General features: G+C 46.6%; 53 protein-coding genes and 2 pseudogenes (1 of these 55 cut by a window edge). 17 read left to right on the top strand and 38 right to left on the bottom strand.

The features are described from left to right. On the bottom strand, positions 1–446 hold the start of the coding sequence (locus tag S7335_RS26390) for a sensor histidine kinase KdpD (protein WP_006458240.1). 784 nt of this gene lie to the left of the window's left edge; only the first 446 of its 1,230 coding nucleotides appear in the window; it begins with the start codon at positions 444–446; the stop codon falls past the left edge of the window. 366 nt (positions 447–812) lie between these two features. On the opposite strand from S7335_RS26390, the gene psbA reads away from it, so the two are divergent. Then, a complete protein-coding gene (gene psbA, locus S7335_RS21760) occupies positions 813–1,904 on the top strand; it encodes a photosystem II q(b) protein (RefSeq protein WP_038019432.1) in 1,092 nt (363 codons plus the stop codon). Between the two features lie 131 nt (positions 1,905–2,035). On the opposite strand, the gene S7335_RS21755 is transcribed toward psbA, so the two are convergent. The 7 genes and pseudogenes from S7335_RS21755 to S7335_RS29585 all read right to left on the bottom strand — a co-directional run bounded on the left by S7335_RS21755 (position 2,036) and on the right by S7335_RS29585 (position 4,640). Then, on the bottom strand, positions 2,036–2,272 hold the full coding sequence (locus S7335_RS21755; RefSeq protein ID WP_006458019.1) for a hypothetical protein: 237 nt from the start codon (positions 2,270–2,272) through the stop codon (positions 2,036–2,038). 181 nt (positions 2,273–2,453) lie between these two features. Next, entirely contained in the window at positions 2,454–2,798 is a 345-nt protein-coding gene (locus S7335_RS21750) for a hypothetical protein (protein WP_006457761.1), read from the bottom strand. Then, entirely contained in the window at positions 2,782–2,994 is a 213-nt protein-coding gene (locus tag S7335_RS21745) for a hypothetical protein (protein ID WP_006458250.1), read from the bottom strand. The genes S7335_RS21750 and S7335_RS21745 overlap by 17 nt, the downstream gene beginning before the upstream one ends. 212 nt (positions 2,995–3,206) lie before the next feature. Continuing rightward, the gene (locus tag S7335_RS28080) at positions 3,207–3,380 is read right to left on the bottom strand and encodes a hypothetical protein (protein WP_157620619.1); all 174 of its coding nucleotides are present in this window, start codon (positions 3,378–3,380) and stop codon (positions 3,207–3,209) included. Beyond that, positions 3,364–3,744, bottom strand: coding sequence for a hypothetical protein (locus S7335_RS21740; protein ID WP_006458087.1), 381 nt, complete (start codon positions 3,742–3,744; stop codon positions 3,364–3,366). The genes S7335_RS28080 and S7335_RS21740 overlap by 17 nt, the downstream gene beginning before the upstream one ends. A 178-nt stretch (positions 3,745–3,922) precedes the next feature. After that, a pseudogene (locus tag S7335_RS21735) lies at positions 3,923–4,534 on the bottom strand (ISAs1 family transposase); the annotation flags it as partial. Beyond that, positions 4,527–4,640: a transposase family protein gene (locus tag S7335_RS29585; RefSeq protein WP_227500103.1), complete on the bottom strand. Its 114-nt coding sequence runs from the start codon at positions 4,638–4,640 to the stop codon at positions 4,527–4,529. The gene S7335_RS29585 and the pseudogene S7335_RS21735, both read right to left, overlap by 8 nt. A 401-nt stretch (positions 4,641–5,041) precedes the next feature. On the opposite strand from S7335_RS29585, the gene S7335_RS21730 reads away from it, so the two are divergent. Next, positions 5,042–5,392, top strand: coding sequence for a hypothetical protein (locus S7335_RS21730; protein ID WP_006458306.1), 351 nt, complete (start codon positions 5,042–5,044; stop codon positions 5,390–5,392). Between the two features lie 98 nt (positions 5,393–5,490). Here S7335_RS21730 and S7335_RS21725 read toward each other — a convergent pair whose 3' ends face one another. The 3 genes from S7335_RS21725 to S7335_RS21715 all read right to left on the bottom strand — a co-directional run bounded on the left by S7335_RS21725 (position 5,491) and on the right by S7335_RS21715 (position 7,009). Beyond that, on the bottom strand, positions 5,491–5,757 hold the full coding sequence (locus S7335_RS21725) for a hypothetical protein (RefSeq protein ID WP_038019428.1): 267 nt from the start codon (positions 5,755–5,757) through the stop codon (positions 5,491–5,493). Continuing rightward, positions 5,729–6,400, bottom strand: a complete 672-nt coding sequence (locus tag S7335_RS21720) for a YHYH protein (RefSeq protein ID WP_038019426.1) — start codon at positions 6,398–6,400, stop codon at positions 5,729–5,731. The genes S7335_RS21725 and S7335_RS21720 overlap by 29 nt, the downstream gene beginning before the upstream one ends. A 225-nt stretch (positions 6,401–6,625) precedes the next feature. Further along, on the bottom strand, positions 6,626–7,009 hold the full coding sequence (locus S7335_RS21715; RefSeq protein ID WP_006457816.1) for a hypothetical protein: 384 nt from the start codon (positions 7,007–7,009) through the stop codon (positions 6,626–6,628). 322 nt (positions 7,010–7,331) lie between these two features. On the opposite strand from S7335_RS21715, the gene S7335_RS21710 reads away from it, so the two are divergent. Beyond that, a complete protein-coding gene (locus S7335_RS21710; protein WP_006458362.1) occupies positions 7,332–8,537 on the top strand; it encodes a MerR family transcriptional regulator in 1,206 nt (401 codons plus the stop codon). Positions 8,538–8,582: 45 nt separating this feature from the next. Here the strand turns inward: S7335_RS21710 and S7335_RS21705 are convergent. After that, a pseudogene (locus S7335_RS21705) lies at positions 8,583–8,837 on the bottom strand (transposase); the annotation flags it as partial. 170 nt (positions 8,838–9,007) lie between these two features. Here S7335_RS21705 and S7335_RS21700 point away from each other — a divergent pair. The 6 genes from S7335_RS21700 (at position 9,008) to S7335_RS21675 (ending at position 14,746) form a co-directional block, all read left to right on the top strand. Beyond that, complete coding sequence (locus tag S7335_RS21700) at positions 9,008–10,294, top strand: glycosyltransferase (RefSeq protein WP_227500090.1); 1,287 nt, start codon at positions 9,008–9,010, stop codon at positions 10,292–10,294. Between the two features lie 7 nt (positions 10,295–10,301). Then, positions 10,302–10,562: a sulfotransferase family protein gene (locus S7335_RS21695; protein WP_006457843.1), complete on the top strand. Its 261-nt coding sequence runs from the start codon at positions 10,302–10,304 to the stop codon at positions 10,560–10,562. A gap of 82 nt (positions 10,563–10,644) precedes the next feature. Then, positions 10,645–11,523 carry an IS982 family transposase gene (locus S7335_RS21690; protein ID WP_006453390.1) on the top strand — a complete coding sequence of 293 codons (879 nt, stop codon included), beginning with the start codon at positions 10,645–10,647 and terminating at the stop codon, positions 11,521–11,523. Then, positions 11,499–12,320 (top strand): sulfotransferase, encoded by an 822-nt coding sequence (locus S7335_RS21685; protein ID WP_006458337.1) that lies wholly within the window; start codon positions 11,499–11,501, stop codon positions 12,318–12,320. The genes S7335_RS21690 and S7335_RS21685 overlap by 25 nt, the downstream gene beginning before the upstream one ends. 1,218 nt (positions 12,321–13,538) lie before the next feature. After that, positions 13,539–14,213 carry a hypothetical protein gene (locus tag S7335_RS21680; protein ID WP_006458436.1) on the top strand — a complete coding sequence of 225 codons (675 nt, stop codon included), beginning with the start codon at positions 13,539–13,541 and terminating at the stop codon, positions 14,211–14,213. Positions 14,214–14,413: 200 nt separating this feature from the next. Beyond that, positions 14,414–14,746, top strand: coding sequence for a hypothetical protein (locus S7335_RS21675; RefSeq protein WP_006458389.1), 333 nt, complete (start codon positions 14,414–14,416; stop codon positions 14,744–14,746). A 35-nt stretch (positions 14,747–14,781) separates the two neighbouring features. Here the strand turns inward: S7335_RS21675 and S7335_RS21670 are convergent, their stop codons facing one another. From S7335_RS21670 to S7335_RS21655, 4 genes are all read right to left on the bottom strand, one after another. Further along, entirely contained in the window at positions 14,782–15,657 is an 876-nt protein-coding gene (locus S7335_RS21670) for a hypothetical protein (RefSeq protein ID WP_006458420.1), read from the bottom strand. A gap of 25 nt (positions 15,658–15,682) precedes the next feature. Further along, positions 15,683–19,393 carry an NB-ARC domain-containing protein gene (locus S7335_RS21665; protein WP_006458378.1) on the bottom strand — a complete coding sequence of 1,237 codons (3,711 nt, stop codon included), beginning with the start codon at positions 19,391–19,393 and terminating at the stop codon, positions 15,683–15,685. Positions 19,394–20,022: 629 nt separating this feature from the next. Next, on the bottom strand, positions 20,023–20,586 hold the full coding sequence (locus S7335_RS29580) for a cysteine hydrolase family protein (protein ID WP_006457962.1): 564 nt from the start codon (positions 20,584–20,586) through the stop codon (positions 20,023–20,025). After that, on the bottom strand, positions 20,583–21,437 hold the full coding sequence (locus S7335_RS21655) for a formylglycine-generating enzyme family protein (protein ID WP_038019424.1): 855 nt from the start codon (positions 21,435–21,437) through the stop codon (positions 20,583–20,585). Before S7335_RS21655 ends, S7335_RS29580 begins: the two co-directional genes overlap by 4 nt. A gap of 573 nt (positions 21,438–22,010) precedes the next feature. Between S7335_RS21655 and S7335_RS21650 the strand changes: the two genes are divergently transcribed. Both S7335_RS21650 and S7335_RS21645 read left to right on the top strand, forming a co-directional pair. Continuing rightward, on the top strand, positions 22,011–22,640 hold the full coding sequence (locus tag S7335_RS21650; RefSeq protein WP_006458172.1) for a filamentous hemagglutinin N-terminal domain-containing protein: 630 nt from the start codon (positions 22,011–22,013) through the stop codon (positions 22,638–22,640). Positions 22,641–22,652: 12 nt separating this feature from the next. Further along, positions 22,653–23,354: an IS6 family transposase gene (locus tag S7335_RS21645; RefSeq protein WP_006458158.1), complete on the top strand. Its 702-nt coding sequence runs from the start codon at positions 22,653–22,655 to the stop codon at positions 23,352–23,354. A 203-nt stretch (positions 23,355–23,557) separates the two neighbouring features. Here S7335_RS21645 and S7335_RS21640 read toward each other — a convergent pair whose 3' ends face one another. The 5 genes from S7335_RS21640 to S7335_RS21620 form a co-directional block, all read right to left on the bottom strand. Continuing rightward, entirely contained in the window at positions 23,558–24,694 is a 1,137-nt protein-coding gene (locus S7335_RS21640; RefSeq protein ID WP_006458394.1) for a transglutaminase-like domain-containing protein, read from the bottom strand. A 45-nt stretch (positions 24,695–24,739) separates the two neighbouring features. After that, positions 24,740–25,327, bottom strand: coding sequence for a flavoprotein (locus tag S7335_RS21635; RefSeq protein ID WP_006457870.1), 588 nt, complete (start codon positions 25,325–25,327; stop codon positions 24,740–24,742). Further along, entirely contained in the window at positions 25,317–26,357 is a 1,041-nt protein-coding gene (locus S7335_RS21630; RefSeq protein WP_006458261.1) for a hypothetical protein, read from the bottom strand. The genes S7335_RS21635 and S7335_RS21630 overlap by 11 nt, the downstream gene beginning before the upstream one ends. Beyond that, positions 26,347–27,603 carry a radical SAM protein gene (locus S7335_RS21625; protein WP_198011479.1) on the bottom strand — a complete coding sequence of 419 codons (1,257 nt, stop codon included), beginning with the start codon at positions 27,601–27,603 and terminating at the stop codon, positions 26,347–26,349. The genes S7335_RS21630 and S7335_RS21625 overlap by 11 nt, the downstream gene beginning before the upstream one ends. Before the next feature lie 149 nt (positions 27,604–27,752). Next, entirely contained in the window at positions 27,753–28,001 is a 249-nt protein-coding gene (locus S7335_RS21620; RefSeq protein ID WP_006458347.1) for a hypothetical protein, read from the bottom strand. A gap of 913 nt (positions 28,002–28,914) precedes the next feature. Here S7335_RS21620 and S7335_RS21615 point away from each other — a divergent pair. After that, entirely contained in the window at positions 28,915–29,649 is a 735-nt protein-coding gene (locus S7335_RS21615; RefSeq protein ID WP_198011478.1) for a DUF928 domain-containing protein, read from the top strand. A 7-nt stretch (positions 29,650–29,656) separates the two neighbouring features. On the opposite strand, the gene S7335_RS21610 is transcribed toward S7335_RS21615, so the two are convergent. Further along, positions 29,657–32,386 carry a CHASE2 domain-containing protein gene (locus S7335_RS21610; RefSeq protein ID WP_006457791.1) on the bottom strand — a complete coding sequence of 910 codons (2,730 nt, stop codon included), beginning with the start codon at positions 32,384–32,386 and terminating at the stop codon, positions 29,657–29,659. Positions 32,387–32,424: 38 nt separating this feature from the next. Then, a complete protein-coding gene (locus S7335_RS21605) occupies positions 32,425–33,915 on the bottom strand; it encodes an AAA-like domain-containing protein (protein ID WP_006458457.1) in 1,491 nt (496 codons plus the stop codon). 811 nt (positions 33,916–34,726) lie between these two features. On the opposite strand from S7335_RS21605, the gene S7335_RS21600 reads away from it, so the two are divergent. Then, entirely contained in the window at positions 34,727–35,905 is a 1,179-nt protein-coding gene (locus tag S7335_RS21600; RefSeq protein ID WP_006457939.1) for a sodium-dependent bicarbonate transport family permease, read from the top strand. Here S7335_RS21600 and S7335_RS29285 read toward each other — a convergent pair. Beyond that, complete coding sequence (locus S7335_RS29285) at positions 35,902–36,030, bottom strand: hypothetical protein (protein ID WP_255346493.1); 129 nt, start codon at positions 36,028–36,030, stop codon at positions 35,902–35,904. The two genes, S7335_RS21600 and S7335_RS29285, sit on opposite strands and share 4 nt — an antisense overlap. 15 nt (positions 36,031–36,045) lie before the next feature. On the opposite strand from S7335_RS29285, the gene S7335_RS21595 reads away from it, so the two are divergent. Together S7335_RS21595 and S7335_RS21590 are read left to right on the top strand one after the other, a co-directional pair. After that, positions 36,046–36,378, top strand: coding sequence for a hypothetical protein (locus tag S7335_RS21595; protein ID WP_006458323.1), 333 nt, complete (start codon positions 36,046–36,048; stop codon positions 36,376–36,378). Positions 36,379–36,716: 338 nt separating this feature from the next. Then, positions 36,717–37,187: a hypothetical protein gene (locus S7335_RS21590; protein WP_038019417.1), complete on the top strand. Its 471-nt coding sequence runs from the start codon at positions 36,717–36,719 to the stop codon at positions 37,185–37,187. Between the two features lie 689 nt (positions 37,188–37,876). Here the strand turns inward: S7335_RS21590 and S7335_RS21580 are convergent. After that, positions 37,877–38,974, bottom strand: a complete 1,098-nt coding sequence (locus tag S7335_RS21580) for a hypothetical protein (protein WP_006458234.1) — start codon at positions 38,972–38,974, stop codon at positions 37,877–37,879. Between the two features lie 1,213 nt (positions 38,975–40,187). Here S7335_RS21580 and S7335_RS26385 point away from each other — a divergent pair. Beyond that, positions 40,188–42,137, top strand: a complete 1,950-nt coding sequence (locus S7335_RS26385; protein ID WP_006457845.1) for a hypothetical protein — start codon at positions 40,188–40,190, stop codon at positions 42,135–42,137. A gap of 130 nt (positions 42,138–42,267) precedes the next feature. Then, the gene (locus S7335_RS21570) at positions 42,268–42,615 is read left to right on the top strand and encodes a hypothetical protein (protein ID WP_006458339.1); all 348 of its coding nucleotides are present in this window, start codon (positions 42,268–42,270) and stop codon (positions 42,613–42,615) included. 184 nt (positions 42,616–42,799) lie between these two features. Here the strand turns inward: S7335_RS21570 and katG are convergent, their stop codons facing one another. The 13 genes from katG to S7335_RS21505 form a co-directional block, all read right to left on the bottom strand. Beyond that, on the bottom strand, positions 42,800–44,983 hold the full coding sequence (gene katG, locus S7335_RS21565) for a catalase/peroxidase HPI (RefSeq protein WP_038019799.1): 2,184 nt from the start codon (positions 44,981–44,983) through the stop codon (positions 42,800–42,802). 575 nt (positions 44,984–45,558) lie between these two features. After that, the gene (locus S7335_RS21560; RefSeq protein ID WP_006458387.1) at positions 45,559–46,119 is read right to left on the bottom strand and encodes a peroxiredoxin; all 561 of its coding nucleotides are present in this window, start codon (positions 46,117–46,119) and stop codon (positions 45,559–45,561) included. A gap of 697 nt (positions 46,120–46,816) precedes the next feature. After that, positions 46,817–48,610 (bottom strand): GH3 auxin-responsive promoter family protein, encoded by a 1,794-nt coding sequence (locus tag S7335_RS21555; protein WP_006458022.1) that lies wholly within the window; start codon positions 48,608–48,610, stop codon positions 46,817–46,819. A gap of 258 nt (positions 48,611–48,868) precedes the next feature. Continuing rightward, positions 48,869–49,618 carry an HAD family hydrolase gene (locus S7335_RS21550; protein ID WP_006458331.1) on the bottom strand — a complete coding sequence of 250 codons (750 nt, stop codon included), beginning with the start codon at positions 49,616–49,618 and terminating at the stop codon, positions 48,869–48,871. 128 nt (positions 49,619–49,746) lie between these two features. Then, positions 49,747–50,013: a hypothetical protein gene (locus S7335_RS21545; protein WP_038019415.1), complete on the bottom strand. Its 267-nt coding sequence runs from the start codon at positions 50,011–50,013 to the stop codon at positions 49,747–49,749. A gap of 205 nt (positions 50,014–50,218) precedes the next feature. Continuing rightward, the gene (locus tag S7335_RS21540) at positions 50,219–50,650 is read right to left on the bottom strand and encodes a hypothetical protein (RefSeq protein WP_038019412.1); all 432 of its coding nucleotides are present in this window, start codon (positions 50,648–50,650) and stop codon (positions 50,219–50,221) included. A gap of 282 nt (positions 50,651–50,932) precedes the next feature. Continuing rightward, entirely contained in the window at positions 50,933–52,729 is a 1,797-nt protein-coding gene (locus S7335_RS21535; protein WP_006458170.1) for a mechanosensitive ion channel family protein, read from the bottom strand. A gap of 137 nt (positions 52,730–52,866) precedes the next feature. Then, positions 52,867–53,622, bottom strand: coding sequence for an SDR family oxidoreductase (locus S7335_RS21530; protein ID WP_006457892.1), 756 nt, complete (start codon positions 53,620–53,622; stop codon positions 52,867–52,869). A gap of 78 nt (positions 53,623–53,700) precedes the next feature. Continuing rightward, entirely contained in the window at positions 53,701–53,982 is a 282-nt protein-coding gene (locus S7335_RS21525) for a hypothetical protein (RefSeq protein WP_006458406.1), read from the bottom strand. Between the two features lie 129 nt (positions 53,983–54,111). After that, positions 54,112–54,432 carry a hypothetical protein gene (locus S7335_RS26380; protein WP_006458174.1) on the bottom strand — a complete coding sequence of 107 codons (321 nt, stop codon included), beginning with the start codon at positions 54,430–54,432 and terminating at the stop codon, positions 54,112–54,114. Positions 54,433–54,958: 526 nt separating this feature from the next. Beyond that, positions 54,959–55,588, bottom strand: coding sequence for a response regulator transcription factor (locus tag S7335_RS21515; protein ID WP_006457878.1), 630 nt, complete (start codon positions 55,586–55,588; stop codon positions 54,959–54,961). Between the two features lie 107 nt (positions 55,589–55,695). Beyond that, positions 55,696–56,862 (bottom strand): PAS domain-containing sensor histidine kinase, encoded by a 1,167-nt coding sequence (locus S7335_RS26375; protein ID WP_006458299.1) that lies wholly within the window; start codon positions 56,860–56,862, stop codon positions 55,696–55,698. Between the two features lie 196 nt (positions 56,863–57,058). Further along, on the bottom strand, positions 57,059–57,655 hold the full coding sequence (locus S7335_RS21505; RefSeq protein WP_006457867.1) for a hypothetical protein: 597 nt from the start codon (positions 57,653–57,655) through the stop codon (positions 57,059–57,061). Between the last annotated feature and the right edge of the window lie 16 nt (positions 57,656–57,671).

Below are 57,671 nucleotides of genomic sequence, written 5' to 3'. Positions count from 1 at the left end.
CGCTGCCGCATCATCTTCTCTAAGAAAGGAGCTAGCCGTAGTCGAATTGTCGTCACCCAAGGTTGATACGCCACAATACCGGCAGGTAACGATTCAAACAATGCGCTCAGATAGAAACTGACATCCTGGTCAGAGCACCTCTGAACGAAATTTATGGTCATTGACCATATCTGCGTGAAGTAATCAAGAAAACCTTCGACCGACTCACGTAGCCCATAGAGTTCACTCAACGCTAGCTCCATGACCTGACGCTGCGCCTGAGCAGGCATCGTATCCCCCTCAGTCAGGGTTTCTATGCCGATTTGAATCGTCGATAGAGAAGGCTGAAGCCGATAGCTCAGCAATGAGATCAGGACACTGCGGATATGCTCTAAAAGCTGAATCAGCGCTTCCTCTGGTTCTTCAGAAGGCTCAGGCGCAAGTCCTGCATGTATTCGACAGGTCAAAGAAGTCTCTTGCCCCTGGACCAAAGGAAGCCTCAATCGAACAGCTGAGTCTGCTGACAAAGAAGCACTATTAAATGATTGGATCAAACTACACATCCACGAAAAGTCATATCACAACGATATTGTAAACAAAAGTAAAATTTATTCACAAAAGTAAATAATATTGACTGGTGCTGAGCATGAATTTCTTTATAGATAGCCGTAGAATCCTTTGTTTATAGGCAGTTCACAATCTAAATAATTTGTAAACTCGTTTGCAATATTTCGTTACATATGCTATGATAGGTATATACCAACGAACAAAAGCAGTCATATTCGCGCTTTCGTTTGTTACATGCATGTCCACATTCATTCCGCAATCATTCAATGGTTTCTACTACAACTACTCTTCAACGAAGCGAAAATGCTTCCTTGTGGGAGCAGTTCTGTCAGTGGGTTACCAGCACCGAGAACCGCCTCTATGTAGGTTGGTTCGGCGTGTTGATGATCCCGACTTTGCTTGCTGCTACAGCTTGTTTCGTAATTGCGTTCATCGCAGCACCCCCCGTCGACATCGACGGTATCCGTGAGCCGGTGGCTGGTTCACTGATGTACGGCAACAACATCATCTCTGGTGCGGTTGTGCCTTCATCTAACGCGATCGGTCTGCACTTCTACCCTATCTGGGAAGCAGCTTCTCTAGACGAGTGGCTCTACAACGGCGGCCCTTACCAGTTGGTTATCTTCCACTTCCTCATCGGCGTCTTCTGCTACATGGGTCGTGAGTGGGAACTATCCTACCGGTTGGGTATGCGTCCCTGGATCTGTGTTGCTTATTCTGCGCCCGTCGCAGCGGCAACTGCAGTCTTCTTGATCTACCCGTTGGGTCAGGGTTCGTTCTCTGATGGGATGCCGTTGGGTATCTCCGGTACGTTCAACTTCATGTTGGTGTTCCAGGCAGAGCACAACATCTTGATGCATCCCTTCCACATGTTGGGTGTAGCGGGTGTATTCGGTGGTTCTTTGTTCTCAGCTATGCATGGTTCCTTGGTAACTTCTTCCTTGGTACGTGAGACTACAGAAACTGAGAGTCAGAACTACGGCTACAAGTTCGGACAGGAAGAAGAGACGTACAACATCGTTGCAGCGCACGGCTACTTCGGTCGTCTTATCTTCCAATACGCAAGTTTCAACAACAGCCGTAGCCTCCACTTCCTATTGGGTGCATGGCCAGTCGTTGGCATCTGGTTCACAGCGCTAGGTATTTCTACTATGGCGTTCAACCTGAACGGGTTCAACTTCAACCAGTCGATCATTGACTCACAGGGTCGTGTGATTGGTAGCTGGGCGGATGTATTGAACCGAGCTAACTTGGGTATGGAAGTAATGCACGAGCGCAATGCTCACAACTTCCCGCTCGATTTGGCCGCTGGTGAAGCAGCTCCTGTTGCTTTGACTGCTCCTTCTATCAACGCATAGTCTGACGACGATTGCTTGATTACAAAAATTGAATAAGCTGAGAAGCCCTCCGTACTGTTTCTGATGAGATATGTGTGGGGGGCTTTTCGCTGGTGAGTTCTGATACGATGCTTAGCTACAAATGGTCGTGTTTACGAAGCTTTGCTGTCACTGCGCTTCAGTCGCATAGGCCTAAGGAACAGCCAGCTGGTGAAGAAGAAGGCAGCTGTACATAGCTGAACGATGTCGATTGCCGATAGGTAACCGTCCATCAAGGCGGCTAACGTTCTATCCGAGATACCAAACACCCAGGAAGCGGTGCCTATCGACCATATGCCTGTTTTGAGTGTCCACAAAAAATCTTCTGTTCCCGATGGAATGGGAATCATCTTACGCTTTCCTCGTGCTGCTGTCGGTGGCGGCGATATCGCTTCGCAAACGTCTTGCCGACTCTACTTGACTACTTTGCCTAGTACTTTTGTTTTAACAGAGAGAAAAAGGACTATGTTCTCTCTCTAGGTAGGAATACCCTCTCCTACGATTCGTGCTTTGAAGGCTAAGGAGCTGCGACTACAGTAGGGGTATTCGACCGGTTAAAAACAGTTGATAGCCAATCGCCATCACTATGAAGGCTAGAAAGAACTCCCATAGGCTAGTCGGATTCAGGATAGCTCGGCTGCTTATGAAGACGGCTAAGATGCCAAGGGCAGTCGATACCCAACCAATCTCCCTGAACTCGTTGGGTAGAAAGACTAGCGACAGCACGCCGATTGCTAGAAAAAAGATAGATGCGTCAGCGGTGATTCCTCTCCACCAATAAGGAGAGACATTGGTCGTAAACAAGATGTTGTTGCCTAGCAGATAGATGCTGAACACCAGTAAGCAAAAGCCGATCAGCTTAACGAAAGCGCGCATAGTAGGGGTGGTGGAGATAGCTCTTGTTCTTAGAACTCCCAATTGCGCGGTATAGCAGAACAGTTGGCGTGATCTCAGCTAGCCAAAGCGACCCTTTTGCCGATACGGAACGGGCAACTGTGGCAGGGCGATGGTACCGCTTTGAGTAAGTGACCACGTTGATTGAAGTGCGATCATTCCCTAAGTTAGCAGCCATTAGGTCATCGCGAATTCCTGTTGACTACTCGTTTTAGTCGCGTGACATCCGTTATCTCGGTGGACTGTAGCGACGGCATGGTAGTCAGAATAAAGGCTATGACGTCTTGGTTAGGGATGGATACTGCCTGCTTCTTCTCTCTCATCAATGGGTAAGAAATGGTTAGTCCTTTGAAGAGGCTAAAAATGCTTATAGGCACCTCACAGAGAGGTTTACAGCGTTTTTATGCCAAACCTGGCGTCCTGTGTGGTGCGCGAGCAGAATAGCCCTTTGAGGGCGATCTTCAGCCACACTGTTTCTCTGTCTGCTGGTGCCACCACTAAGTCAGCAGGTCGCGTCGGGATAGCGCTAGTTGCCTGTCTGAGCGCTTTACTGAGACGCTTCACAAGCAGTAGCCAGGATAGCCGATTGATAATCATTCGCCTCAAACCATCGTTCGTTCGGGTAGTCGATAACATCAATCGGCTGGCTATTCTCATCCAAACTACCAATCAAGAGGCGATAGAGCACCTGAGACTGACAGTTCCCGTTATACCGGACATAAAGGCCATCAGCGATGGCATCAAACATAATTTGGTTGCCTTGTCTCACGATCGTGTTCGTGCCAATCTCAGCCGGTACGATGACGTTTGGCACATCTGTCCACTCAATCGTTTGCGCCTGAGCGGCCACAGCTGATAACAAAACACCGACAGCCGCAAGCGCAGCCGCCTGACTCCCAAGAATGAGTGACCTAGTCAAAGAAAGCATAGAAATACAAGAATCAGTAGGAAAACAACGTGTGAGACACACACTGTCAAAACAGCGGATGTTGCCATGATTACGCATCGCTTGTTAGGTTTTCGCGATAGCAGGCTTTCCTATGTGATGCCATGAGCTGACGTTAGCTGAGCCGACAGGCTGACCGCAGCGCAGGGCAAACGCATACTCAAGCGAGTAGGACACGAATGAGGAAGTCATTGTCCCAGCCAGCTTTGAGTCTTTTGTTTTTCTTAGAACCTTTGGACGATTCTTTAACGAGTAAGTTGAGTGCAATCTTTCGCATGATGGTCATATTCTCCGGCGCATGGCCCTTACGAATGCGCGAGTCATCTTCACGAAAAACGACCTCTAAGCTCCAATGTAGCTTGTTTTCTATGCCCCAGTGCCCGCGACTAGCGTAGGCAAAGCGCTCTACACCACCGTCTAGACTGACTAAGTAGTAGCGTCGTTCTTTCGTGGTTGGTTGCCCCTCAATGCGACGCTCTGTTTCAATCATTCCAACCCGTTTGAGTCCTTTCCAGCGCTGTGCATTCTCAAGATGTTCAACCTTATCGAGTAGCCAGTAGCGCCTGACCTCAATCCGGCCATGCCCCTTATCAACCGTTTGGTAGGCTTCGTGTTCAATGTCCTTGAAGTCGGTTTTAACTGCCCAATCAAACAACTGTTTCACATCTTTGAGCAGGTTACCCTGGTTCCCTTTGAGGCTCAGAACGTAGTCAGCACCTTTGTCAATAATCTGTTTAGCAATCTCTGTCTGTGCGCCCATTGCATCAATCGTCTAGCAGCGCAAACACCCTGGCAATCGTGTCATGCGATGGAATGCCGCTCGGCAGGCTGAGGAACGTTTTAAGCCAGGTTGACTTGCTATGGCCATAGGCTTCGATGTCTTCCCAGATTAAAGTGCGTTAACAGTGAACCCGATGGGCTAGCTGACTGACTCATTGGCAAGACAGAATAATGCGCTAATTATTCAGTATCCTACCTTTTTCGAGTATGCGTTTGCCCTGCTAGCAAAGGGAATGTGCTACTGACCGAAAGGCGTAAGGATGCTGATGAGGGTATCCGTCTTGCCGAAAGCTCTTTCCCATAAGCATTATCCCCGGTAGCTTCGTTCTCTACCTTCTTCGCAGAAGTCGATCGATGCATACAAAGGGGACTGCCAGAAAGATAGCAGGCGATCGCTCCCTCTTACGAACTACTTCAAACTCAGCTATCATGGATGTCTAGCACTGCCAGCGGGATATGACAATGCTGACATGACTGCACACATGAAAAACTGTTCTCTGTGACAAATTCTCCCTTCCACGACCCTCAACAAAACCCCTTGCCCGATGCAAACGATATTGAGCAAGAAGCTACTAGTGACGCAGGGCTTGATCCTCTTCGGCAGGGTTCTCCCACTAGTAACCCTTCCCCCCATATCAAACAGGATATACAGCGGTTACGTAATTTTGTCATAGGGTTACTATTGACAGGGCTAACCCTAGGCTGTGTGGTAGCTATCGGGGTCGCCTTCTTCTTGAAGCGTACTGGTTTGGCAGACCCACCAACCCCTAAGCAGGGACAAACACATGAGTACCTCTATGTCGGTGCTGATAGGTTTTGTGCGAGTATTGCTGTCACCAGAGGCAATTAGAATCTGAAAGCACCGCTATAGTTAGCTTTCAGCCCCCAACTTGAACGTCTAGAAACTATGGCAAAGGTGCAAAAACGGCATGGAAACCCAATGAGTTCTCAACGTTCTAGGGGGTTTGGTGTGCGCTGTGCTAGGGCATCGAAGGGCGGTGGTTCTATCTGCAGCTCAGTGTCAAAAGCGCCGTGATAGCAACCCACAACATAAGGTGGGTCTTTGGTGGTGGAATGAACATAGCTACCGTCTGGCATTTGCAATGCGTTGCAGTCGTCTAGTGCTTCATCCGGTAGATAACTAAGATTGTTGTATCTACCGCGTCCATAGTAGTCATCACCCCCTTCACCGTAATAGATAGGTGCACCGTTCAAGACAAAAGGCAATGGGTAAGTCAGGGCTATGCTTATCCATTAGGCAAACCGGAGCGTAGTGATAGTGATAATCTTCACCTTGCCCTGCGTGGCCGCCGCACTGGTCTAATTCGCCCTGGGTAACGGTATCATTGTGCTGCTCATGGTTATCTAGCGAGGTCGAGACATCAGGTCGTCGCTCGTAATGAAAAATTGGCACGCCGTCAACTGCCACCGCTATTGGCCCACGCGCACTGGCTTCAGTAGGTTCAGATAACCAAGTAGGAGAAAGAGGAATACGCCACTGGTAATCGTAGGGAATGAGAACCCTTTGTATCCAAGATCGGATGCCTACCATCGGTACATCTTCACTGACTTCAGATATTAAATCAGGAATACCTGTCGCGGCTACCTCAAGAAAATCAGCGCTGCAATTAACTGCTTCAGAATCGAGGTGTAGTTCGAAAGCCTTTTGATAGGTTGCACAGTCTGTTGCGACTGACAAGTTTTGTTCTACGTTAGAGGGAGCGGTTTCGGCAGGCGCCTCTGGAGTAGGCGGAGTAGTTGAGTGAGTAAGGATCTTACTTTCGCATGCAGATAACAGGCCAGCAAACACCAGGATCGCAATGGCTACGATAAAAGACATTGGCTGTAGAGGTTTCATAGAAGTGTCGTAACATCCGAATATAGCAATGATAAAAGCAGCTTCTACAAAAAGCACCTGCTATAAGTCACGCTCAACCTATGAACAAAGTCATTATGCAGAAGACATTGTACACATGGCGAATGGCATAAGATCTTTCCTTAGATAGCTCTATGACTTCAAGAGTACGGCCCTTTCTTCAATATTGAAGGAAGCACTTGAACGATAAGTCCAACGGTCTTGAGCTTAAGCGCTCTGATATTCGCAATTATGAAGGTAAGCCCGAAAGGGCTCAAACCACTCTGTTACGATTCGACCTGCATTTGCTTCTACATAGTCCCAAATTAAAGAGCAAACGGGTCTCTTTTGGCCAACGTTGCAGTTCTCATGCAAATCTACGTACGGTAAAAAGTTGTATTCGCTGAAAGCGTAGCCGACTTTTGCTAGCGGGCGAGAGATATCTGTTGCAATCACATTGAGCCCTAAGGTTAGTGTCTTGAACCGATAAGAAAATGCAACGCAGTCTGCGGCAATACTTTGGTGCAGTTGCTTGGTGCAGTCTATATAGCTGTTTTGTCCATTCGCCGAACGATGCTTTTCTATCTTCCTAGAGAGAATAGCAAGGAGCAAAATGAAAGTAACTTTTGAGTTTTGTTGAAACTACATGAGGTTCAACGCTCTATATGAAATCTCTTCTGTAGCTTCTGTCAAGTTGCTTATGACATTTTTATCAGTCAGAATTGCTGTATGGTGGCAGGTAACTCGACTAGCAAACGTCCTATTACATCAAAGCGTTTGCTATGCGTAGTTCAGAAGATAGGAAAGGTGCTGAGTACTCAACCGGTGAAGAGTTAAAGAATAGCTCTTGCACCTCACGCAACGTCAGGTTTTAGAATGAATCTATCAACCGCAATTCTTTCACAACTTTTGAAGAGTAGGAGCGTAGATAGAGATGTCTGGCTTACTGAAGATTGGCGAGCTGGCTAAACAAACTGGCCTCTCGGTGCGGACGCTGCATTACTACGATGAGATTCAGCTACTAGTGCCTTCACACCGCAGTGAGTCTGACCATCGGCTGTATAGCGATCGCGATATCATCCGGCTACAGCAGATTTTGTCTTTACGACAGCTAGGTTTCTCGCTCAGCGAAATTCGTAATTGCTTGGAGCGTCCTGGCTATTCGCTGCCGCAAGTAATCGAACTGCATAGGCATCGCCTGCACGAACAGATTTCGCTATCCCATACGCTGCTTAATCGCCTGAACAGCATCGTCAAGGAGCTAGAAACCACTCAATCAGTTGCGGTTGGCAACCTAATTCAAACAATGGAGACCATCACAATGACCACTCAATATTTCACACCAGAACAACAAAAAGTACTTGACTATCGGCTTCGTGAAGGAGAAGAGGAATGGCAGAAAATACTGAACGGTATTCGAACTGAAATGAACCGAAATAGTGCCTTAAATAGTCCTTCCGTGCGAATGCTCGCCAGGCGCTGGCTGTGGAGTATGAAATCTTTTGTACAGGGGGATGGAGAAATCTATGAATCGCTAATAAAGATGTATCAGCGAGAGGGCAACATTGCCACAGATTGGGGAATGGACAGCGCCGCGTTTGACTATATTTTAAGAGCAATATTTTCGATGGCGCTAGGCGACGTGACAAATGCGGCTATCCCACGACACAAGATCTTCACCGCGCAGACGCAGGAAGTCGTTCGTTTGGGTGAAATTCCGATCCGAGAGATAAATTTCGACATATTAGGAACAGAATGTGCTCTACTTGGAATACTAGCGGAAGGAAAAAGCATTGCCGCAAGAGCGCTTACCTCAGTCGGCGTTAGCTACGAGCGCGTACACCCTATTGTCATCAAGTGGCTAGGAACTCGTCCGGCTCCTCCTGAAGGTACTTTCCCCCCAACGCTGCCCTTCGCTCCTAGAATGAAAAGAGTGATTGAGTTAGCGCTAGATGAGGCAAAGCAGCAGGAAAAATCGCAGATTGCACCAGAGCATCTACTCCTAGCCATATTAGAAGAATACAAAGAAGCGCCTGCACCTGGCGGCGTAGCAACCTATATACTCAGAGAAGAACTTAATATGGACTTGCAGGCACTAGAGCAGTGTCTTAGAGTGGAAATTGATAGTCAGTCGCACTAGTTATAGCAACGTGCGGACGCGTTCGTACGTTGCGAGTCACTGAGTCAGCTGCTCAAACTCAGGAATGCGAGGACTCAAGCATTGCCTAGATAGGATAGAGCACTCAAATTCAACCATGTTGAGACCACGAGCGTGCTTCGGTGTGTAGTTAAATCGAAGCCGATTAAGGATATGCAGGGCTTCGTCAGGCTCAAACGTTCTGTAGAGCGCCGCAACTGTATGGGGGTCGCGGTTGTCTAAAATCACTTGGACTTCTTTGGCTTCAGGAAACAGAACATCTACCAGATAGTACCTACAAACTAGCAGTGCCAACCTCCTCATAAATAATCTGTTTCTTATTAGTTAAGGTACCTCCCTGGCGATTACCGATTCATACCTGAATTCAGCAACGCTAATCTGCATAATTTTCGCTCCTCAAGATTGACATATCAGAAGTAGGCTGTCTACAGTGTCTTAAACAAATATTGACCGTGAACCAGAGAAAGTTGGTAGCACCAAGCGGTATGGCAAACATCACTATTTTGACAATTGGCTCTCGCGGCGACATTCAGCCCTACTGTGCCATTGCGCTTGGTCTGATGAGGAAAGGACACAACGTGACTTTGGCAGGCAGTTCTAACTTCGCTAGCTTCGCTGCTTGCTTCAACATCCCCTTCTTATCTGTTTCAGGAAACTTTAAGACGCTACTAAGTTCACCAATCGGACTTGATCTGCTTGAAGGAGATAGCGTGAGACTAATTGACGATGAGCTTCTATGGCAACAAATGTCTGATGCATGGAATGCCTGTAAAGACAGCGAACTGATTGTGTTCTCGCCCATAACCCTTTGGGGATACCACATCGCAGAAGCACTAGGAGTTCCGGGAATACTAGCAACTTTACTTCCTACCGCGCAGACAAGAGCGTTTCCCTTCTTGAAGTTTTCGCAGCGCACCGACGGGTTGATACGAGGGTTAGGCAACCTGCTTAGCTACCGTTTGGTAAAACTTCTTCTCTGGCGTCGCTATGCCGAAATTATCAATCGTTTCAGAAAAGAGGTACTGAACTTACCCCAAATATCATCTCCGTTTGGTCCTAGCTATCGGTACTCTTCTGGTCTACGAATGCCTGTGGTCAACTGCTACAGCCCGGCAGTCATTCCTCCGCCTCCAGACTGGGGCAACTTCGTTCATCAAGCTGGATACTGCTTTCTAGATACCGCAGACTCGTTTAATCCACCCTTAGCATTACAAACCTTTCTCGACAAAGGCCCTAAGCCATTTTATGTCGGTTTTGGCAGTATGATTCCACGTCATCCCCAACGGCTAGCACAGACTATTATCTCTGCGCTAGCTGTAACTGGGCAAAGAGCCATATTGTGTTCTGGCTGGGGAGAAGTTAGCACGGCAGAGCTACCTGATTCTATATACCTGCTCAAAGAAGTGCCGCATGACTGGCTCTTTCCCAAAGTGGTTGCAGCTATTCACCATGGCGGCGGTGGAACGACCGCTGCGACTTTGAGAGCTGGCATTCCTTCTATTGTTGTTTCGTTCTTTGCTGACCAGCCCATCTGGGGAGAGCAACTCGAACAGCTTGGTGTTAGTCCTGCGACTCATCTTCAAATGGAGCTAACCAGCGATCGCCTAGCGAAGAGTATTCGAAGCATCGTTGCAAGTGAACGTTTTTCCAAACGAGCGCAGCAGCTACAAGCCCAGATTGAGCAAGAGAATGGTGTAGACAGTGTCGTCTCGATTGTTGAATCTTATCTTCCCTCCTAGAGACACCATGGCTGTTTCTTGCATATTGACCGCTAAAGACAAAAAGCACTTCATCGGTGGTGATACAATGCAATCTACAAACCCAATAAATAGTCCTGATAGTCCGCATCTAAACATGCTGAAGGACGTTGAGGTCGCGCCTATCATCATTCTGGGAGATCAGCGCTCAGGAACAACACTGCTGTACAAAACGCTTGCTGACACAGGTTGCTTTAATGTGGTAAGAGCCTACCACATTATTAAGTATGACGAGATTCTGTCTAACTAACGTCAGTTCGGGATAAGGAAAGCTCGAAGAAAGGAGGATAGGTAAGCTGAAGTTGTAAAACCCATCAGCCCTATCCTCCACTATGTTCAGCTTAGAAGAACTGTTCTGCCACGTCGATGACTTCTGCCAAGTGTTTGAACCCCTCTGGCAGCGTCAACTGCTAAGCCACCATCTAAAGACGCGACAACGCGCTCGTTCGCTGAGCCTAAGCGAAGTGATGACGATACTCATCGGCTTTCACCAAAGCCACTACCGCACCTTCAAACACTACTACGTTCATCATGTATGCCAGTACTGGAAGCAAGCGTTTCCAACGCTAGTCAGCTATAACCGCTTTGTCGAATGGACGCCCTCTTGTTTGTTTCCCTTGTGTTGTTATCTGAAGCGCTGCTTCGGCCGTTGTACAGGCATTAGTTTTATCGATGCGACCAGTCTATCGGTCTGCCACAACCGTCGCATTTGGCAGCATAAGGTCTGCAAAGATACGGCAGCTAGGGGCAAAACCTCTGTCGGCTGGTTCTATGGCTTCAAGCTACACCTCGTGGTGAACGAGTGCGGTGAACTACTCAACCTCACCCTGACCCCGGGCAATACGGACGACCGTGAGCCCGCCTTTGACTTACTTACTGGACTATGGGGAAAAGTCTGCGCAGACAAAGGCTATGTATCGAAGCAGCTGGCTAAGCAACTACTCGACGCGTTCAACATCGAGTTCTTTGCTAAGCCTCGGCGCAACATGAAGAACCAGCTAGTGCGGCTAACTGACAAGCTACTCTCGCGCAAACGTTCCATCATCGAAACGATTATCGACCAACTGAAGAACATTTCGCAGATAGAGCATTCTCGTCACCGTAGTCCGGTCAACTGCTGGGTCAACATCCTCTGTGGACTGATTGCTTATTGCCACCAACCGAAGAAGCCTTCTCTCCATATGGAATGGGAACTTCCCCCTGCTGCTTAACCCGAACTGACGTTAACTATGTCAATCAAAAGGAAAAGCAGGCTATTCAGGAATTAAAGAATCACTTTAACGCATTAGGAATAAGTGATCGCAAGATTGACCAGGTTGCGGCAACGCCAAACCTGCCTGAAGAATACGGGTTTATCTTGAAGAATGTAGCCAGTGACAAGCTGTTCATAACGCCAAGAAACTTGCCTACCTTTCAGCAGCTATGCCGTAAGATTCAAGCTATTTCTGACCCAGCCAAACCGCTACTGCTAAAAAATCCCTGGGACTTTCCCCAGTTCTTACGGGTCAGGCAGCTTGTTCCTGGTACAAGGTTTATTTTTATTCATCGCCATCCTGTTCATGTTATTAGCTCTAAATTAAAGGCTTCGCGCAGTGTGATCTATGACTGGAACGAATACACCGCTTTAATTGCGCCCATCTACCGGGAGATATTCAGTAATCCTATTAAGCGTAGTTTGGTCAGGGTTCTATCCTCTAAGCACTTGGGTATAGGGCGACGTCGCTCTATACAAGCATCGGTAGAAGCAACCACTTACTTCATGAACAATATTAGCGAACTCCCTTCTGAGGAATACATTTCTATTAGGTATGAGGACTTATGCGCTGCACCAGCGTCTACTATCAAACAGATCATGACTTTCTTGAGCCTAGGAGACGGCTCAAGTTTAGACTACTCAGAGGTTATCAAGGCGCGATCGCTTAACATATTGCCAGAAGTGCAAAAGCGAGCAAAACAAATTCAACAAAGATCGAAAGCATATTTCGATTACCACGGCTATAGCGCTTAGACGCAATAGTCCCTGTGGATAGGACAAACTCTTTGGCAAAGAACATCAAGTCAACAAAAGGGAGATACTGCTTCGCTGATACTGTTGGCGAACTCTAAAATAACATCTCAATCTCAGTGAATTCGATATTAGCTTCTTAGCTAGACCGAAGGTTTTGTGTTGGTCTGGCGTTTAGAATCTAGTGCGTCAACAGTGTCTTCTTTAGCGCTGCCCGTATTAAGTCCCTTCAGCACGTCTTAGTCGATGCTCAATCTGGCCAACCTTTGAACAGCGACTTAGGGTCTATTTGACTGCTGGGTTAGTAAGTCAGCCATAAGTTAGCCCTTCTTAACCCTGATCGTAGTCCTTCGGACAATTGAATAGATATAGAGAACACAACCTAAGGTGTTGTTCATGACTTATACATTCTTGCGTACACATTCCAGGTAATTCCTATGTCGACAATACATCCTGCACAACGTCTTATACTCTCCGCCATCGCTGTCACACTTTCAACAAGCGCTGTAGCCTATGCGGATATGCCGACTACATCAGTCTCACCACTCGATCTTCAGAAACTGCTTTTATATAGAGTCAACACTAGCCATAGCGAAGTAAGAACTAAAGATAGCTCTGCTACTCTTATATCTAAAGACAGTCCAAATTCTCATAGCGAAGTTGATTATGATCCATAGCCATATTGTGATCAATGAAGATAAAGTGTAACAAATAGAGACGAGTGTACATCACATCTTTCTTTTAGAGTAATGATGCCGCTCTGCAAAGCTTTGCAGTAAGTAGTAAGCATTCTAATTGAGCTAATCGGCTCTCTTAGAGTCGCGGGTTGTTTGACAACAACCCGATGGTGTAACACTATCCGACGTGTCTGCTGCCGTTAATTTATAGTAGTCATTCCCAAGTCAATCATAGATTCTTGAATGTCTAAACTCTGATTAGCTATGAAGTAACCCAGCTAAAAGCTAGCTTTTCTATCCTTTACTTAGCTTTTCTATTGCTTAAATAGGACTATAGACCAGCAAAGAGTACTCCAAACTTTCACTGGATGCTTAGTTGTTCCTGGTTGGAAGTCCTTGAATTATCTGATAAAGATTTTCAGCTAGAGAGAATTAGCAGAAAATACACTCGAGAAAGAACCTTCAAATTTGAGAGTGATGTACGAGAAGCTGATTGCACTAGTTGATCTTCGTGTACTGAAAACCTGTCTCGGCAACCAAAACAATGGACTTATCTACCCGTTTTGAACAGCCTCATCTAGACATCTATCTACGGCAACTTGTGGTCTCAGCTCAAAATGCACCCAAAGGAAGTGCAGCTAGACAAAGAGCCTTAAATGAGTTGGTTACTACCTTGTTGCAGGCGCAAAAGCTATGCCGGCCTTGTCAAGGACAGTTGCAACTACTGTATGAAGATATCTACGCAGAAGCACTTCAACGTCTGTTCATGTTTGTGTGTGATCGCATTGACGATTACAGTCTTGAAAAAGGAGAAGTCCTACAGTGGGTTAACTTCCTACTTAGGCGTCGATTTTTCATAGACGCCAGCAGGGACTATCTCCCCGTTGCGCCCAAAGGACTAAAGGTTAGAGATGTCAAACGACTAACCTTACAGCATCTAGATTCAAGCAATCCTAGCGAACTGAATCCGCCGTCCACGCTTCGGCTTTCGCTAGAAGTAAAAGCTTGCCTAATAGAGGATACTGAGGGCCTGTTTAGATCAGTTAGCGTTGTTGACCATCCTAGAGCCAATTTTCAATATATTGCCATTAAGCGATTAGAAGGCTATTCCTGGCAAGACCTCTCTGACGACCTTGGGGTACCCGTCCCTATGCTAAGTAGCTTCTATCGCCGGTGCTTAGCCCGGTTCGCTACCAAACTGAGTGCTTATCTATCGTAGAGGTAAGCACTCAGTTTGGTAGCAGAGCTTCCACAACTAGAGATGGAAGTAGCCCAATGAAAAATAAGTTAGCTACAAGTTTGACTTTCCTAGCCTTCATCGTAGCCTTTTGCCTAGTTATATAGAAAACATAGAGCAATACAACATCGCTCTATATCACACGTCTCACAAACAACTTAACAACATCTTGAGGTAATACCATGACTTCGATGCTTTCTACAAAACGTCTTGTTCTTTCTACTATTGTCGCTCTGATTTCGAGCGGTACAGTTGCAGCTAACGTCCATGCTTTTCCAGAAGTTGATCCTTCTTTCAATCTTCAACAGATTCGCCTTCAGGAACAAGACATCCGCGATGGTCTCATTAGGTCAGGACAATCTGCTAAACCCGCTGCTGAGGGACCCTCCTATGGCGCTGTGACGAACTACCACTCAGCTATCGAATCTAGACAGACCATAGAAACAGACAATCCACAAGCGCAGCTTTCGCTAGCGGAACGTCACCGTCAATCGGCAGCTCGCCGCAACAAGTAGCGAATCCTGGATCGCTTGTAGAGGATCAGCGATCCCTACAAGCGATCCTCTCGACCGTTTTGCGACTGTAGAATGAGTCCAATACCAAAGATACCAGGCAATGCGATTGCACCTAGCCAAACCCAGTTGCTACTCAAACTCCAGTCAATCTTTTTAACTGCGCTATCGACAACCCATACACCGGCTAGCACCCATCCGCTAAACGCCACTTGTATAACACCTAGCGCTCTACATTCGATTGCGTTTGCTCGCACAGAGAGAATAGCTGAGCCAATAGCGCCTGTAAGAAAGATGGAGCTGTACAGACGAGAGTGAAAGACATCTAGCGGCCAGCTCCAGGAACTGCTGGTCACCTCAGGAAATATCAGCAGACCTAACCCATATACGCCTAGCAATCCTGCCTGCACACCTAGCGCAACGGACCAGGCAAGCGGCAAGCGGCACAAGCCCCCGAACGAAATTTGCTTAATATATCCCAAGTAGTAGCTGGCACCGACACAGTCGATAAGATATAGCCAGAACCAAATATCTGTTGTTTTTCTACCAGCGTTAAACTGTTCTATGTGCAGACAGGAGACTAACAATACAACCGTTGTGAATACCCACATCATAGGTACAATCAGCCGAATGAGAGCAGCTCGCTTAGCCAATACTAGGTTTGCAAGGGCCACTAACGCGGTGAGATAGATTGCCCCCAAAAATCGCAGGTTGAAAGGTGTCAGCGACCAAAGCCATATTGGTCTAGAGAAATCAGGAAAGAAGAATAGTCCTCCGCCAACGAGTATCAACAAAATAATCGAGATAACCGACAGTAACCAAAGAACAAAGGGTAGTCGCGTTTGGTTTTGACCGGCGTTCGGGTTGGAGGCTTCATCTAGTTGACTAGGCCGATAACTTATCTTTGTTTTCATTGGGTTTCCCTGCTCAATCCTTGATTTAATTCTGGGTTGCCCCTAGTTGTTCTAACGTTGATAGCTCAGAGGCTGTAAGTCCTTTGACACCGGTAATGTTCATTCCATCGTAAGGTTCTCTATTTTTGACAACATTCAAACAGTCACCAGTCTCTACTGACCACAGGCGGATGGTCTTATCATCACTGCCACTGGCAAGCATTTTTCCATCGGGACTAAAGTCAACTGACCAAACGCTATTAGTATGTCCTTGCAGCGCATGAACAAGCTGGCCGCTGTGGGTGTTCCACAGTCGGACGGTGCGATCGGCGCTAGCGCTGGCAATACATTGACCATCTGGGCTGACCGCTACAGAAATGACCCAATTTTTGTGCCCTTCGAAAATCTGTTTGCAGGTTCCGGTGTGGGTATCCCACAACCGAACGGTACAGTCTAGGCTGCCGCTGACTAAAAAGTCTCCTGTCGGCGAAAAGGCAATGCACCAAAGTCCGCTAGTGTGGCCCCTCCAGGTAGCTACGCAGTTGTGGGTAGCCAAGTCCCAAAGCTTGATAGTGCGATCATAAGAGCCGCTAGCCAACAGATTCTCTTCAGGATGGAAAGCAACTGAACTGACCCAATGCTGATGTCCTGTAAGCGTTTGCTGACATTTTCTAGTGTCTAAGTCCCATAATTTAATGCTCTGGTCAGCACTGCCACTGGCAAGGCGATCGCCCGTCGGGCTAAATGCCACTGACCATACAGATTTCTCATGGCCTGAAAAGCGATAGTGTGATTCTCCTTTGGAGGGGCTTCGCCAAAGCTGCTTATCCAGCTGCCATAGATGTACGCCGCCGTCCTCATTACCGCTGGCGAGCTGCCGTCCGTTTGGACTAAACACCACCGACCAAATGGCCTTTTGCGCGCCGAACAGGGTTTTTGAGCTGCTCTCTAAGGATAAGTCCGCCTGCATATCCCTCAGGACCAAGCTGCGATCGCCCTGTCCGCTAGCAAGTGTTTTGCCATCTGGACTAAACGCTAGCGCCCATACCCAGTTCCCACTGCCCTGCAACGACTTCAGACATTGTCCGCTCATTAAATTCCAAAGTCGCATTGTGCGATCTTCGCTACCACTAGTGAGATAGTGACCATTGGGGCTAAAGGCTATCGACCACACCCAGTTGCTATGGCCAGCTAGAACACGCAAACACTGCCGTGTTGCAACATTCCACAGTCGAACCGTTTGATCCGCGCTGCCGGTAGCTAGCTGGCTGCCATCTGGACTAAACGCGACTGTCCAAATCCAGTTACTATGACCGAGCAAAGTGTCTAAACACTTCCCTGAAGGCACATCCCACAGTCGAACCGTTTGGTCCGCGCTGCCACTAGCTAACTGGCTACCATCTGGATGAAACGCCACAGACCATACGCCGTGCTGGTGGTCTATTAAAGTTTTTAGGCACTCACCCGTACGCACATCCCATAGCCGAACGGTACGGTCGGCGCTGCCGCTGGCTAGATAGTCTGCGGTGGCGGCAAATGCCACTGACCAGACACCATGACCATGACCTTCTAGAACACGCTGACACTTGCCTGAAGCCACATGCCACAGCCGGACGGTGCGGTCGGCGCTGCCACTGGCTAGCTGCGTTCCATCTGGACTAAAGGCTACAGACATCACCCAGTTCTGGTGTCCTTCTAGCACCTTTAAGCACTTACCCGTTTTTGCATCCCATAGCCGAACGGTGCGATCGGCGCTGCCGCTGGCTAGCTGCGTTCCATCTGGACTGAACGCCACTGAGCACACCCAGTTTTGATGTCCCTTAAACGTAGAGATATGAGAGCCAATATCACCAGCGGTCATTGCCGACGTACCAGCAGACAGCTGCGATTGCCAAAGCCAGATCTCACCGTTGGTATCGCCGGTTGCTAAGACATTATCCGCTCTAAAGGCCATCGCGCGAATGCTGCCAAAAGGCTGATTAAAGAGTGAATTAGAAAGATCTGAACCAGAAAAAACAACATCGTGCAGGATTAAGCCCTGAAGCGACGTTTGGCGGATAGTGAGGTTTGAAAAGTTGTAGCCCTGCAGATCGATCCCCAGATGACGTAGGAGAGTCAAGACATTACCGCCAAGGTAACTGCGATCGCGTTTCGGTAATGCCTGCACTTGCTCGAGAAGTTTAGTCAGTGTTGAGTCTAGATCTGCTGCAGACGCCCCTTGCACCTGTAGCTTTGACAAAATAGGCGATATGATGAGCCGGATTTGTGCCCGATATATGTAGTCACTGCTACTCGCTTTCACCAATCCGTGAGAGCGCAACTGCTCAGGCGCTTGAGCGAAAACTTCCTTGCAGATACGATCAATCAGCTCTTGGGTGAAATAGTCCATCACGACGGCTTGCTGAGTGATATAAGAGCCATTCTTTTCAATCAAAGAGCGCCGTTCTAAAGAATCCACAGCCTCTAGTAGCTGATCTAATGGAACGGCTTCAACCATATCTGCCTGAAGCGATCGCCATACAACTGGCTCCCGGTTAATAGCAAGCCAGTACATAATGTCACGCTCTAAAACGGTCAGACGTTTCACTTGTCGCGCCAATAGCTGTCTGATATCGCCAAAGATAAGCGAGTCTTTTTGCACCACTTCCAAAAAAGTAGGCAGGCTACCATCGAAGTAATCTCTCACTGCCGCTGCAATAATCTTCAGCGCTAGGGGGTTACCGCTATAGGCTTCGACTAGCCGGTCCCAATCAGCTGCTGCCCCTGTAAAGGTACCATCGACCGGGCTAGCAGTCTGGATGAGTGCTCGCCCTTCAGCGCTTGCAAGTCCAGACAGCTGAAAGCTACGAATCGGCGAAGTCTTGCCCATTTGAATCGCGATCTCTTTAGGCAGTTCTCGCGAGGTAACTAAAATGCTGCTGCTGTGGTCGGTTTCGCAAAACGTTTCTAGCAGTTGAGCGTAGTTTTCATATCCCGCTAGATAGGTGCCAGCGCGATCGCCCTCTTCGAAGAGTGATTCGATATTGTCAAGGATAATCAAGCAACGATAGTTCCGTAGGCAGTTCGTGAGCTGCCGCAATTGGCCGTCCAAACTACTAGCCGCTCGATCCTCTGCTAGATGATCCCCTGATTGCTCCACCAAAAAACTAAGCAGGCTCGCAAGCGTCTCTTGAATAGGCGGCACGTTCTTCAGGCTGCGCCATACAAGATAGTCAAAATGATCTTCTACTTGACGCGCTAGCTTTGCACTCAGTGTCGTTTTACCGATGCCACCCATGCCGCAGAGCGCCACCAGACGAGCGCGATCGCGAACCAGCCAGTCCTCTAGCGTGTCTAACGCCTGCTCCCGGCCAAAGAAGATAGCAGTGTCGATAGCTTTCCCCCAGTCTTGAGCGCATTTAGGCGTAGAGTTTTGTCCTGAAAGGTGCTGAGCCTGTCGCGCTTTGATCGTGCCGGACGGATCTTGTGCCAGTGAATAGCAATCTTCTTCTACCTGCGAACTAACCTTTTTGGATAGCTTGTCTTCGGGTAGATCTAGGCCCAAGTCAGCGATCTCTTCCCACTCCAAGTTGAGCGTTTCACAAAGCTCAGTAAAGGTAGCAAAATCTACTGGTTTACCGCTTAAAAACTTTTTAACCGTTGCCAAGGAGTAGCCTGCCCTTTCTGATAGCGCACGTTGGGTTAAAAACCCATTGCGTTTGATAGCAATTCGCAGCGTATTCAGACAACCTGGCTGAGCTTTAATCGAACGAGACATTGCTTTTTGCCTGAACAAAGGGTAGAGCGAGCGGAAGATAGCCATAAGTTAGCTTCTATCAGCTTCCATGAAAGTCCTTTGGAAAGTCTAATAGTGACAGAAGCAGACAAAGATCAACGTACTCATGACTCCTTCTAAGTTTACAGGCACACCAGAAGACAGTTCCCTTCTCAAGGTTTTGTAAAAGATTGCATAATTCAACCGTTGAACCCTGAAGTACGCGCTCAACTTCGATCGCCCTACTCAAACTTAATAGGTACACCCTAAGAAGAGAGAAGATAGGGTCAATGATACAAACCCGACAATCAATAGATAACAGCAAACAGAATTAGAAGCACTATATAGAAGGGAAAGTACGAGACGGCTTCCTTACCATCACATCCTTAATTTAGAGCGAAACAGATACACACCACCAAATGCAGCCACTAATGCAGCCGCTAAGAAGTAGCATGTGGACGCGATGTTCATAGATTTACATTTCAGTACAGAACAAGATCGTTCTTCCCAGCAAGGTCTTAAGCGTTCTGCCTAAGAGTAATTGGATTTTCGTTCCTTGACTCAGACAGACAGTAGGTAGCCTATGCGCGGCTTTATAGCAGATAAAGATTACTACTACATTTTGCCTGCTTTTAATATCTAAGAATACTATTTCTGTCTAGTTCGTGGTCGATAATATGATGTGATCCAATTAACCTATCTAATACTGTAAGCGCAGCCATTGCACTATTGTATCCACCGTTTGAGGCAGAGTAGTGGGATAGCACATAAGGACGAATCCCAAGATCAAACAATTCTATTGTGGTTGCCAACACGCAACAGTCTGTATCAATGCCACAAACAAAGACCGTAGCGATATTACGAACTTTAAGAAAGTGACTCAGTTCTTCGGTAAGCGCAGTATATGTGCTTTTGTTGTAGATATTTTTTGCGAATGGTTGAAGCAAACTACTGATCTCTGTCTCCTCACTTGTAAACATTCTATTCCAGCCTAGCAGCCTAGTGTAGGAGCTGTTTGGCGTATTGATAAATCTTGTAAAGACAACGGGGTCGAAAAGTCTTTTCTCTAAGAGAGACTTAATTCTACGCGCGACGTAATGAGTTCTTTGGCTAATAAAACCGTTTTGAACATCTATGACAAGTAAACAACGGTTTTCGTCTGTATGACTCTCAAATTCTATGTTTGCGCTCTTCATTTTATCTCGCTAGCACTTTGAGGTTTAGAAATTGAACGACTTACTCGAAAACCATCGCGGAAATCAACATTCTCTGGGAGACTGTTGAAGCGGTACGCAGATCGACACATCTTTGGACAATCTGCCCAAGAACCGCCTCTTAGCACCCTTTTCGCAGTTTCTTTGCCTGTAATCCGAGCACTACCATTCGTAGGCGCTTGAGCATAGTCTCCATAGTGATCTTGACACCATTCCCATACATTGCCATGCATATCAGATAAGCCGAAAGCATTCGCTACTTTAAAACAATCGACCGGGGTGGTTGTCTGACGATAGTCTCCTTCGTATGGATTATCGTAGGTGCGATCGCCATTGTATGCTCCTTTGTAGTTGGCTACTTCTGTAGAGATTGTCTTTCCAAAGTAGAAGGGCGTGGTTGTTCCCGCTCGGCAGGCATACTCCCATTCAGCTTCGCTAGGAAGGCGGTAGGAGCAGATTGAATCAGCGGAAAGGCGATTATCTACAAAACGGCTTAACCGATCGCAGAACTCTACAGCCTCATACCAAGCTATTCGCTCTACCGGTAAGTTGTCGCCTTTGAAGTAAGAAGGCTCTGGTTTCAGATTTATATTTACCTGAGGAAAAGCTGCTACTACCCGCCATTGTGCCTGTGTCACAGGATAGCGACCTAAGAAGAAATCAGGCACGGTTACCTCATGCGGTGTTTCATCACGTACAGGATCAAAATCACTTACTGGGGAACCCATCCTGTAGGTGCCTCCAGGAATCAGTAGGATTTGCAGTGGTATATTCCTACCCAAACCTTCTAGAGGCTCGGTGTAGTATGCTCTAGAGATTTGGTCTGCAAACATTTAATCTGCGAATAATTGGATGTACAAGCATCAGCTTCAGCATCGGCCTATTCTGTTGTCATCGTGCTTCCGCCACCTCTACAAGTAGGTTCTGATGTAGCTGTAATCTGGCTTTCTGGTCGAACCAAACTATAGCTTTGGTCACTTAGCTTGCGGCGTAGTCATTGGCTATAACCCTTGTGTTTCAAAAGGCTAAGTGACTCGCGATGCGCGAATGCATCCGCACATCGCTATACCGATAGCCGCTCCAAATCTCTTCTGTTGTCTTTAGTCTGTTTCTTTTCATGTTTGTTCTTTCCAAAGTGATACATAGCTTCTGAGTTTGTATAGTTTTATACTTAAATTATTGATTTTTCCGATCGAAGAAAAGTAAAGCACGAGCGTGAAACTGGAAACTGCTAACTACTCGGCTGTATGCAATAGAAATTATGCATAGCTTCCCAAAAAAGTATAAATTGAATAATCGAGTTCCGTACCGTTGACTATTTATTCTTACTTTGATTAACTAATCGATACCAGGGATCTCTACTAGCCTCACGATTGTGAAACAAGTCGCAAACAGGAGTGATTTCTATGCGGTATATTCGATGGGAAGTTACGCTAGCGACGGCTATAGTTGGAATAATACTTCCTTGGACGGGTTCAGTGTCAGCGCAGCTAGTGCCTATTCCTGATGACACACTAGGAGAGGAATCTTCTACACTTAGGCCTATTAGTCCAGACTATCCTGGAGACGTAATCGAAGGTGGATTGAGGCGTGGGGAGGCTTTATTTCATAGTTTCGAAGAGTTCCATGTTGAGGCAGGTCGCGTTATCTACTTTGATGATCCAGGGGTTGATAGCATTTTGAGCCGAGTAACCGGCGAGACAGAATCGCAAATCTTAGGTCTGTTGGGCGTCTTTGGAGATGCCGATCTCTTTTTGATTAATCCAAACGGCATCATCTTTGGCGAGAATGCTCGATTAGATTTAAAGGGCGGTTCTCTTCTAGCAACTACGGCTGATAGCGTTGAGTTTGACGGTAATGTTGAGTTTGATAGTAGCGGCGAGGGTTTGCCTACGGCGCCCTTGTTGACGGTGCAGCCGTCTGCTTTTCTGTTCAACAGTGCAAACCCTGCGGCTATCGTTAATAATTCTCGAACACTACCCCCCACCGGGGCATTGTCAAGTTGGCTAGAGTTGACTCCGGTCTACTGCCTCTGAGAAGCTTCAGCCATGAATAATCCTTACCGTGGCCACCGCTTCCCAGCCGACATTATCAGCTATTGCGTCTGGCTGTATTACACCTTCCCACTAAGCTTCCGTGACATTGAGAAAATGATGCTCTATCGGGGCATCACGGTCACCTACGAAGCGATCAGAGGATGGTGTCTAAAGTTTGCTCAGAGCTATGCCAATCAGATTCGCAAACAGCGGCCAAAGCCCGGTGATAAGTGGCATCTCGACGAAGTCGTCATCAAGATTAAAGGTGAACAGTTTTACTTGTGGCGGGCTGTTGACCAGCATGGTGTAGTGCTCGATATCCTGATGCAGCGATGCCGCAACAAAGCGGCAGCCAAGAAGTTCTTCCGAAAACTACTCAAACCAGCCGGCTTTGCCCCTAGAGTCATCATCACCGACAGACTCAAGAGTTATGGCGCTGCTAAGAAGGACATCTTGAGGAATGTAGAACATAGGCAGCATAAAGGATTGAACAATCGAGCTGAGAACTCACATAGACAGACCCGAGTTAGGGAGAGGCGAATGGGCCGATTCAAATCGGTGGGTCAGGCACAGCGCTTTCTGTCAGCCTTTGAACCGATACGTGGTCATTTCCATCCCCATCAGCACAAACAGACGGCTTCAGAATATAGAAAAACGATGCGCCAGCAGATCGACAGTTGGAGATTGATCGCAGGGGTCGGCGTGATCGCATAGGCCGAGCTGATAGCACTAGCTCAATAAATCTGTTCTAAATTTGCCTAGTTAAGATTAACTTGACGATGCCATGGCGACGGCTAGCTGTGCGTGGGTGAGTTTGATTGACTATAAAAGTCTGGATGTACAAGCTGTCAGCAGAACGGCTCACAATTTTGTATGAAGGATTCAACAGTAAAAACTATGAATATATTGAGATAGTTTCAATCAGGCGGTGAGTAAAAGAATTCCAGCGAGCTAGTGGGCTTCCATATAAATGGGAGTTTATTTTTTTGAAACTTTAATGGTGCATCCTTGCCTTCAGGCAGAAGTAGCAGCATTTCTCGTCCTCTTACACTTTTCTTATATCTTTGATCTAACAGAGCACCATGCATATATAAGTACGGTAGAATCCATAGCTGATAAAACTGCTTTCGCTCTTCATCCTCGAAATCTTCTTCTGAGGTAGGAGATTTTACGTTATATAGCATAGCCCCCTCATGGTGTAGTAGGTGACGACGAAAGGCAGCTGTTGAAAGTGGTAAATTATCCGTTCCAATAGGAATATATCCCCATTGAACGTCAACGAAAATCCACCGATGCCACTCTGGTACAAACACCTCCGCAACAACATGGCTTGCTCCCGAGTCCTGCATCGCTACGTTAGCCGTAAACAGCCATAAGACTCTAGTGCGGTATCCAGAGGCTTCCATTATTCCTCCAAAGACCGTAGCATACTCCACACAGCGAAATCTCACACCCTGTCTAGCCTCTTGGATAATAGATAGTGGATCGCAAGACAGCGGCTCGTTATAGCCATCATGTTCCCAAAGATTATTTGACCATGCTGCGATTACTCCTAAAAAATCTATTGTAGTTCTCTCTAATAACCTTGGAGCTTTTGACTCCGCTAGCAATCGCTTGTAATAGTTACAATCAAATTCAGTCCATAAAAAAGGTGGAGATGCCTCTGCCGAAAAGTCAACTCCAGACAAATCTTGATACCGAAGCGGCTCTGTAACGGCTCTTGCTCGCTCAAGCTTTCTATTGAGGTTTTGACGCATATGGAGTAAGGCCTGCTGAAAGCTGGATGTATCCTTTACTGCTGTCAGCATTGGATCTGTCCGAGCCCAAAAACTAGCGCAGTATCCCAACGCAGCGCAACGCAACAAATTTTTTTCTGCCGCCTCCTTCTCGCCTGAGAGACAAGATGCGCAGGCCCTGTCGTAGAGGATGGAAGCCTTGCTTTCATCAGAGTGTGCCATTGCTAGAGCACGAGTGAGCAACTCTTCTGCTCTAGCGTAATTCGCGCGTGCGATTGCCTTTGTTGCAGCTGCTTGCAGTTCTTCGAAGGGAAGCATTGTTGTCGTTTGTCCAAGATTCAGTGCTGCTAAGCCCAAAAATATTCAATTATCTTGAGAAGACGCATTCCACGTAATAGGTGCATCGTTTGGTGTTGGTAGCTCAAGTCGTTCATGAATTATCCGTCTAGCTGCCACCCAAGCGCTCTCAGTCTTCCAGCAGAGATCGTTATCTGATGGCATCACTACTTCACAGCCCTGTCGTCTTAATTGACCAAGATGTTCTCGATACACCATCTGATGATGGGCAGTATGTAAATACGGAACCATAATAACTTTTTCCTTCGGGGAAAAGGCAATTACCCGCGTTACTGGACAGCTTACAATGCCAAGAGCTGCCTCCGCAATTACCCGACAGGTTGCCGGATACACCAACAGTAGATCGGTATCTGCAAACGCCAGATGCATTGGTTTTCCGCTCAATGGATGAAACTTTATTTGTTCAGTATATACAGGATGCTCCGTGAGTCCTTGAAGTGCAGTAGGCGTCACAAAGTCCAGCGCGTGCGGGCTAAGCACCACACGTACAGACAGAGAAGTCGTCGTTAACAAACGCACAACATAGTACGGCAACAGCGCTGTCTCAAGCGCCCCGCCTGCCGCAATCACTAGCGTTCTCGTTCTAAACGGCATCGACCAATAGCCTGTTACTAATTACAGGTGCAAAAGTATCGCTTGCCAAAGGTTCTATAAAACGATGGCCATCATAAACAAGTTGGTCGTCAAACCAAACGGAGGCATCTGGAAGAATAATATCTAGATGAACCAGTGATGACCAGTCAGTCGTTCCAGCAGGTTGTGTGGGTGTACCAAGACCAATATGCGGTCCTGGCCTGCGCTCGTTAATATGAGATACATACGGAACGAACTGCGTAACTCCTAAATTTGTTCCAATTCCAAACTCCCCTACTCTACAAGCATTTTCGATTGAAAACAACAGATCCAAAGTTTGTTGTAGTAGTACGCTATCAGCCTGCCATCTGTAGCAGTAACTATCTTCGAATTCAAGCGTTAATGCACAGGAATCGACAATTGGCGAACAGGGCAAGCTAATACTAGAATTTAGTGCGCCGGAAGCTACAATTACTCCATCAACGCTTAAGGGAAATGTATTTATCTCACCGGGAGGAAGAATTCCAGGAAACGCATTGCTACCAGCACCATAGCTATCTGTCCAGAAGAATTGCTCGCCGAAACTAATCTGAAGGTCTGTGCCATCGAAGCTGCGGATAGAAGCTTGACGGGAGCATTGCCCTCGACTAATTAGTCTATCATTGAGATTGACTAGTATATCTCTAGGCGTTTGCAATGCCAACTCTAGAAGGTCTATACCAAAATCGAAGCTCCGAAAAACGCGTCCACCTTGCTGGGCAATAGCCATGCCTTCCTTTTTCTTATGGCTTTTATTACGACCTGCAAATAAGTATACATCCGCCTCTAAGCGCTTAAAGAGATAATCTGGACTATCATACACAATAGAGAGATTCACACCCATATGTTGGGCGGCTTCTTCAATATATGCAATACTCTCAGCGTAAATAGCCTTAAACTGTCCGTCTAAGATTAGGCATAAGCTTTCTTCTGACCTAAGCTTTAAGTAATCTGACAAAAGAAGGTTTGCGCCTTGAGAAGCCCGCTGACTATATGTTTGATTATTTAACATAGCTATTGACCTCGCTGGCCACCGCTAAATCAAACAGCCTTTTTTCCGTAGGGCAAGGGGGTTTCTCCACTTGCATGCGTAGCAATGGACAAAAAATTCCTTGGCATGATCGAGCAAAGGCACATTTACCACAAGTCGGATCGTTAGTGGCATTCTTCTGTGTCCACAAAGCTGCTTTTTCTATGTCTAGCTCCATGTTTCCGCTCTCGGTCAATCGCCCTATCTTATTTTCTGGCAAATCGAAAGCAACCGTACATTTGTATACAGTCCCGTCTGACCCCACAACCCAAGTATTCGGCTTACCCGCATAACAAGACAACGTGCCTAGTGCTGACGACAGTTGAAGAAACTTTTCTACTGTCGTCGTTCCTTTTATTTCACAGGCTGCCTCTTTTACCATATTCAACACCTGAAAACGGTGAGCACTCGAAAGGCAAATGCCATCAATAGTCGTTGTGTCTGCACTCCATACCGGAACAACGGCAATATCAACCCGCTCGCCACCCATGGTTACCAAATCAGCTAACTCGTTGCGCACCCAGCAGGCCGTACGCTTAGCCGCTTCATCTTTATGTGTATCAACATTTATCCGAACAACAACTCTAGCTAAAGTGTTAGTCAAGACACCTTTGATATTTTCCATTATTTGGTGATGCGTCTTGTGTCCACTAGCTGTAATACGCTGAGAATCATGCACAGCAGGATCTCCATCAAGCGTAATTTGATAAACATCAATTCCGGCAGTATCAAGACGCTCTAACCTAGAGCCACTTAAGAGATAACCATTCGTTGTAATACTAGCTGTTCCTCTTACCCGGTGAGCATTTCTTGCTTGGTGAAAAATAGCAGTTGCCTGCGCAATAACTTCGGTTTCTACTAACGGTTCGCCGCCAAACCACGCAAGTTGAAATGACTCGTACATAGGAACCTGTTGTCGTAAAAACTTATGCAAACCAAGCTGCAACGCCGAACTCATTCGTCCCTTTTCGAAAGTCTCGTAGCAGTAGGTGCATCGAAAGTTACATTGCTCCGTTGGCAAAACGGTTAGCACGGCATTCCGCGACCAGTTTAATTCTAGTTCTTCATTTATCTCTTTCTGTCGCTCTGCTGGATCTAAGACAACAACTCCTAGTGCGGCTAAAGTAATATCTTCGTCTACTACAGTGCTGGGTGATTGCCTTAAGCTTCTAACCCTTTCTGCCATCTCTGTAGAAAGAACATGCAGACTCCCAGAATCTGCATTCATCGCAATTTTACTGTCAGCAGAAAAATGCCACCGTGAATTCAAAGACACTAGCATTGGGTTTTTTACCTCAGAAAAACAACTGTGCTTTTGCCCAAAAAACCGGATGTACTTAGGGGTATCGAGAACTCAACCGATACCCCTAAGTACTATTAGCAAGCGACGTTTACACAAGTCCAGTCATCATTCGAAAGTCTGTCTATTCCACGAATTTTCGCAACCTTTTGATTGAGTTCGACTAGAGAGTTTAGCTCCTGCTCTGACAAGCGTTTGAGCGCTAGGGCTTCACCCGCAGAGATTAAATCTCCATTCTCTTCAACAGCAGAATCTACGCCTTTGGTTGAAGCTGTTGTAAGAAACTGCATTTGCTCTTGCAACTTAACTCTGTTTAAGTCAGCCATTCTATATACCTCTACTATTTTGTAACGGCTTTGTTGCTTAAATAATCGCTAATATACACGGACTTCAGGCTTTGCAAAGGCAAAAACCGGGAACTTTTCAAGCTTTGCAAATCTGAGACCTTCGGTATGACCGACTTAATTTATGCAGCAGAGCCTTTTGTAACTAATAATACATTTTTAGCTCTGTTTTGCAGTAACGGAACAACTCTGTTATGTGTGTTCGTAAATCGTTACACAAATAGTTGATTTGAGAGTCTGCTTCTAGAATGTTCAGCTAGGTGTGATTTAAGAGAATGCGCATAGGGTCTAGCTTTAGAATGTTCTTCTGTTTCGTTTTTGCTACGTACAGGACAAAACCTGAATAACTGACTGAAAGTTTTCCTGCTGCTGAGGTTGAGCTAGATTTAGGAGGATATGGCTTCGACTATCTATGCCATATCCTCCTTGTCATACTCGACTTATCTGCATCACACCGTCAACAGTATCCTATACCTTTTTAGGACGTTCAATAATGCTACAGAAAAATAAGAAAAAGTCTCTTTAGAAAGAATTAGGGCTGCTTAACCTGAAATCTTGCACCAGTCTCATTAGGCTGAGCTAGGTCGAGATTTTAGTCAACCTAACTGTCAACGACTTGAGAAGGTCGTAGTTCGGAAAGTCCCTCTGCTTCTGGGAGAAGGAGCTAAGATAACGGCAGTAGCTGTTTGTAAAAGGACGATGCATCCGATACCTTAGCTCAAGAGTAGGAACATAAAGACGCTTTGAACATTGAAGTAACTCTATGAAGAAGATTCTAGATTTACTATTGCCTTTTCCCTCATCTAGGACACTCCTGAAAAATACTGAGTACCCATGTAAAAATAAGGTAAAGGTGCTATCTCAATTCGTCTTTGGTTCTTTATTCTACCGAGCTATGCCCCAGCTATTCTCTCGGCATCTGATACCGCTAAAGATATCTTTATTTGCAATCTTCCTCCTATCTAGCCAGCTTCAAAGACCACAAAAAAGCGCTGCCCAAGCAGCCCGATTCCCAGACCAAATCGTCTTCTGGGAAGGATTCGAGCCGCCTGGCGATGATGCACCCAGAGAGACCTCCGGCGCAGGCTCACGCGATGGCCCATCTTGTGACGTAAGCGAACCCGCAGTCAAAGCCCTTATGCCTAAAAGCAACTTCGGACTCACCCTGTCCGAACGGCCCACCGTATTTGCTCAGCTAGCTGATACCTCTGCCGAGCAAGTCGCACTAGTGGTCACCAATGAAGCGGGTACCTACTACGAGCAGACTTTTCTTCCGATTCCTGAAGACGACACCGCTGCTTTTACTTTTCCTAATTCTTTTTCGCCACTGACGGTCGGCGAGAACTATCAGTGGAGCTTAGTTGTTATCTGCGAAGAAACCGTCCAGCCGGACGATCCGGTAATCAGCGGCTGGGTTCAACGGGTCGAATCAACGCCCGAACTGCAGCAGGCTAGCTTGCACCTTCCGCTAGAGCAAGCCCGGTGGTATGCCGAGAACGGCTACTGGTACGACTTTGTTGCATTTATTAGAGAAGAGATACAAACCTTGGAAAGCGAGAGAATATCGCCACCGTCTGAAGCTGTTCAGTTTGAGGCTATCTGGGAGTCTGTAGTTGAAGCTAGCTTGTAGTTATCTACTATCTTTTCGCTAGAAAAGTAGTAATTAGCGCCTGATTCTCTTCACTTTCAGATTGCCTTAGATACTCTATGGCGACTTGACCGACCGCAGGCTGATCTTGAGCGATCGCAGCTAGCTCCTGCACCGTTTGCCGTAGCTCTATTTGTTTAAGCTGACGAGCTGCTATGAGTGGAAAGGTTGTAGAGGCGATCGCCCACCCTAATATTCCTGGCAGCAGCGGCAGCCACCAGCCCGCTAAGAAAGCTAGGTAGCAAGTACCAACAATAATTGCAACGCCCAGAGTACCGACCGCAACAATTCGTCCACAGCCTTTGAGCCACCACGCTATGCTTGCTCCGGCGATCGCACAGCCCCACGTCCACAGCCATTCTGCGCTCTCCGGCCAGGCCCGCAGCATAGGCCGTCCGTCCAGGCTACTAGAAAGTAGCTGACTAACAATATTGGCATGAATTGTCACGCCTGCCATCTGAGGAGAAGAACCAAACCAACTGCTACTGTAAGGCGTTTGGAATAGATCATTCACGCTTTCGGCTATCGATCCGATTAGAATAATGCGATCGCGCACTGCTTCGGCTGGGACCTCATTAGCTAGCACCTGGCGAACAGAGTACGTTTGAAACCGATCGATCGGACCACGATAGTTTGACAGTATCTGGTAACCACCCGCATCTGCGCGGATATAGCTGCCATCATACTGACGAAAAGGAAATATCCTAGTCTTACCCAAGCGGATAGCACTAGAGTAACCAGGCAGCACTTCAGGGGAAATCTCTTCTGACTCTAGATAGGCCAGCGCTAGCTTTAGCGCCAGGCTTTCGTGCAGGCCTGTCTGATTGCGTACAGTCAATAGGGCTCGCCGGACCTTGCCATCATCGTCTAGCACCTGATCGGCAAAACCAACCTGGTCTCGTTGGTTCAGCACCTCTGGTGGTGCAATTTGACTACCTACTGCTTTCTCGATTCCAATCAGGTTAGGAAGAGATCCTAGCAGCTCGGTTAGCTGCTGGTTTCCTGGCTCTACTGGCAGATCCCGGTAGAGATCTAGACCGATTAATCTGGGCGCTTGTGCATTGATCTTCTCTAACGCCTCGGCTAAGACCTGATCAGGAATCGGAAATCTTCTAATCTGCTGTAGATCAGGCTCGTCTATAGTCACGATTGTGATTCTAGAGTCAGGCAGCGCCGCTATCTGACGCAGTTGAAAGAATCGGTCATAAAGCGTGAGTTCAGCGCCCTGGAACCATCCCATCAAACGCACCAACAACAACAGACCCGCTACCCCAGTTCCCCACAGCGCGACCCATTTCGTAGGCGGTCGCCGCTTTTTGGCATGTTGACGACTAAGGCGCTGTATTCGGGCTAGCAAGTGGTTGGCCTGCTTCGTGATTTCAAGCGCAAACTGAGCCTGCTCTCGGCGCTGCTGTTCTGCAACTAGCTGATGCTCAACCTGCTGCCGTTCGTGAGACTGACTAGCTTTTAGGAAGCGATAGTCCAGATCGCTTAGCTGCTTTTGATCTGCCCAAGCCAGGGCTTCTTTGAGCGCTAATCCCTGTAGTAGACAGGTCGAATCAGTTTGTTTAGAGACCATCCAGGCTTTGAACGGCTCAGCATAGGGGCGCAACTTTGTTAGTTGCTCAGTGACCCACAGCTCGTCAAAAACTGCTTGATAGATTGGGTTTTTGACAACTAGCTGCCCGCCCTGCTGGATGACCAGCCCCGATAGCAACAGTTCTGTTTGCTCTGGGCTATTGTCGAAAAAAACAGGATGATCGCGAATGATTTGTTGATAGGTGCCCAAAATACGATTGGTGATAGCAGGCTGGTGAAGAATGCGATCGCGGATAGTTCTTAGATGCTCTGGCTCATCATTACTCTCCCAATGGTGAATCACCTGCTTCTGGACTGTTCTATCAACCCATTCGGCTGGTGAATATGTGCTGTTGTCACATGCTAGCAGCCCTGACTTTTGTTGAATTAGTAGCTGACACACCTTTTGAGTGAGCAAAGGCTGACCTTGAGTCCACTTTAGAACGCCCGCTAGTAGCTGATGTGGCTGGGCGTTTGGCCAGTCGAAACCAGCCGCTAGCGGCTGAGCCTCTAGAACAGAAAACCCATGTAGTGAAATCGCTCTGCCTATATTAAAAGGCGTTCTTTGCTTGTCTCGAATTAGGTTAGAAGGCGCTGCCACTCCAAAAACAGCAAACGTAATCCGTTGATAGCGCGGGTCAATTGCTCGGCGATTGTAGCAATAGCGAATCAGTGAAAAAAAGTCATCAATTGGAAACGGTAGCCCCAAAACACTATCCACCTCATCTAAGAAGATATAGAAAGTGTCTTTTGGATGGTGATCTAGCAAAATGTCTGTGATCAACCAACTGAGCGTTTGCGGCAGCGAAATCTCACTTTGCTGTTTCCACCAAGCCTGAAAGTCAATCTCTTCAAATAGGCCAAACCCCGCCCATAGCTCCGCGGCGAATCCCTTGTACCACTGCGTTGGCGTGATTGTCTCGCTACCGATATTGGTCAGGTCGATGGTGGCTACACGTTCGCCCATCTGCTCGAGCCGATACTTCGTACGTACCATCAGTGACGACTTGCCCATCTGGCGAGAGTTCAGCACGTAGCAAAACTCTCCTAATATCAGAGCTTCGTATAGCTCACTATCTGCTTGTCGTTCTACATAGGTTGGATCGTTGGCAATCAGTGTCCCCCCAACTTGATATCGCAACGCCTTTCCTCAACTACAATTACTTAGCTGCAGACCGATTAGCTACAGACCGAGCGTAGCTGCTCGCTGAAGTAGCGTTGGTAGAGCGCGCAGCTAGGCTTTGCCAACGCGTTTTCAAACCGAATAAGACCTAAACTTTCTAGCTTGTAAGCAGAGATGGCATCTAATGAGATCTGCTCATCTGCAATCACCACTCGATAATACAGACAGGCCAGCCTCGAATCACTTTGCAAAGTCACCAAACACCGCTGTAAATGTTGACGATAGATGCTATCAGGCATAGTCGCTGTAGCTAAAATATCATTGAGGGTAGTTTGCTTTTGTCTCAGTGCATAGAAGGCTAGTCCACTTAGATAGGGATGCCCCGCTATCAGATGGTGCAAAGACTTCAACTGCCAAGCACCTGCGCCGTGTGTCAGCGTCTCTAATCCATAGCGCCTTGCGAGATCTTGTAGTTGTTCTAGGGTAAACGGAGGCAAATTTACAGCCAGCCCTACGTTGAAAGGAGACTGATTGAGTTTTAAGGATACGTAGAAGTCAGTAGAGTGAACCAGTACCAACCGTAGCTTCTGCCAGACTGGATCGTCCTTTGACTGTTCGTGCCAAACTCGCAACATTGGTAGAAAGTCGTGCGCAGTCGGTACGTATTCAAAAACGCGGTTCAGTTCGTCAATGCCAAGAACAATTGGCTCAGTCACCTTTGAAAAGATATATCGCTCTACATAGAGTTTGCAGTTGACCTTGCTGCCGATGTCTTCGTCCCACATCATATCCACCCGAGAAGGTAGCTTCAGCTGCAAACTTAGGTTGGCGCAAAACCAGCGCAAAAAACGATCAAAGCTACTGAAGGTGGCGTCATCTACTTCATTCAAGTTGAGCTTAATTGAGCGATAGCCCTGGGTTTCTCCATAAGCTAGTAAACGATTTAGTAAGGAACTTTTACCCGTTCGACGAGGTGCTTTGATCCGCAGTAAGCAGCCTGGATGAGTAATCTCACTAAGCGCGGTTTCTTCAAGAGGCGATCGCGGAATATAAAGCGGTGAGCCTAGTGGTAACGGCCCAGAGGGAACTGTTACTGCTTGAACAGTGTCTGAGGTGGCTATCCCGATGTCAGGTTTGCTAGTGAAAGTAGGTGGTAGTTCAGATAATAGTGACTGTAGCTGCAAGATATGTTGAGAAGCTAGTCTTGAAGTTTGTTCATCGGAACAGTTTGCTTTATCAACTACTTGGAAGCATTTGTCTGTGAAGATCAGATGCAAGTTCTTTTTACCCACTGGCTCATTCAAAGCCGCTGACAGCTCTGACCAGAGCCTAAAGCCAACGTGCTTAATATAGTCCGCTCCATAGCTAGAGGCTCTAGCCATGTCAGTATAGGTTTGCTTCAGCCAAGACTGATGCAACACAAACCGTTCTAGAGGTTCGAGCCGCCTCTTTAAAAGCTGCTCCACAACATCAGATAGAGCTTCTACATCTTTCAATTTCCGATCGGTCAATGCACTGGCCGCCTCGTTACTTGTGATCGATTGCATTCATCATAAGGGTATCTATGGACACCCTTTTTTCAGCGTTACACTACTGATGCGTTTAGATCACTTTTGTAACTTTTAACACTTAGAAAGAGTACGCTTGATCTAAGTAAACAAAGCGCTGTATCGAACGTCCAAGCATGGAGGTCATCTGTGAGCCTTGGTCGATGTTGCTGGCTTATAGGCTGATGCAAAGACCTTACTAGAAGAAGATCTAAAACTACTCTGCCAACATCTAAAACAGAGTTCTCGACTTCAGTTGTCACGACATTGCTGAGGCTACTGAGAAAAGTAACAAAGAATAGCTTTGCAAATAGCTCGGTGCGGCGACAAAAATCTATGAGGTTAATTTATCGAAAGACATACAGCAAATAGGTCATTGGTGCTACATATATAGTTGCGCCTCAATGATAAGTATAAATTATTCTTCGTATATAAAATGTATAGAGAACTTATGCGTTGGAGGTATTCACTTCTTAGCCGTTTAACCATAAGATTAACTTAATGGAAAGAAGTGATCTCATTTACTGAAGTCAATGGAGCTTTTACGGCTACTGCCTATAGAGTTCCTATCTGACCATGGCAAGGCAGTAATCTCCTAGACCCATAGGAGTCGATTGTGTATCAGTTGCGATCGCAGAAAGAATTATGTCTCCATATCTTCCTGCATATGACGCACCTGGATTCAGATGCATAGAGTAGCGGGTTGACTCGCTGATCTATCTGGATGCGTGGAGCTAGCTGTCCAGGATTCGAAGCCACGCTTGCCTGCCGTCCTAAACCCCAAAATTCTGATCTAAGGAGAAATTACAACATGGATTTTTTGTCCGATTTCTTGACGCTCTTCTTATCGAAGTTGCAGTCTCCGACACTCGGCTTTCTAATCGGTGGTGCGATCGTTGCTGCCCTCAATAGCCGACTGACCATTCCAGACCCGGTCTATAAGTTCATTGTCTTCATGCTACTCATTAAAGTTGGCTTAAGCGGCGGTATTGCCATCCGCAATGCCAACCTTTTTGAGATGCTATTACCCGCAGCGTTCGCTGTGGTAATAGGAATTCTCATCGTATTTCTTGGTAAGTACACGTTGGCTAAGCTACCGAACGTCAGAACGGTCGATGCCCTGGCGACCGCGGGCTTATTCGGTGCCGTGAGCGGCTCTACCCTTGCTGCCGCCTTGACGCTACTAGAAACAGAAGGAATAGAATACGAAGCTTGGGCCGCGGCGCTTTATCCCTTCATGGACATCCCCGCACTCGTGACTGCGATCGTCTTGGCTAGCGTCTATACTAGCAAGCGGCGCAGCATAGCCAACGAGGAGCTTAGCAAGCAAGAGTATCTCGGCAAGCAAGAGTATCTTGGCAAACAGCGCGTTGCCACAGTTGAGCATTCCGCTGTAGAGGGTACTACTGTCCCAGGCGAGTATTCCGGTGGACAAGGGACTGCTGTAAGTGAGTATCGTAGCGGTCAGGGCAGTACTCCAAGCAAGCGAGTCGAAATCTGGCCCATTGTGAAAGAAAGTCTGCAAGGCTCCGCTCTATCGGCATTGCTGCTTGGCCTCGCGCTAGGTATCATAACCCAGCCAGAAAGTGTGTACGAGAGCTTTTTCAATCCTCTTTTCCGTGGCCTGCTATCAATCTTGATGTTGGTGATGGGTATGGAGGCTACAGCAAGGCTGGGCGAGCTGCGTAAGGTAGGCCAGTGGTATGCTCTATATGCTTTTGTTGCACCGTTAGTGCATGGACTCATTGCCTTCGGTTTCGGTATGATTGCTCACGTAACTACGGGGTTCAGTCCTGGCGGCGTTGTGATCCTCGCTGTTATCGCTGCTTCCAGTTCAGACATTTCTGGGCCACCCACTCTACGAGCTGGTATCCCATCGGCTAATCCCTCCGCTTACATCGGTTCGTCCACAGCGGTGGGCACACCGGTTGCGCTAGCCATCGGCATACCGCTATTTATTGGGCTTGCTCAGGCAGTAATGGGCAGCTAATTCCAAGCCGGTTGTGATCCGCTGGTCTCCAGCCCGGCGATCAACGCGGCAGCTAGGATCAGCGCCACAGTGCGTAGTGCTGCTGTTTTACTGGAGTTTTTATGTCGTTCAGTGAATACACACATTAAGAGGTAACCTACATGGCCAAGCCAGCAAGTATGCTCGTCATTGTTACGGAAAAGTTGCTACTGAAGAAGATCGCCAAGATCATCGATAAAGCCGGAGCAACCGGTTATACGGTGTCGGATGCTGGCGGTAAGGGTAGTCGCAACGTACGCTCGTCAGGAGAGCCCACCGTTTCTAGCACATACTCAAATATAAAGATTGAGGTGCTTACCGACAGTCGGGATATGGCTGAGAAGATTTCGTATGAGGTCGCAGGACAATTTTTCGAAGATTATTCGGGCATCGCCTACATCTGTGATGCGGAGGTGCTGAGCGCGCATTCGTTCTGCGGACCAGAAGGCTGTTGATATCGGGCTATTCATCCTTAGAAGACACGGATCTAGAAAGCCGGGGGCAATGTCCTCGGCTTTCTAGATCTGTATCTAAGATTGTTGATTAGATAAATCTTCTAGCGATAGCCTTATTCTAGGCCGTCATGGCGTTTGCCACCTAGCTTTTGAACTGCCTTCGTACTTCATACTCTCTGGGTGTGCCTCTAGCCGTATTGAACTGGTTGAGAATATCTTTCTGATGACGGTTTGTCGTCAAGGAATTAGTCACTATTTCAGCAGTCTCTATTGATTGTCTTTGGGGGGTAGCGAAATAATAAAATTTACGGTCACGCTTAAAACTTACTAAATCATCTATGACACAACTTGATTGGACCGTCGTAACAGGAATAGTCAAACCAGGATATCAGGTGGCTTCAGGGCTGACAGAGAACAGTCCCTACGAACAAGGTACCTTAAAGATGCAGCAGCCCTACTTTCAGGCATTGGGACTAGATCTAAGCAACTTTTATTTAGGAACAATCAACTTATCGATCGCTCCCCACACTTTTGAGCTAGTCCAGCCAAAATATACCTTCCGTAATATCAAGTGGCATCCAAACTATCCACCGGAGACTTTTTCTTTTTCTCCTTGTATAGTCGAACATCAAGATAGAAGCGTACAGGGATATGTCTATTATCCTCACCCCGAGACCAAGATTGGACATTTTCAAGATTCTTCTATTATTGAAATCATTGCTCCTCTTCTATCTAATATTGAGTATGGCGATCGCTTGAGTGTGAGGCTCAACCCCCAAGAAATTAAGCTCAGCAGCGACAATACCTGATCCTGTATCGTCGTTATCAATCAGGCAGCTATTTTGTTGCAGCGAGCAGGCGATTGATCTTCTGCGATTCTCTACATAGTTCGTGCTTGCTTTGCCTAAAGACTATGTTTGTTTGAAGAGGGGAACTTTCTGCTGCTTGTCATCCTTTTAGGAAACTATCTATCAAGCGTGAGTAGCCAAATTTCGGTGAATGGCCTCGTCAAGTCCAAGCTCGACGAGCCGCTCTTAGGGCAGTTTTATTCAGGAAGTGCCATCTCATCAAGCTAGACAAGCATACTTACACCCATGCTTAATCCCCATAATCGCACTTGGCTCCCCTTCTTCCCGAGTTTTTCTCTTTGCTGAGTCATCCTGAAACCAGAATTGAGTTTAGACATTCAGCGATCGCCTTAGGTGTTCACTTAAACAGCAAAACCTCAATCGGAAAGGCTCATATCGGGAGAGGAAAACTATGCCACCTACTGTCAAAACGCTACTCTCAAAGCTCTTGTTTTGGTGTGTACTTGAGATCGTTCTAAACTATGTTGGGCTTGATAATCTGGCTGACTATAGCGAGTTTATCGCTAATCAAACGATCAATAGCTGGCAAAATAAGCTTTCGAATAGCAGTATTGTTCTTGATACGCTCTACTCAAAATAGAGTTGCACTCAGCTTTTGGCAATTGTCAGCCTTTAGCAATTGTCAGCCTTTAGCAATTGGTAGAAGAGCGAATTCTATCAGCATCGATCTGAAACTCAACCATGACGTTACTCTTTCTCTTGCCCGGCAATTCTCTAGCATTAACCAAAAAATGACTCTCTTTAAGCTCATCGACAGTTCGCCAGAAGATCTGACCATTTCGAGATGAATTGCTGCCCAGAAGGTCGAGATTCTTGTATAAATGTCTCTTTGAAATGTTTAGATACTGTCCGTCTTTTGGCGAATCCCATTTCAGACGACTAGCCAAATATATCAAGAGCTTCGTACCATAGTCGTGTTTGCTGCTCTTACCTACCTGTTGCTGGATATCAATGTTGCCAAAGAGAACATAGTCACTGTCAGCACGATCCGGATTCTGAAAAAACTCTAAATTGACTCTATATCTATCGGCAGCGCCATAGCTGTAGTCAGCAGCTTTTTCTGTATCAAAGTCGCGTTGTACATCATCGGCCCAGAACTTCTGGATTCTTAGTACATTCTTGATAGTGACTTCTGCCTCTACTTTTTCTCCTTTTCTAGTCTCTACCGCATAAATAAGTTCTGTTCTATGGAGAGCCATTAGGTCACAGTGGAGCTGAGATCTCACCTCAGCTCGAAAACCACCGTCCTTGGTGCGCTGGTAACCCATAACTTCTAAAAGATCATTCGAGCGAAACTCGACTATGGAGCCATTTCTATCAGCTGATGCTGCCTTGTAAAGGTAGAGAACGAGCTGCACCTGACGCGGGTTCAAGAATGTCAGCAAAGCAATCGTAAGCCGCCGCAGCCTGAGATCTTCTATTTGCTCTAAGCCCTTAATGCCTCGGCTTAAGCATGCCTCTAGGTCTAATACATCATATTCTTGCTTTAATTCTTGCCACTCTTCTCCAGAAAGGTTATCCAAAGGAATGCGGCGAGTCAGGGCAACTTCACTAGGATCGGTTGAGTCAGCCTCGACCCGCATCTCAAAGTAGTACCCACCTGCATCTGAACGCAAGACGGGTAGATTAACGTCCGGGTTACGCAGCGAGGCGCTAGCACGAGGAAGAATCTTAACGAACTCACCATCAACCTCGAACATGTCAAGCTGAGAAGGTGCGTTATTCATAGCAAGATAGCTGATTTGGTTAGGTGTTCAGGTTGCTCAATGCCTAAATATAGATGAGTTCTCGCGTAAATAGAACCCCTGTCTATTTCGCGTATGTTTTTCATCCATTTGCCTATCTATTTGCCGTATGAAATTGCCTGTCTATTTCGCGTATTAGTTCAAAAATGCCTATCTATTTACCGTATGAAATTGCCTGTCTATTTCGCGTATTAGTTCAAAAATGCCTATCTATTTGCCGTATGAAATTGCCTGTCTATTTCGCGTATTAGTTCAAAAATGCCTATCTATTTACCGTATGAAATTGCCTGTCTATTTCGCGTATGCAGACCAGAAGAACATATTTCGAATGGTAAGAGATACGAAGTCATTAGCTAGATTTACCTATCTATTTGCCGTATGAAATTGCCTGTCTATTTCGCGTATTAGTTCAAAATTGCCTATCTATTTGCCGTATGAAATTGCCTGTCTATTTCGCGTATTGGTTCAAAATTGCCTACCTATTTGCCGTATGAAACTGCCTGTCTATTTCGCGTATTAGTTCAAAATTGCCTACCTATTTGCCGTATGAAACTGCCTGTCTATTTCGCGTATTTATGACCTGTCTGTTTGTCGTATGAAGATTTTTAGCGGGTTGAGAGACGGACTTTGCGGTGCTAGTGTCTCTATAAGGAAGCAGATGTATTTGTTCATCGTAGAGCTGTTATAGGCCCTGTAGTAAGGAACTGCAGTATCCCCAAACTCGGCCAACTATAGTTCTATGAGACGCTTAGTCAACCATTGACTTTTGTGTTGTGCAACTGCGGCCTGGAGCGACTTTCAGAAAGCACCTTAGGTGAAAGATGAAAGCTGCTCTGAAGTGGACGTATGGTGACATAAAGACTGCCAGCCTCAGCGACAGCTCTTCTAACCAGCCATATACATTTCTTCTGTGAGCGCTATTTTCGGGAGAAAGCAATGTTTTAATCTAGTTAGATCAAAGCCATTTTGACGGCTACTGAAGCGTCGAAATGGTTGCTAAGTTTTTTATTCAATAGAAAGGAACTCCAAACAAGCCTGCAAGCAATGAACTGGAGTTCCTAGTAGCCTTAATGCTTATTCGCATTGAGCCGTAAACCGATCTTAGCAGTATGACAAGATTTGTGGCAATCTAGGTGCTGCAAATTACTGCTGGCAAATTTTACGGCTCTATCAATCACTACATGTATAGAGACAGATGCCCTTATCACCTACGTTTGGGCAGAGCGTAACTGCGCAATCTGGAGTTAGAAGAGACAAAGTTTGCCAGTCTACAGACTCTTTGCCAGCAGACCCGTTGCCAGCAAGCGCCAACGGTCAACGACTTTGCGAGATATTTGGAAGTTATCTGTATTGCACAATTTATGCAGATACTCCTAAAGACACAACCGAAAAGCCTAAATGGCACACGCAACGACGTTACAGACTCAAAAACAGAGTTCTGTACAGAGATTGGCAAGATTCACAGAAACTTGTTGGAGTCAGACCAGGGCAGTACATCAACTACGCTCTTCTCGATATCGACATCAACAGTCCCTACCATCCAAAGCAAGATACCAACGCGATCGCTCGCATAGAAGCCGCTCTCGAAACCATTGGCATCACTAGAACTCTTAAAATCCGCAGCAGTTGGAGTGAAGGTATACATCTGTACCTGCCGTTACCAGAGCGGGTTAAGACATTCGATCTGGCCGTAGCACTCAAAAATTGTTTAGAGCCCCAGGGCTTCAAATTTAAGCAAGGCCATCTAGAGTGTTTCCCAAACGTCAAAGCTTACGGCAATCTTATCAAGACAGAGTACTTAGCCCACCGGCTCCCATTACAGCCAGCTAGCGGATCTTGTCTTTTAGACGAGGCCTTCAATCCAACAAGCCATCATCTTGAAAATTTCTTAGACCAGTGGGACATTGCTGCTGCCGGCCAGGACATCGCTACCTTACAACAGGCTCTACCACTCGCTCGTAAAAATCGGTTGAGAAGAGTACGGAATCGTCTTAATAAGATAGAGAGCTGGAAACAAGATTTAGAAACACTGCTAGCTGAAGGGTGGAGCGGACACAGCCAGACAAATCAACTCTTGAAAGAGTTTGGTTGCTACGGACATGTGTTTTTAAGCCTTTCTGGCGAGTCGCTCGCCGACTATATCTATCAGCAAGCGATCGCTAGCCCTGGCTATAAGAAGTGGTGCCGCCATCAGCGTGAAATCAAGATGCGATCGCGCGTTTGGGCAACAGCAATAGAGAAGTATTACTGGCCCATAGGTTCCTACGGGAAAGCACAACGAGCAGTAAAAGATACGCCATCGTTTAACGACCTGCGTGCAAAGAGTGCAAAGACAAGTATAGAGGCCGCTGTCCAACAGCTTAGATCCGCAAAGGAATTGCCTTATACCGCAACAGCTAGAGCACAAGCCATAAGAAAGGCTCAAGCGTCCTCAGGAGAAAGTTCTAGCAGCTTAGAAACGCTCTACAAAGATGAAAACAAAAAGCTTTGGCATCCAGAGTTTGATATTGAAAATCAAGCTCATCAGTCCGTAATCGCCCCTACTTCAAAGACTTCTGTCGATCAACAAGCAGATTCTCTCTTATCTCCACAAAGGCCAAAACCCTCGAAAAATAAGGAATTACGGACCAAATCAGGAGTAATGAAGTGTAAGCACTCAGGTGAGGCTCTTGCTTCTTCTAAAACGAAGTTTAATTCTTATAGGGGGGTGCGGGGGGAATTTTCTCATTTTCCACAGCTTCCAGTCATGAGTTCGGATTCATTCGCGTCAGAAGATAGGATTCGTGATCAGAAGGTTCACAACCAGTCCTACGTTTTAGATAGCTCAGCTTCTAAGCAAAAGCTGATTCCAAAAGTAACTTCCAGGACAATACATAGCACCGAGGTTACTTCTAGCTCACTAGCAACAGCCATAATTTCGTCTAAGAAGAACGCTTTATCTCAGTCTGTTATCGATATAATTACAACCACCCAATCCGTTGTTAAAAGACTAAACTGGTCTGCCGAACAGGTTCACGCCCTAATTGCTCAGAAGTTTCAAGGGCGGCGGCGCTCTCAGCTTTCTGATGAGGAAGCACTAGAACTTCTATACCATCTACAAGTTAAGAGCTTAGAGACAGGAGCTTTAGAGACAGGAGCTACTTAGGCGTAGGAACTCATAACCATGTATCTCAGATTGCACATAATTATCATTTCCCGTCTTTCTATGACTAAATAAACTATCGGATTTTATTCGTGTTACTATTTTAAGCAGCGCATAAGTAACACGAATAAAAATGAATGTCTGTGAGCGTATTGCAAAAGAGATAGAAGACTTACAGCAGCAGCTTGATGAGCTAAAAGCAAGAGATTATCTCACCGGTGTTCGAGTTGAACGTACTCCTGCTGGTGGAACTGCATCGTCCAATGCTAAAAATGAATGTAAGTACGCTCGGCTAAGGGCAGGTAAAGGAAAATTATTAGACAATGGGAAGAAATCAAAGTATATTCCTCTGCAAGAAATCGAGAAATATACGGCAATGTGTAGTAGAGGAAAAACGATTACTCAACTCGATAGAGCAATTCAAAGGCGGCAAAAGAAGTTGAAGTGGTTGACCTCTATTATATCTGACTTCACTCTTTGATATACAAAACAGAGAGTATAAAGAAAAATAAAAAGGGTAATTCTTAACATCGCATAGCGTCGCCTCATTCGAGTTCTCATTATCAATCATCTGATGAGATAAATGAAATCGGTCGAGGCAACGCTAAACAGCGCTCACAAGTTTTAAGAACAGGTCTTCGGGATGGAACTAAAGTGAATTGAGGCTATGTGAGATCAAAGCGATCAAGATTCATTACCTTATTCCATGCTGTCACAAAATCATTCACGAACTTCTGCTGCGCATTCTTACCTCCGTAGACTTCTGCAATCGCTCTTAGCTGAGAGTTAGAACCAAAGATTAAATCAACCCGTGTGCCAGTCCACTTAAGCTCGTTCGTCTTACGGTCATGCCCCTCAAAGACATCTTCGTCGTCCGACATCGCTTGCCACTTAATACCTAGATCAAGCAGATTCACAAAGAAATCATTGGTCAAAGTCTCAGGTCTTTCGGTAAAGACACCGTGTTTAGAATCTCCCACGTTAGCACCTAGAACGCGCAATCCCCCAATAAGAACCGTCATCTCTGGAGCAGATAAAGTTAGCAGTTGTGCTCGATCTACCATCAGCTCTTCTGCAGTAAGCATATGTTCGCCCTTGAGGTAGTTGCGGAACGCGTCTGCAGTAGGTTCGAGAGGAGCAAAGGATTCGACATCAGTTTTCTCTTGCGAAGCATCCGCCCGGCCTGGTGTAAAGGGAACACTCACCTCATGGTCAGCCTTCTTGGCTGCTTGTTCAACCCCAGCACAGCCGCCGAGTACAATTAAATCGGCTAGTGAAACCTTCTTACCACTAGATTGCGAGCTGTTAAACTCATTCTGGATACCTTCAAGTGTTTGTAGCACCTCCGCTAGTTGCTCAGGCTGGTTGACATCCCAGTCTTTCTGCGGCGCAAGCCGAACGCGGGCACCATTAGCACCTCCTCGTTTATCTGAATCGCGGTAGGTCACTGCGGACGCCCAGGCGGTCGAAACGAGCTGCGACACCGACAGCCCTGAGGAGAGAATTTGATCTTTAAGAGCGGCAATGTCCTGCTCGTTAATCAGTTCATGATCGATTGCAGGGATAGGGTCTTGCCACAAGAACTCTTCTTCAGGAACTTCCGGGCCAAGGTAGCGAGCACGAGGTCCCATATCACGATGGGTTAGCTTGAACCAAGCCTTGGCAAACGCCTCCTCAAACTCGTCTGGGTTATCGCGGTAGCGGCGCGCAATCGGCTCATAGATAGGGTCCTTCTTCATGGCCATATCTGCCGTGGTCATCATAGGCGCATGCCGTTTCGAGGGGTCATGAGCGTCAGGCACCGTGTTCGCACCCGCGTCACCCTTTGGCTTCCATTGCCACGCGCCCGCAGGACTCTTCGTTAGCTCCCAGTCATATTTGAATAGAGTTTCGAGATAGCTATTATCCCATTTTGTGGGAGTGGGGGTCCAGGCACCTTCAATGCCACTCGTAATCGCGTCCACACCCATCCCTGAGTTAAAGCTGCTCTTCCAACCCAGGCCCTGATCGACAATACTAGCGCCTTCAGGTTCAGCGCCTACGTGCCCAGCATCGCCAGCGCCATGACATTTGCCGAATGTATGTCCGCCAGCAGTAAGGGCAACCGTCTCTTCATCATTCATTGCCATCCGCCCAAAGGTCTCTCGAATGTCACGTCCCTCACCTACCGGGTCAGGTTCACCATTCGGCCCTTCTGGATCTACGTAGATTAGGCCCATCCGAACGGCCGCGAGCGGATCTTCTAGTAGGCGATCGCCACTGTAGCGCTTGTCCTTATAGTCGTCACTACCATGCCATGTAGTCTCCGCACCCCAGTAAATATCTAGCTCAGGCTCCCAAATATCCTCGCGTCCACCCGCAAATCCAATTGTCTTAAAACCCATTGACTCTAGCGCACAGTTACCTGCGAAGACCATCAGATCGGCCCAAGAGATATTGTCACCGTATTTTTGCTTAACTGGCCACAGCAGCATACGTGCTTTGTCTAAGTTGGCGTTGTCAGGCCAACTGTTGAGTGGCGCAAACCGCTGACTGCCAGACCCTGCACCACCGCGGCCATCACCAATTCGATAGGTACCTGCACTATGCCATGCCATGCGAATGAAGAGAGGACCATAATGCCCATAGTCAGCTGGCCACCAGTCTTGAGAGGTAGTCATCAGCTCGAAGATGTCTGTTCGTAGGGCAGCAAGATCGAGAGACTTAAACGCTTCAGTATAGTCGAACGTCTCTCCCATTGGATTGGCTATAGGTGCATGCTGATGAAGAATATTTAGGTTCAGCTGATTTGGCCACCAGTCTTGATTCGACGTGCCCCTGCCTGCAGCGAATGATTGAGGAGTACCCATAAAAGGACAGCCGTTAGCGCCGTCAGTAGCATTCTGCGCAGTGGAATTAGATGCCAAGGGCTGTGACGTAGCGGGTTGGGTCTTTTCAGCACTGCTAGATTCTAGGACAGATAACAGTGTTTGCCAGATTCGCATCAGCTTTCCACTCATTGGAAACGGACATTTTATTTGGCTACTCGTCATGATTTCTTTCCTGTTGTAGTTTTCGCGTGGTTTTCTCTCTACAGTGCTTTCTTCTATTTCTAAGAACAACATTTGAGCCATAAGAACTTTACGTATGGCCCCTTTAACTTCGCTCAAATTATTCAAGCTTATCCAAGCTGTTTTAGCGGGTCTCCCTCCTGCTAGAAACGACAAGACTAAGAATATAAAGAGTCACTCAAGGTAGGAGCCGCCTATGCTGACTCTTCTCTAGAACTCTAATGACACACTAATACGTACCCGTTATGACTTCTTATAGCGTTAGCCTATCTGATTAAGCTGACTTTAGGGGTATTAAAATGAGTTGTTTTTATAATTTGTAACGACTAGGGCAGGTCTACAGGCCTATGCCCTTCACTGACCTACTGTATTCCCTAGGCTGAAAGTATGGTACGCCACATATGCATCAGCACAGCTGTCTGTTCGGGTTTCTTAGTTTCTGATCGTAAATAATTCAGCATTGTCTCAGCGTCGGAGACAACAGGCGGAGTCTCAAAGCCATCTGGTTCGACAAACATTTTCTCAATGACTTGATCTCTTATCAACATGGAATAGCGCCAGGAACGCTGTCCCATACCCCTATCAGAGAGATTGACCATCATTCCTAGCTCTTTAGTAAACTCACCGTTCACATCAGGAACAAAGCGAACCCGATCAGCTTTCTCTTTCCGTGCCCAAGCTGCTAACGAAAACGAATCGTTCACTGAGATACAGATAATTTCATCGACTCCATACGCTCTAAAGTCTTCCGCATGCACGTTATAGCCTGACAAGTGAGTAGAAGAATGGGGACTAGTAAAGGCGCCTGGAACCGCAAACATCACGACAGTTTTACGAGCAAAAAGGTGTGTCGTTGTCAAAGCATGCCAACCTTGCTTTGTAAATACGCCTAAAGTGACTTGAGGAACGCGCTGACCCTCATAGTTAAAAAACATCTGATTTGCTCCTGCACTCACATTCAGCATTGGACCAGTTAACAGTACTTAGGGTCCTGACAACTGCGAAGGTAACAAGTAGAAAACAACCACTAAGAAAAAGCGTTAGTTAGATATAGAGTCCTTTTCTAGGTAATAGACACAAGCCAATAGAGTTGGAAATTCTTAACTAAACAATCACTCATCAAGTGAAGATAACGAACTCGTCATCAAGGCTGTTCAAGGCATAAGTATGACTCGGAGTATACCTTTCGAAACATTCTTGTTTGACAGCCCACCTAATACTCAGCTTAATTAGGCAAAAGGGCTTTTGTGTGCCAAAAATGGAATTCTTTTGCAACACTTAAAATCTCTGAGGAACGAAAACTCGAACGAAACTGAGTCAAGAACGGTATCTCTTGTTCAAGGTGTACCCCACGCTCCAAGCAAGCGATTGATACCGATCCGCTATCCGTACTTAACTTCTAACGTAACCTAAGCTTGACCTATTAACTATTCGTGTCACTTTGCCATTTACTTAAAAAGTGACACGAATAACTGATTTTGTCTAGTTGATTGTTGAACAGCAAGATAAAAATGTTCGCGTCCAAAACCCAATCAGTTATCCCAACCAGCTCGCTTCTGATGCTGTGGATTGGCAGCATCAACGTTGGCAAAGGACTGTACCTGCCCTGCTAACTCATAGACATAATTTTTTCTATAGGCTGCTTTCCATGAAACTGATGAGAGCTGTTTCAGTTAACAACCTTGGCATCTTAAACTGAGAATCTGAATGCTCCTGAGAGAGAAGTCTGGTTTTTAAACCTGAGAATGTACCTTCACGGACTAACTTCAGTTTGAGAGAGCCAATACTACCTACTTCCCTGAGTTGGCGATAGCGATCGCTCAGGTTACAGAGGACTTCATCCAACCGCTGCTGAACCATTTCATGTTGAGAAGAGCACCCTTCGTAGTCCGCAGGTTCGAGATAAACTACATATCGCCAGGGAGTACCTTCAAATTCATGCCGACAGGTGTAGTCGATGTCCTGAATAGCCATTCCAAACTCACGAAGAGTGGTTGACAAAGCTGAATAGATGACATCCTCAGAGACCTTCTCACCAAATAAGTTTAATAGGGTCTGACGACGGTACATGAACTCAATCATTGGGCTTTTGTGGTGGTAGCCAACGCACCTAACCACATCGCCCACGCGATATCTATACAGTCCTGACATGTTGGTCACAACAACCTCGTAACTTTCACCCGGCTTCAGATCAGTTAGACAAACGGTAGCTGACTGTTCTTGGTCAATGGCATCTTGAGGAATAAACTCAAAAAAAGCAGTATGAGGAGTTACGACGAAGGCAGGTGGCTCTCGCTCTGGATCTAAATTGACGCCTATCCAAGCTTCTGAAGCTCCATAGCTACCCGAAAAAAACGGTACGGTCCCACTGTAGTATCGCAAAGCATCAGTATAAAGCTGCATGGAGCCGGTTGTAATGCACTGGATGCAGGACAAACTCGGCCATATGCGCGGCAAGATGCCTTCAAAGCCTTCTTCAAAATAGGCTTGTAACTCTCTGGCTCGCTCAGGATTTGCTCTCAGGCGTATTTCCAGTTCTCGTCGGGTAGCTTCATCAATATCTAGTCCGGCATAGAGCTTTCCTTGCCGAATATCCTCAACCAGTTGAGTCCACGCCTTTTCTAGAATCTTCATAGCGTTTAATACAGTCGCTGCAAAGTTGGCGCTGATGTCATTGATATCAGAATCTAGCAAACCAAATAGCAGATGACAGTAATAAGCTGCTTCCGTGTTTGAGATCAGGAAGACTGGAGATGGACTGCTATATTTGATATCGATTAAATAGTTAGCAAGTTTGAACTTTTGAAGTGCGTCGTTGAGGCCACCGCTGGTACCCGTTCCCCTTGGAATCCCAGTAGGCGTTAGCTTGGTGGGGCTTGTATTGACCAGAGCTAACACTCGTTGTGAAGAGGAGCTAGGGTTTTGAAAATGAGATTGAACTACGGCTTCAATTGCCTGAAACGCTCTCATTGCGCTTAGTGTGAACTTGTTCGTTCTAGGAATCAGTTTTACCTTGCCGGTTGTGCCAGAGGATTCCTGGAATAGCGTAATTGGCTCAGATACTAGCTGTGAGTAGTTCCCTGTCTGAACGACGTTATCAATTGACTCGCGATAGTTTTCATATGAGGTAAGCGGAAGGCTCGAACGGAAACTATCAACATTTAGACTATCGAAATTATATTTTTTGCCGTATAGCGTCTTATTTTCAGAGCGTAGTATGTCATTGAGCAACTGCTCTTGGACTTTATCAGCATTATAGGTATCTTGTTCAATCCCGGTGAGATTGACCTTTGCTGCTAGACATAGTAGATATTGAAGTACCGTCTCTCCGATGTCTCCAGTGCTTCTCAAGAGGTGATAGGCAAAAACATCCCCAGTCGATGCCACAGAATCAAGAATCTCTTTAGGTATGGTATGGATTACCATCTTTACTTCTCTGAATTACATTTTGCTTATTATAAGGTCAAAACCCCTTCTCTTTATCGTTAAAGCAATCTTCAACAAGCGACTGTCTGCAGTGCCCATCGTATAAACTCTGCGCCCAAAACATTCTTCGCTCTCTCTCGTTCTTGTCCAAAGCGCAATGCGACGCACTAGACACACTTGTAGTGTCATCTCATAAGTTCAACAGGAAGGTCTACGAAGCCACCTCCCCTAACCACGTACTCTCGTACTAACCGTTCTCTATCCCGCGCAATCTAGAATAAAGTCATATAGTTCATCAAACTCTCTAATCAAGAAGTCTGGAGCTGCCTCGTCCTGACCAACGTCTATATCCCGATGTACCTTCTGGAAAGTGACAGCATTGATTGTTTGGCCACCTACCATATCACTACTAGGATCATCACCAACCATCCAGATTTGTCCGCTTTCTTTGCCTAAGCCTAGCTTACTTAGTGCAAGGTCAAAATTTCTCTTATCGGGCTTATCTACTCCGGTTTCCTCTGAAGTAACAATCGCATCAAAGTAGCTTTCCAATCCAAAGTAGACTAGTTTTCTAAGTTGCAGACGAGCTGTCAGATCAGAAACAATTCCAACTAAAATGTTGCTTTCTTTTAGCCACTCGAGCGTATCTATAACGCCTGAAAATAGAACAGCATTCTGAAAATAAGCACGCCAATACATCTCTTCTAGATATAGCGAGAGTAAGGGCTTTGATTTAAATCCCATCATCTCTATCATGCGTTGTATGTACAGCAGACGGTTATGACCACTGGCTGTTTCTTCCAGTCTATCCTTAACATCTTGACGAGCTTGCGAAAACATCGACCGGCATAGACTCGCAGGTACGCCTAGAAAACTCTCTACCTGCTCTTCAAGCACCTTATCTGCAGCGCTTTTCGCTGATGCATAGTCATATAAAGTATCGTCTACATCAAATAGAACAGCTACCGGCTTCGTGGGAATTGCCGAAGTACTTATTCGTTCAACCATAGAGTCAGTGCCGTCGAAAGGTGCTAGTTCCTACTTCTATAAGATAGCCTGCTGTGGTAGAGCAATAAAGTAAATGTATAGTGGTCATACCCAAAGAAAAAGGGAAGCTGACGGTGCAAAAGGATGAGCTATGGTCGTTCGTTTGTGGATTCGTTGATAACTCTGATCTGAATAGGTGCGCTAGGGTCAACAGAGGCTACAGGCGGTCCGGTTTCTAAAGGCTCTTGCGCGATCGCAAAAGGTTCTCTTATTACAATCGTGGACTCTGCGCCTGAGGGTAGCTCATACAAAGCTATTCCCGATATAAGCAAAGCGGGCAGATAGAAAAGACTATGGTATATCATGAAGACTTTTAGGCTTACGAACAACAGCAGGCTAGTCCAAGGGTTAGTCACCTCTTGCGCAATCTGAAGATCTCGATTCCTTCACTATTTATTGGGTGCCAAAGATAGGGTTACAACCAGACAGATTGCAGCTACGGGTGACAGATTTTATCGGTTTCGTTGTTTGTTGTAAGACAACAAGCCTCCAATTGATACCTGCCACCTGCATCTGTCTGTTAACTTGTTCGTGCAGCAAAACCGATCTCAGCTCGATTGCTTACCCAATTTTGACGCAATCCATTTCGTTCTCAAATTGTGGCTGACCATCTGGATCTTCGAGACTGAAGATGAACTCAGCATGTCCAGCCGGATACTGTATGAAATCATAGGTTAGATTGCTATTCCCACTGTAAGCTGTGTACTTCGTGCCGCCTCTCACACTCGAGGAGCCAGCAATCTCGTAAGTTTCTACATTAGAATATTGGTCAACAGTCATCCTGGTGGGCTCGCCAGTAAACTCAGATAGTGATAATCTCAATCGAACGACACCGCTATTATCGCCATCCGAACAACGGTAGGAGTCTGTTTCTTCTTTTAGCTGCTGTTTAGGCCGTAACTCCGCAGCACGAGCGGAATTCGACGCCAGTGCAACTTCTGCACAGAGTAGACTTGTGATTGTGAGCGAACTGATTAAGCTGAAGATTTTCATCTTTCTTTCTGTGGTTATGGGACTATGTTTGATTAATGAGCGCATATGTATAGTGAATGAGCGCATAGGCATCACTATGTCTTGAAATGAACAACAAACTTCTTGCAATGAAATTTGTTCAAGTGTTTGTTGAACTAGATGTATTCTTCTACCAAACTGCAGTTATGGTTGCTTTCTGCTACAAAGAATACTGAAAACTCTCTAAGTGTCGCTGATGGCTCTACGGTAAATAATCTCCTACAACGGTTTGTGACCTATCTGGTCGCAGTCTATGGTGAAACGTCATACTGGCTGCTCTAACTGCTCTGCCAAAGCTCCATTGGTATTTTCTACAGCCGGCTTTACAAAAGCAGTCCGAGGAGTACCAATATCAATGTTATTTTCGGACATCGCCCGGCGAACGCGAAGGCGCAGTTCGCGGCCAACACCCCATTGCTGTGCTGGTTTGGTCTGGATCATGATAGTGATAGCCATACCGCTATGAGAAACGCTATCAATGCCTAGCACCTTCGGTTCAGCTAGCATCTTGTCGTGCCATTCAGGGTCGTTGTAGAGCGTTTGGGCAACCTCATCAAGTACGGCAAGGGCCTCGTCAGGACTAGTTTCATAGGCGACCTCAATATTAAACGACACCCGCGACCAGTTACGGGTCAAATTCTTGACTTGGCTAATGCTGCTGTTAGGAATGGTCACCAGCTCACCACCACCGCTGCGCAGCTGAGTAACCCGCAGGTTAAGGTTCTCGACTAGTCCAGCCGCACTACCGATATCAATCACATCGCCAATGGCATACTGGTCTTCTGCCAAGATGAAGAAGCCATTCACCAAGTCCTTGACCAAGTTTTGTGAACCAAACGTGATTGCCAGACCTGCCACACTGGTGATGGCAACTAACGACACGGTAGAGATCTCTAGCGACTGCAAGGCGTTTAGCAGCCCAATCACCACAATCACAATGGTGACCAACCCTTTGAGAGATCCCGCAATGGTTGCCGTTCGTAGTTGACGACGCTGCTCATCGCCAAACGCCACTAGGTGTCCTAGATTAAACCCTTCCCTCTCAATGGCGAAATGGTCTATTAGGCGACGACAGATACGAACGGCAAGGCTAGTAAGAAACCAAATAGTGAGTAAGTGGAAGATAATATCTAGCGGCTCACCGATAGGAGAATTAAGTAGTATATAAGGTGATACTTGATAAACCCAAAACTCTCCTATAAACCAAGCTAAGATAACCAGCCAAAACAACATCCACTGCACAAAGTCTAATACTGAGAGCTGGCGGTCTAGAGTGAAAACCTGCTGTAGCTTGCGTAGATGATTTGTCCGCTTTTGCTCAACCTGTCTTTGCATAGAGATTGGCCTTGCTTCAGTCTGAAGCCCATCATCAGCCACAGGCATAGCTTCGGCGTTGATAGCTTTTTTTCGGTGTCGAAGCTGCTTCTGGCGGCGCGAGAGTGCGAATTTGAACCCAAAGACGACAATTGAGAAAACAATTAGGTAAGAGACAATTGTGCGGACTCGCTCTCTACCTTCAGGCAGATTTCTAAGCCCATCGAGAAGGTCGTCTTCTAAGGCATCGCGCCATACAGTGGCTAGCTCATTCGCCGGAGTGCCAACGTAGTTAGCATCGTATTCAGTGACCGTCGCAATGATCAGAGGCTGAGTAAATTCGGCGTCTCTAACGTCGATGATCGGAGCGTTGTTGAGAGTAGAAACCTCAAACAACAAAGTCTCTGGGTCCATAGGCCGATTGATGAGCAGCAAGAGATTGTCCCGAATGGCTTCGGCTCTGTGTTCTACAGGCACTTGCTCACCAATGGCACTAGCGTCGCGGTCGAAAACAGTGGGTGAGGCGATAGTAAATAGCTCTTGGTCGCTTAAAGGAGATTTCACCGAGACTGCTTCAATATTGCCGTACCGGGTAACCTCATACGGTGGGGCAGTGGTCCCTTCTAGGCCGATACCCCCCGGTAGTGAGAACTGGGCTGAGCTAGGTTCACTGATTGCAAAGCTAATTCCTAGAGCAATTAAAAACGCCAGCATGAAGCGTGAGAGCCGGGAGATGCGAATAACCATAATATTTAAACCGCTCTTAACGACATTCAAAACAGTTATTGAAATGTAAACTTTGAAGAAACTATTGTTAACCAGACTAAAAATCAAGTAGGTAGGAGAGCCATGTCTACCATAGAACTGTGAGTATTTGGCAATGATTATCGAGTCGTGTATCCACCATTGGCAAAGATCGTTTGGCCGGTAATCCACCAACCATCAGTAACTAGAAAGCGAATCAGGGGCACGATATCTTCAATGTTCGTGAGGCCGCCAAGCGCGGCTGCAGATTTGTGGTAGGCGATCGCATCTTCAGATTCTTGACCGTAGAAGAAGGGGGTATCCATTGGCCCTGGTCCCACAGCAGTAACGGAGATACCGCGACCACCAAATTCTTTTGATGCAGCCCGGGTAAAGTGTTCGACCGGTGCTTTCATTCCACCATAGGTAGAATAGAGTCCAGTGTATGCGGCCAAAAGGGAGGTGACAATTGTACAGATCTTGCCACCGTCATTGAGCTGTTTGCCAGCCTCTTGAATGAAGAAGTAGGCTGCTTTAGAATTAATTGCAGCCATTGAATCATATTCAGCCTCGGTCGTTTCGGTAAAAGGCTTTTTAAGCACGCGTCCGGCTGTGTTAATTGCAATATCAACGCCGCCGAAGTGTTCTTTTGTTGTTGCAAAAGCAGAAACGATGTTTGTAGGATCTGTGAAGTCTCCTTGTATTGAGAATGCCTTACCACCGGCATCTTTGATGGCGGTAACCGTGGCATCGGCATCGGGTTTGGATGAGTCGCTATGAAAGTGAATGGCGACTTTTGCACCGTCCGCCGCAAAGGTGCGGCTAATCAGACCGCCAAGGTTTTTAGCACCGCCCGCGACGAGAACGGTTTTGCCATCGAGAGTGTGTTTTTTCATGTACAAAGTCTTTGTTGTATTTTGCTAAAAAAGCAAAAGGTCATCAACGATTGTTTAGTGAAAAGATGAGCTGCAACCCTAGCTAGGGCAAGTTAGCGCTAGCTCGTTAGACAAATATCCTAACGATGGCTCACCACCATATGCGCTAACGCACCTTACGTACACGATTTGTTCAAGGTCGACATCGAGTCTGTAGGTTGTTGATGAGTCTGTGCTGCCTACGACTCGCAGGGTGACTGCGCTAGCTGGAGTCTGTAAAAAGGTAATAACTGCCATTACAATCAGCAAGGCATTCAAGATTAGCGATAGGCGAAATGCTCGCTTGTAAGCAAATCTGAACTGTCTTAGGTACTTTGTCATAACTATTGCTCCAAAGAAGAAATGAATAGTAGAAAGTGGATGACACAGGATAGCCGCCCGAGCTTTCTATCGTCTCTATTTACCAATCACACAAACATCTACTCTGCCTAATACCCTAGGGTGCCTTGACTATTCCACAACGGTTTCATTTAGTAGGGTAAAGACTTCCTGACAGTCATCGATTCTAAATTCTGCTGAGGGTTCGCTAGAACCATACCTGCTTTGAAGTTGAGCGGCTGCCTGATCTATTAGCTGCTCGGACTGCTCCATAGTCAGTAGATTTTGGTCTCTAGCTGTCTCGGCAGACTGACAGATCCCAGCTTCAGCGCCTAGTGTACCGCCCGCAAAACCTGCAATTCCACTCGCAATTCCTCCACCTAATAAGGCACCAACTACTCCCCCTGCGATAGCAGAGGCGGCTGCAATTAAAACAACAGAAAATGGTTTCATAGGACTCTTTACATCTAAACGTCTACTGTTGATTAGATCGCTAGTTCAATTGCCTACCTTTCAACGAATTCGATAGCTTTCCTATATCACTAATAAGGTTTGAGGAATTTGGCTAGCAACATACCAAATATCGCTCAGTCCTATCGTAGTGTGGAAGAATATGCGCGTTTCAAGCCTTCTAAAAGTATGCTCAGTAAGAACTTCAATTCTGAAACCCGCGCAGCATCTTAGATCACAAGGTAGCCCTTAAGAGAATTAATGTGCTAAGCAATAAACAACAGACTATTCTGACTTTAGAACGATTTGGCCTGGCCGTCACTAGATCTCAATCTAGTTCTAGACCTATCAAAGTGTTGGGTTGTTTGTTAGATAAGAAGATATCGTACACAAAGCCTGTCTTTCGCTTACTAAGACAAGATCTATCTCTATAGAGAGTATAGACCTAATCTAGGAATACGGATCAAATCTAGGAATACGGATCTAATGTAGAAAGACTACTCTAGAAAGAGTGAGATATCAGAAGAATTCAGAGGCGAACAATTCCTTGATTGACGGCCTGAACAATTGCTTGAGTGCGATCGCTCACCCCGAGTTTGTCTAAAATATGGCCAACGTGGAATCTAACTGTGCTCGCAGCAATGGTTAGCTCAGCACTGATTTGTAGGTTGGTTTTACCTTCTGCGATTAGCTGAAGCACCTCTTGCTCGCGAGTGCTCAACGTGGGGGCTCCCATACGCCTAACTAGCTTTTCACTCACTGATGGAGGGATATAGCTCTGATTTTGATAGACCGTTCGAACAGCTTTGAGCAATTCGTCAGAGGTAGAACCTTTAATGACATACCCCTTCGCTCCGGCCTGTACAGCCTGGTAGATTTCTTCCTCAGTGTCGTAGGTACTGAGCACAACAACGCGGACCTGGGGGTAGTCAGCACGTATAGAGGCAATTACCTCAATACCACTAATCGTTGGCAACCGCAGGTCAATTAGCAGGACATCAGGTAGATGTTGTTGAAATAGCGCGATCGCCTCTTCACCATCCGAAGCTTGGCCTATTACCGCTATGTCTGGCTCGCATTCGAGCAGCATGACTAAACCATCTAGTAAGATAGGATGATCGTCTACTAAGAGCACTCGAATCTGTTCAGTGGAGGTCATATACTTCAGACTGTAACCTTACCCATATTGTACAGAGTCAAGATTGTAGAAAGTGCAAACGCAGTAATTATTGCCCTTGGTGAAATCTGTGAACTTGGCATAGACGGCTAAGCTAGACTTTTTTGTACCGAAACAGTGATAGCTGTTCCTTGATTCAAGATACTCTCTACGGTTAGTTCAGCATCGATGTGCTGGCTACGCTCTGCCATTCCGGTGAGACCATAATGCTGGACTGAAGAATGCTGGTCTGAAGTACCGTTAGCCCTTTCAGCTGCGTCTGTTGCAAAGCCGATACCGTTATCTTGAATACGCAGAACACACTGGTTCGGTTGATAGCTTAAGTTGAGATAGATAACGGTAGCCTGGGCGTGCTTAAAGGCGTTTGTCAAAGCCTCTTGACCAATGCGTAGCAATGCGTTTTCGACTTCTGGCAGCAGGACATAGCTCGCCCCACTTTGGTTACTTCTCACCTGGGTAGAACTGTAGGCAAAGATCTGATGCGCTATCTGACACAGGGCGTCGTAGAGATTGGTTTGGTCGAGATGATAGGGACGTAGGGCCTTGATAGTGCGCCTGGCATCAACAAGTCCTGCCTGGGCTACCTCCGCGCTAGTTTGCAAACAAGCCTGAGCGGTTGTAGGGTCACTGAGCAACTTTCGCTCTGCTACTTCTATATGCACCAGTATGCTGGTAAACGCCTGAGCTAGGCTATCGTGGACATCTCTTGCTAGGCGGCTACGCTCTTCTAAAACTGACAGTGCCTCGAGTCGTTTACGGTCAGACAGATCGAGTACAAAACCAATGGTGTATTCTTGGTCTTGATCATAGACAGCATGACCCATAAGGATCGGTACCAAGCTGCCGTCTTTGCGAAAGTATTCCTTTTCAAAAGGCGAGCATTGACCGAGTGAGCGCTGATCACAAACTGCCTGTCGGTCGATTTCAGCATATTTTAGCGGCGTCATATCGATCCAGTTGATAGCCCCCGCCTTTAGATCCTCACGGGTATAGCCCAAAATATCTAGAAAGCGTTGATTAGCTTCGAGAATACGGCCATCTAAACATCCAACACTCACGCCAATTAGGTTTGCCTCTACTAGCCGCCTGAATTTTTCTTCACTTTGGCGTATGATGACTCTGGCTCGTTCACGTTCTCTTTGCAAGATAGCCTGATAGCGATGGGCAGCAATTCCATAGACAATCAGACCTGATAGCAGTCCGCCCGCTACTACAGCACCCCATAGCCAAACCCACAAACCAGGACTTGGTGACATCGTCTTATCTTCCCCAGTGTTTGGCGTACCCTATCTCGCTTCAAAGTGTTGGATTAGAGTGTTAAAGCGCTGAATTTCACCTATTTCACTTATAGCTAATCTCCCCTGAGTTATGAGTGTAGGTATGAGTGGCGAACAAAGTCGCCACGGATTCAGCTCGATACCCCATTGTTAAACGAAGACTTTCACAGATCAACTAGAGCCACGCTTTTGGAATCTCGAAGTACTCGTTACTCTCGTCAGTGACTACGAAGAAGCGAGCATCTTGAGTCACAGTGAGCTCTGAGCGTGCATCACTACTATCAAAGAAGGTACCGCGGTCATAGACAAGCCTACGAGTGAAGCCGTCTGGGAAGGTGATATCAACAGACGTGCCAGCTTGGGCGAAAGATATCTGGGCTGTGCAAGTTTGTGGACTACCGTTGAAGTAGCAAGTCAAGGTACGATTGTTACCGTAGTCGCCACTGTAGTAACCGTTTCGAGAGCTGTTTCGAGAATTGCTTTCTGCCAGACCCTGATCAAAGCCCTGCTCGTATTGCGAGGTGTTGTTGCGGTTGTTGTACGTGCCGCGATATAAACCATCCTGATAGCCGCGATCGCGCTCTGCACGGGGATCGAAGTTGCTGGGCTTCTTTTTATTGTCGTCGCTAGCTGAGATGATTGCCGCACCGATGCCGACGCCAAGAAGAGCACCGAAGGCTTCTCCTGCCGTTAATGCTTGTGCTGGCCTTGCGCTACCGAGAGTGGCTACAGCTAGCGTTGCCGACATTCCTATTGCTAAAACTTTCTTCATGGTTTACTTGCCTTAT

Source organism: Synechococcus sp. PCC 7335 (assembly GCF_000155595.1).
Taxonomy (GTDB): Bacteria; Cyanobacteriota; Cyanobacteriia; order Phormidesmidales; family Phormidesmidaceae; genus Phormidesmis.
This window is presented reverse-complemented; position numbering and strand designations above follow the sequence as displayed.

What these genes read in the sequence shown, in the direction of transcription:
- S7335_RS21750 (WP_006457761.1), bottom strand. Translation starts at nt 2,798, where the DNA reads ATGCGCGCTTTCGTTAAGCTGATCGGCTTTTGCTTACTGGTGTTCAGC.
- S7335_RS21595 (WP_006458323.1), top strand. Translation starts at nt 36,046, where the DNA reads ATGGCCAAGCCAGCAAGTATGCTCGTCATTGTTACGGAAAAGTTGCTA.
- S7335_RS21625 (WP_198011479.1), bottom strand. Translation starts at nt 27,603, where the DNA reads ATGAATGCAGATTCTGGGAGTCTGCATGTTCTTTCTACAGAGATGGCA.
- S7335_RS21640 (WP_006458394.1), bottom strand. Translation starts at nt 24,694, where the DNA reads ATGCTTCCCTTCGAAGAACTGCAAGCAGCTGCAACAAAGGCAATCGCA.
- S7335_RS21690 (WP_006453390.1), top strand. Translation starts at nt 10,645, where the DNA reads ATGTTCAGCTTAGAAGAACTGTTCTGCCACGTCGATGACTTCTGCCAA.
- S7335_RS21670 (WP_006458420.1), bottom strand. Translation starts at nt 15,657, where the DNA reads ATGAAAACAAAGATAAGTTATCGGCCTAGTCAACTAGATGAAGCCTCC.
- S7335_RS21525 (WP_006458406.1), bottom strand. Translation starts at nt 53,982, where the DNA reads ATGACAAAGTACCTAAGACAGTTCAGATTTGCTTACAAGCGAGCATTT.
- S7335_RS21570 (WP_006458339.1), top strand. Translation starts at nt 42,268, where the DNA reads ATGAATGTCTGTGAGCGTATTGCAAAAGAGATAGAAGACTTACAGCAG.
- S7335_RS26380 (WP_006458174.1), bottom strand. Translation starts at nt 54,432, where the DNA reads ATGAAACCATTTTCTGTTGTTTTAATTGCAGCCGCCTCTGCTATCGCA.
- S7335_RS21535 (WP_006458170.1), bottom strand. Translation starts at nt 52,729, where the DNA reads ATGGTTATTCGCATCTCCCGGCTCTCACGCTTCATGCTGGCGTTTTTA.
- S7335_RS21675 (WP_006458389.1), top strand. Translation starts at nt 14,414, where the DNA reads ATGACTTCGATGCTTTCTACAAAACGTCTTGTTCTTTCTACTATTGTC.
- psbA (WP_038019432.1), top strand. Translation starts at nt 813, where the DNA reads ATGGTTTCTACTACAACTACTCTTCAACGAAGCGAAAATGCTTCCTTG.
- S7335_RS29580 (WP_006457962.1), bottom strand. Translation starts at nt 20,586, where the DNA reads ATGAAGAGCGCAAACATAGAATTTGAGAGTCATACAGACGAAAACCGT.
- S7335_RS21720 (WP_038019426.1), bottom strand. Translation starts at nt 6,400, where the DNA reads ATGAAACCTCTACAGCCAATGTCTTTTATCGTAGCCATTGCGATCCTG.
- S7335_RS26385 (WP_006457845.1), top strand. Translation starts at nt 40,188, where the DNA reads ATGCCCTTATCACCTACGTTTGGGCAGAGCGTAACTGCGCAATCTGGA.
- S7335_RS21600 (WP_006457939.1), top strand. Translation starts at nt 34,727, where the DNA reads ATGGATTTTTTGTCCGATTTCTTGACGCTCTTCTTATCGAAGTTGCAG.
- S7335_RS21710 (WP_006458362.1), top strand. Translation starts at nt 7,332, where the DNA reads ATGTCTGGCTTACTGAAGATTGGCGAGCTGGCTAAACAAACTGGCCTC.
- S7335_RS21615 (WP_198011478.1), top strand. Translation starts at nt 28,915, where the DNA reads ATGCCCCAGCTATTCTCTCGGCATCTGATACCGCTAAAGATATCTTTA.
- S7335_RS21555 (WP_006458022.1), bottom strand. Translation starts at nt 48,610, where the DNA reads ATGGTAATCCATACCATACCTAAAGAGATTCTTGATTCTGTGGCATCG.
- S7335_RS21685 (WP_006458337.1), top strand. Translation starts at nt 11,499, where the DNA reads ATGGGAACTTCCCCCTGCTGCTTAACCCGAACTGACGTTAACTATGTC.
- S7335_RS21645 (WP_006458158.1), top strand. Translation starts at nt 22,653, where the DNA reads ATGAATAATCCTTACCGTGGCCACCGCTTCCCAGCCGACATTATCAGC.
- S7335_RS21680 (WP_006458436.1), top strand. Translation starts at nt 13,539, where the DNA reads ATGGACTTATCTACCCGTTTTGAACAGCCTCATCTAGACATCTATCTA.
- S7335_RS21745 (WP_006458250.1), bottom strand. Translation starts at nt 2,994, where the DNA reads ATGGCTGCTAACTTAGGGAATGATCGCACTTCAATCAACGTGGTCACT.
- S7335_RS21655 (WP_038019424.1), bottom strand. Translation starts at nt 21,437, where the DNA reads ATGTTTGCAGACCAAATCTCTAGAGCATACTACACCGAGCCTCTAGAA.
- S7335_RS21665 (WP_006458378.1), bottom strand. Translation starts at nt 19,393, where the DNA reads ATGTCTCGTTCGATTAAAGCTCAGCCAGGTTGTCTGAATACGCTGCGA.
- S7335_RS21755 (WP_006458019.1), bottom strand. Translation starts at nt 2,272, where the DNA reads ATGATTCCCATTCCATCGGGAACAGAAGATTTTTTGTGGACACTCAAA.
- S7335_RS29285 (WP_255346493.1), bottom strand. Translation starts at nt 36,030, where the DNA reads ATGTGTGTATTCACTGAACGACATAAAAACTCCAGTAAAACAGCAGCA.
- S7335_RS21635 (WP_006457870.1), bottom strand. Translation starts at nt 25,327, where the DNA reads ATGCCGTTTAGAACGAGAACGCTAGTGATTGCGGCAGGCGGGGCGCTT.
- S7335_RS21560 (WP_006458387.1), bottom strand. Translation starts at nt 46,119, where the DNA reads ATGTTTTTTAACTATGAGGGTCAGCGCGTTCCTCAAGTCACTTTAGGC.
- S7335_RS21530 (WP_006457892.1), bottom strand. Translation starts at nt 53,622, where the DNA reads ATGAAAAAACACACTCTCGATGGCAAAACCGTTCTCGTCGCGGGCGGT.
- S7335_RS21505 (WP_006457867.1), bottom strand. Translation starts at nt 57,655, where the DNA reads ATGAAGAAAGTTTTAGCAATAGGAATGTCGGCAACGCTAGCTGTAGCC.
- S7335_RS21620 (WP_006458347.1), bottom strand. Translation starts at nt 28,001, where the DNA reads ATGGCTGACTTAAACAGAGTTAAGTTGCAAGAGCAAATGCAGTTTCTT.
- S7335_RS21550 (WP_006458331.1), bottom strand. Translation starts at nt 49,618, where the DNA reads ATGGTTGAACGAATAAGTACTTCGGCAATTCCCACGAAGCCGGTAGCT.
- S7335_RS21740 (WP_006458087.1), bottom strand. Translation starts at nt 3,744, where the DNA reads ATGCTTTCTTTGACTAGGTCACTCATTCTTGGGAGTCAGGCGGCTGCG.
- S7335_RS21540 (WP_038019412.1), bottom strand. Translation starts at nt 50,650, where the DNA reads ATGAAAATCTTCAGCTTAATCAGTTCGCTCACAATCACAAGTCTACTC.
- S7335_RS21515 (WP_006457878.1), bottom strand. Translation starts at nt 55,588, where the DNA reads ATGACCTCCACTGAACAGATTCGAGTGCTCTTAGTAGACGATCATCCT.
- S7335_RS21605 (WP_006458457.1), bottom strand. Translation starts at nt 33,915, where the DNA reads ATGCAATCGATCACAAGTAACGAGGCGGCCAGTGCATTGACCGATCGG.
- S7335_RS26375 (WP_006458299.1), bottom strand. Translation starts at nt 56,862, where the DNA reads ATGTCACCAAGTCCTGGTTTGTGGGTTTGGCTATGGGGTGCTGTAGTA.
- S7335_RS21695 (WP_006457843.1), top strand. Translation starts at nt 10,302, where the DNA reads ATGGCTGTTTCTTGCATATTGACCGCTAAAGACAAAAAGCACTTCATC.
- S7335_RS21580 (WP_006458234.1), bottom strand. Translation starts at nt 38,974, where the DNA reads ATGAATAACGCACCTTCTCAGCTTGACATGTTCGAGGTTGATGGTGAG.
- S7335_RS21630 (WP_006458261.1), bottom strand. Translation starts at nt 26,357, where the DNA reads ATGTTAAATAATCAAACATATAGTCAGCGGGCTTCTCAAGGCGCAAAC.
- katG (WP_038019799.1), bottom strand. Translation starts at nt 44,983, where the DNA reads ATGGGTACTCCTCAATCATTCGCTGCAGGCAGGGGCACGTCGAATCAA.
- S7335_RS21650 (WP_006458172.1), top strand. Translation starts at nt 22,011, where the DNA reads ATGCGGTATATTCGATGGGAAGTTACGCTAGCGACGGCTATAGTTGGA.
- S7335_RS21590 (WP_038019417.1), top strand. Translation starts at nt 36,717, where the DNA reads ATGACACAACTTGATTGGACCGTCGTAACAGGAATAGTCAAACCAGGA.